Raw genomic sequence first — 55,921 nt, 5'->3', positions numbered from 1 at the left:
CACGGAACGATTCCAGTGCGCGATAGGCCTTGATAAACGACTCCTGCACCACATCGGGCACATCGCCCTGCGGCACATAGCGGGAAACTAGACTCGCCACCTTATGCTGATAGCGCACTACCAGTAGGTTAAACGATTTCTGGTCGCCCTTTTGGACCCGCTCAACCAGAACTTGATCCGTTAACTGCTCGCTCATCCGAGGTAAACTCTCCCCAAATCCGTCTCCACGCGTAAAATTGTACTGCCAGCCATACATTATTTTCCTGAGCAAGCACTCGCTTGGAGTTCATATAGAACACGAAGTTCCATATCGCCATTGTTTTTTCTGTTGATGTCACCCTATCCGTGGCTTTTGCCCGGACAGTTAGGCTAACATGAAATTCACTCTTCTTCTGCACACATCATACGTTATGCAACCATCATCTGAACATGTTAGCGATGTACTGATCGTCGGCAGCGGCGCTGCGGGCCTGTCACTGGCGCTGCGCCTGGCGCAGCATTGCAAGGTTACCGTTCTCAGCAAGGGGCCACTCAGCGAGGGGGCCACCTTTTACGCCCAGGGCGGGATCGCCGCGGTGTTCGATGAGACGGACAGCATTGCCTCACACGTTGATGACACTTTGATTGCCGGCGCCGGCCTGTGCGACAAAGAGGCCGTCGAGTTCATCGCCGGCAACGCGCGCCACTGCGTGCAGTGGCTGATCGATCAGGGCGTGCTGTTCGACACCGAGGTCAACGCGCAGGGCGAGGAGCATTATCACCTCACGCGCGAAGGCGGCCATAGCCATCGCCGCATCCTGCACGCCGCGGACGCTACCGGTAAGGAAGTAGAGACCACGCTGGTAGGGAAAGCAAGCGCTCACCCCAATATTTGCGTGATGGAACGCCGCAACGCGGTCGACCTTATCACGTCGAACAAGATCGGCCTGCCGGGTACCCGCCGCGTAGTGGGCGCTTACGTCTGGAACCGCGAGCTGGAGCGGGTGGAAACCTACCGCGCCAAAACGGTGGTGCTGGCGACCGGCGGCGCGGCCAAGGTGTACCAATACACCACCAACCCGGACATCTCCTCCGGCGACGGCATCGCCATGGCCTGGCGCGCCGGCTGCCGGGTCGCCAACCTGGAGTTCAACCAGTTCCACCCGACCTGCCTGTTCCATCCGCAGGCGCGCAACTTCCTGCTGACCGAAGCGCTGCGTGGCGAAGGGGCTTACCTGAAGCGCCCGGACGGCAGCCGCTTTATGCCGGATTTCGACCCGCGCGGCGAACTGGCCCCGCGCGATATCGTCGCCCGCGCCATCGACCATGAAATGAAGCGCCTGGGCGCCGACTGCATGTACCTGGACATCAGCCACAAGCCGGCGGAGTTCATCACCCAGCACTTCCCGATGATCCACGAAAAGCTGCTGACGCTGGGCTTCGATCTGACCCGGCAACCGATCCCGATCGTCCCGGCGGCGCACTACACCTGTGGCGGCGTGATGGTCGATCAGCACGGCCGCACCGATCTCGACGGGCTGTACGCCATCGGCGAGGTCAGCTACACCGGCCTGCACGGCGCCAACCGCATGGCGTCGAATTCGCTGCTGGAATGCCTGGTTTACGGTTGGTCGGCGGCGGAAGACATTCTGCAGCGCCTGCCGTTCATCCAGCAGGCCAAACAGGTGCCGCACTGGGATGAAAGCCGGGTGGACGATGCGGACGAACGGGTGGTGATTCAGCACAACTGGCACGAGCTGCGGCTGTTCATGTGGGATTACGTCGGCATCGTGCGCACCACCAAGCGGCTGGAGCGCGCCCTGCGCCGCATCAACACGCTGCAGGCGGAAATCGACGAATACTACGCCCACTTCCGCATCTCCAATAACCTGCTGGAGCTGCGCAATCTGGTGCAGGTGGCCGAGCTTATCGTGCGCAGCGCCATGGCGCGCAAAGAGAGCCGCGGCCTGCACTACACGCTGGACTACCCGGATTTGCTGCCGGAAGCGCTGCCGACCATCTTGCAGCCTTAAACCATGCGACAGGGCGCCTTATCGGCGCCCTTTTCTTTTCAGTAGAACAGGTAAAAGTCGGCTATCAACCGGCGGAAATCGTCGGTATAGCTGCCGTCGGCCTGTTTGATCGCCAGCGCCTGCTCCCGCAGCGGCGTTTCCTTACGCGTCAGCGCCAGCAGCACCCGGTGCAGCGGCGTATCGGCCCGATCGCTGATGTTCACTTTCGCCGCCGTGTGCCAGCCGCTTTGCTGCGCCAGGCGTTCAAATTCGGCGCCGATGTCGTGCGGCAGCACCACGCAGAACGTTCCTTGCTCCACCAGCAGCTGCGCCGCGCAGGCCAACAGCGCGTCGTGCGTCAGGGTTTCGGTGTAACGCGCGTTGTGGCGCGCCTGGTCGCGGCAGGCCACCGCCGGCTCGAAATACGGCGGGTTGCTGACGATCAGATCATACTCAGCGGCATGCTGCTGCGCATAATGGTGAATATCCTGCGCATGCACGCGGATGCGCTGCGGCCACGGCGATTCTGCCGCGTTTTCGCGCGCCTGGCCGGCGGCGGCCTCATCCAGCTCCACCGCGTCGATGGTCACCTCGTCGCCGCTGCGCTGCGCCAGCATCAGCGCGATCAGGCCGCTGCCGCTGCCGATATCCAGCACCCGGCGGGCCTGCCCCAGCGGCACCCAGGCACCGAGCAACACCCCGTCGGTGCCCACTTTCATGGCGCAACGATCGTGGGCAACAAAGAATTGTTTAAAGGTAAAACCCCCGCGGCGCGGGGTAAAATCGGCTTTCGAACGCTTGCTCACACTCACCACCTGGCTATAAAACTGGCGTAGCATAAGGCAATCTGATGGGCGGGAAAAGAGCGGCTTTCCGCTTAAATAGGTGAAGATCGCGGCCAACCCGTCTATAATCGGCGCCCCAAGTAGAGGTAGACCATGACAGCAACCACTTTTTCCGAACTCGAACTCGATGATCGCCTGATCGACGCGCTGCGCGACAAAGGCTACGATCGCCCCACTGCCATTCAGGCCGCTGCGATCCCGCCGGCGATGGACGGGCGCGACGTCTTAGGTTCGGCTCCGACCGGCACCGGCAAAACCGCCGCCTTCCTGCTGCCCGTGTTGCAGCACCTGCTGGACTTTCCACGCAAGAAATCCGGCCCGCCGCGCGTGCTGATCCTGACGCCAACGCGCGAACTGGCGATGCAGGTCGCCGACCAGGCGCGTGAATTGGCTGCTCATACCTCGCTGGATATCGCCACCATCACCGGCGGCGTCGCTTACATGAACCACGCGGAAGTGTTCAGCGAAAACCAGGACGTGGTGGTCGCCACCACCGGCCGTTTGCTGCAATACATTAAAGAAGAGAACTTCGACTGCCGCGCGGTGGAAACCCTGATCCTCGACGAAGCCGACCGCATGCTCGACATGGGCTTCGCGCAGGACATCGAAACCATCTCCGCCGAAACCCGCTGGCGCAACCAAACGCTGCTGTTCTCCGCCACGCTCGAAGGCGAGGCGATCCGCGAATTCGCCGAGCGCATCCTGAAAGAGCCGGTGGAAGTGGAAGCCGACCCGTCGCGCCGCGAACGCAAAAAGATCCTGCAGTGGTACTACCGCGCCGATGACGTGCAGCACAAAACCGCGCTGCTGATCCATCTGCTGAAGCAGCCGGACGTGCAGAAATCGGTGATCTTCGTGCGCAAGCGCGAGCGCGTGCACGAGCTGGCCACCTGGCTGCGCGAAGCGGGCATCAATACCTGCTATCTCGAAGGCGAAATGGTGCAGGCCAAACGCAACGAAGCGGTTAAACGCATGATGGATGGCCGGGTTAACGTACTGGTCGCCACCGACGTCGCCGCGCGCGGTCTGGATATCCTCGATATCACCCACGTGTTCAACTTCGACATGCCGCGCACTGCGGATACCTACCTGCACCGTATCGGCCGTACCGGCCGCGCCGGGCGCAAAGGCACCGCCATTTCGCTGGTGGAAGCGCACGACCATCTGCTGCTGGGCAAAGTGGGCCGTTACCTGAACGAGCCGCTGAAAGCGCGCGTGATCGACGAGCTGCGGCCGAAAACCAAGGTGCCGAACGAGAAGAGCAACGGCAAGCCATCGAAGAAAGTGCTGGCCAAACGCGCGGAAGATAAAGCGAAGAACAAAGAAAAGGCCAAGGTGAAAGTGCGCCATCGCGACGCCAAAAACGTCGGCAAACGCCGTCAGGCGAAGGCCAAGCCGGTCGGCGACGCGGAATAACCGCCGCTGCCTAAGAAAAAACCGCCTGTGCAGGCGGTTTTTTTATGGGCGTTTACTGCTGCGCGTAGTGCGTGGAAAGACGATGCCCCTGCAGCCATTTATCCAGCTCGCGGAACTGCGCCTTCAGCTCGTCATTCTGCAAATGTGCCGGCGTTTGCGAGAAGTAAAACTGGAACGCGACGCCCTGCTGGTTGCGCGCCCGGGCATCGGCCCCGGCCTGCAACAGCAGCAGCGCCAGGTGTGGCGCGTTGATCTTCGCCGCCAGATGCAGTGGCGTATCCCCCAGCCGATCGCTCAAGGTGGTATCCGCTCCGGCCGCCAGCAACAGCCGCAGCTGCTCCTCACGCCCGGCCAATACCGCCGCCGCCAGCGGCGTAGCGCCGGTCACGGCATTGCGCACGTTCACCTGCCCCCCTTGGGTCAACAGCAACCGCAGATACTGCGGGTCTTGCAGCATCGCCGCGGTGTGTAGCGCGCTGTTGCCGTCCAGCCCCGCAGCCGCTGCGTCGGCGCCGAGATCCAGCAACGTCTGCACGCTACCCGGCTGCTGCGAAAGCACCGCCCACTGCAACAGCGTGACCTGCCGATCGCCCCGCTCGCGCAAACGATCCTGCGTCGCCTGCGCATGGATGCCCTGCGTATCGCCGCGCGCCACCGCCTGAGCCAGCGCCAGATTGCTGCGGCCGTCAAACGGCGAAATCTCCTGCCCCATCTGTTGCTCCTTAGCCATCATCAGTAAACCGGTCACCGCGACCAGCGCCAGTAAGGCTATCGCCAGCGCCCGCCGCAAGCGACGCCCTTCAGGCATTGGCCTTGGCCTCCCACGGCTTTTGTTCCGCCATCGAGCTTAACACCTTGTCGATGCCGTGCGCCGTCAGGCTGCGATCCAGGTGCTTGCTCGGCCGCCAGTCATCGATGCCGGTCAGGGTATCGTTGTTGGCCAGGGTGATGTTGTGGCCGATAGCGTCCGGGATCAGCGAGGTCGATTCCTGAGTGCTGGTCAGCATGTCATATTGTTCGCTGTAACGGCGAATGCCACCGGCTTCGGCATCTTTCTTCGCCGCCGCCGGATCGATGCCCAGGCGATTCAGGGTGTAATCCGACACTCCGGCCGCGTTGAAGGTGACCGCCGTAGTGCCGGTCGCCAGTGCCGCCGTAGCCGCCAGACCGCCGCCGAGCGAATGGCCGGCGATCACCAGCGCATCGCCAAAGGCCGCCTTGGCGCTTTTGGCGGCGGCAACCGCCTGATTGTACTGCACATCGTCATAGCCCGTCGCCTGCCGCACGTTGCTCAGCCAGTCGCGCCAGTCGTTGGTGCCGGCAAACGCCAACACATACTGCTTGTCGTTGCTGTAAACCCCGGCCTGGAAACCGCTGCCCGCATCGTGCAGGCTGGCGGGATCGATGCCGAAACCGAGCAGCGCGCTGTCGCTCAGTCGGTTGAACCCGGCGGCGCCCTGGCCGTTCAGCGAGTAAACGTCCTTGGCCAACAGCGCCAACGCATAATCGCCCTCTTGCGATTGCTGCCCCCGGGTAACGCCCGGCGCTGCCGCTGCCGTCGGCGCCGCCGCAGAGAGATCGCCGACCAGCGTATTCAACAGATTCTGCGCATTGAGCGTGTTCTGAGAGGGGGTGGCCACCGGCGCGGGACTTGCCGGCGCGGCTGCGGGCTGCGCCGCCGGTGCCGTCTCGGCGATGGCGCGAGGTGTAGGGATCGCGGCCACCGGAGATACTGCAGAGGTAAAACTTAAAGGCATACTCATGCCGACTCCTTGTCGATAGACTTTTTATTGAGCACCTGAATAGGTACTGATTTAGCTATCGGCAGGTCGGATGAGTTCTGTATTAGGAATGCTTAACTTTGTGCAAATTGTGATCCACGTTCGGTTTTCGGCCGTCAAACGCAAAAAAGGGAGCCGAAGCTCCCTCATTGCTACGATTGCGCCGCCGATCAAAGGCTTTCGGTAAAGGTGCGGGCGATAACGTCGCGCTGCTGTTCCGGCGTCAGAGAGTTGAAGCGCACCGCATAGCCGGACACGCGGATGGTCAGCTGCGGGTATTTTTCCGGATGCTTGACCGCGTCTTCCAGGGTTTCACGGCGCAGCACGTTGACGTTCAGGTGCTGGCCACCTTCTACGCGCACGGTCGGCTGCATTTCCAGCGGCACTTCACGGTATTCGATCTGGCCCAGGTCGCTGACTGCGACAACCTGATCTTCCGCGTAGTTGGCCTTGGCGCACACGCAGCGAGCTTCCGCTTTTTCATCGTCCAGCAGCCAGAAAGAATTCACCAGCGCCTGGTCGTTCGCTTTGGTAATTTGAATACCGGTAATCATTATGTTGCCTCCGTACAAGGGCGTAAAAATTCACGTCGTGAGAAAACCCAATTCTGGTTTCGGCCATTTGGTAAAACCATTGTTGTCTTGTTGTTCTGTATACCAGCCTGACCGGGCCAGTTCTTTGATTAAAGTCAATTTTTACCGGGTAGGCACAACGCGTGAAGGGGCAAATTTATGTTTTATATCAATTTTCCCGTCGCGCCAAAAACCAATTATTTTTGTAAATTTTCAAAAATAATTGCATTGCGCGCGACGGCGAGAAACGAAAAGCGGGTTTCACTGCGCGTGCCGACACGGTAAGCTATAGCCTATGAATTGCTAAAGAAAACAAAGGAGAGCGTTTATGGCCACCTCCCTCACCTGGCATGACGTGATCGGCAAAGAGAAAGAGCAGCCCTATTTTGTTGAAACGCTCGCCTTTGTTGCCGCTGAGCGCCAGGCCGGTAAGACCATTTATCCACCGCAGAAGGACGTGTTCAACGCTTTCCGCTATACCGAGCTGGCGGACGTCAAGGTCGTCATCCTCGGCCAGGATCCCTACCACGGCCCCAACCAGGCGCACGGTCTCTCTTTCTCGGTACGCCCCGGTGTGCCGGCGCCGCCGTCGCTGGTGAACATGTATAAAGAGCTGGCGACCGACATTCCCGGCTTCGAACGCCCGGATCACGGCTACCTGCAAAGCTGGGCCGAGCAGGGAGTGCTGCTGCTCAACACCGTGCTGACGGTAGAAGGCGGCCGTGCGCACTCGCACGCCAACCTGGGCTGGGAAACCTTTACCGATAAAGTGATCGCCGCCCTGAACGAGAACCGTGAAGGCGTGGTATTCCTGCTGTGGGGCTCGCATGCGCAGAAGAAAGGCAACTTTATCGACCGCAACCGCCACCACGTGCTGAAAGCGCCGCATCCGTCGCCGCTCTCCGCCCACCGCGGTTTCCTCGGCTGCCGCCACTTCTCGCAGGCCAATCAGCTGCTGGAGCAGCAAGGCCTCACGCCGATCGACTGGATGCCGCGCCTGCCGCAGGCGTAGCCCAGAGACAAAAAAGGCACCCTCGGGTGCCTTTTTTATGCCGTTGCCGGGGCGATTACGCCTTGGCTTTGGAGACCGCGACCATCGCCGGGCGCAGCAGGCGGCCGTTCAGCGTGTAGCCTTTCTGCATCACCATCATCACATGGTTCGGCTGGTGATCGGCGGATTCCATCATGCTCATCGCCTGATGCACTTCCGGGTTGAACGGCACGTTGACGTCGCCGACGATTTCGATGCCGTACTTGCGCACCACGTCCAGCAGCGATTTCAGCGTCAGCTCGATGCCTTCGATCATTGCGGCCAGTTCCGGATTGTTTTTATCCGCCAGATCCAGCGCGCGCTCCAGGTTGTCGATCACCGGCAGCAGATCGCCGGAGAATTTCTCCAGGGCGAACTTGTGCGCTTTCTCGACGTCCAGTTCGGCGCGGCGGCGGATGTTTTCCGCTTCCGCTTTGGCGCGCAGCAGGCTGTCGCGCTCGTGCTGCTGCGCTTCCGCCAGTTGGGCTTCCAGTTCGGCGATACGCGCATCGCGCAGATCGACGCCTTCCGCCGCTTCCGGCAGCGTATCCTCGTGATGAGCGTGTTGTTCCATTTCTTCCGAGACTTGCTCGTTTGGCGTCTTCTGTTCTTTACTACTCATGAATATCTCCGCGTTTTAGCATTAATCTCGCAACTTGGCTTATTATGGGGATCAAAACCGGGGTTTCAAGTCAACCGGTCACAATGTGGGGCATAAACGGGTCCCGGTGAGGAAAATCACAACAAATGAATAAAAAATTCGCCTGTATTGGCATTGTTGGCCACCCGCGTCACCCTTCAGCGCTGGCAACCCACGAGATGCTGTTCCACTGGCTGGTCGCCCGCGGCTATTCGGTGATGGTCGAACGCCAAATCGCCCATGATTTGGGGCTGAAAGACGCCGTCACCGGCAGCCTGGCGGATATTGGCCAGCGGGCCGATCTGGCGGTGGTGGTTGGCGGCGACGGCAACATGCTCGGCGCCGCGCGCGTGCTGGCGCGCTACGACATCAAGGTGATCGGGGTCAACCGCGGCAACCTCGGCTTCCTCACCGATCTCGATCCCGACAACGCCCTGCAGCAGCTGGCGGACGTGCTGGAAGGCGAGTATATCGACGAACAGCGTTTCCTGCTGGAAACCATCGTGCATAAAGAGCACCAGCAGTGCCGCATCAGCACCGCCATCAACGAAGTGGTGCTGCACCCCGGCAAAGTGGCGCACATGATCGAATTCGAAGTGTACATCGACGATCGCTTCGCCTTCTCGCAGCGTTCCGACGGCCTGATCATCGCCACCCCGACCGGATCCACCGCCTACTCGCTCTCCGCCGGCGGGCCAATCCTCACCCCGTCGCTGGAAGCGATCGCGCTGGTGCCGATGTTCCCGCACACCCTCTCCGCTCGGCCGCTGGTGATCAACGGCGACAGCACCATCCGGTTGAAGTTTTCGCAGATCGGCAGCGATCTGGAGATCAGCTGCGACAGCCAGATCGCGCTGCCGATCCAGGAAGGCGAAGAAGTGCTGATCCGCCGCAGCGATTTCCACCTGAATCTGATTCATCCGAAGGACTACAGCTATTTCAACACGTTAAGCACCAAGTTGGGCTGGTCGAAAAAATTGTTCTAAAATCTGCGTCGGCCACTTTACTGTATATAAAACCAGTTTATACTGTATGAAACTACAGTTATGTGTTTATACACAGGAAGGTTCCCATGCTGGCGCAATTAACCATCAGCAACTTTGCTATCGTTCGTGAGTTGGAAATCGATTTTCAACCGGGTATGACGGCGATCACCGGTGAAACCGGCGCCGGCAAATCCATCGCCATCGATGCGCTGGGGCTGTGCCTCGGCAACCGCGCCGACGGCAACGTGGTGCGCCTGGGAGCCGCCCGCGCCGACATCTGCGCCCGCTTCTCGCTGGCGGACACCCCGTCCGCGCGCGAGTGGCTGGAGCAAAACCAGCTGGATGACAGCAACGAATGCCTGCTGCGCCGGGTGATCAACGCCGACGGCCGTTCGCGCGGCTTTATCAACGGCACTGCCGTGCCGCTGTCGCAGCTGCGCGAGCTGGGGCAACGCCTGATCCAAATCCACGGTCAACACGCCCATCAGCTGCTGCTCAAGCCGGAGCACCAAAAAGCGCTGCTCGACGCCTACGCCGACGAACCCGCCCTGCTGGCGGCGATGAGCCAGGCCTATCAACGCTGGCACCAGAGCTGCCGCGAGCTGGCGCACCACCAGCAGCAGTCCATCGAGCGCGAAGCGCGCAAGCAGCTGCTGCAATACCAATTGAAAGAGCTGAACGAATTCGCGCCGCAGGCCGGCGAGTTCGAGCAGACCGACGCCGAGTACAAGCGCCTGGCCAACAGCGGCCAGCTGCTGACCCTCAGCCAGCAGACGCTGCAGCTGCTCGCCGACAGCGACGAGAACAACATGCTCAGCCAGCTCTACAGCGCCAAACACCTGCTGATCGAGCTGGCCGGGCTGGACGACAAGCTCAGCGGCCTGTTGGACATGCTGGAAGAGGCCTCGATCCAGATCAGCGAAGCCAGCGACGAACTGCGCCACTACGCCGATCGCATGGATCTCGATCCCAACCGCCTGCACGAACTGGAACAACGCCTGTCGCGCCAAATCAGCCTGGCGCGCAAACATCAGGTCGCGCCGGAAGAGCTGCCGCAGCTGCATCAGCAGTTGCTGGATGAACAACAGCAGCTGTCGCAGCAGGAAAGCGACCATGAGCACCTGAACGAGGCGGTTACCCTGCATCATCAGCAGGCGCTGGCGCTGGCGGAAGAGCTGCACCAGAAACGCCTGCATTACGCGGCCGAACTGACTGCGCTCATCACCGACAGCATGCAGGCGCTCTCCATGCCACACGGCAAGTTCAACATCGACGTGCGCTTCGAACCGCAGCATCTGAGCGCCGAAGGGGCCAGCCGCACCGAGTTCTGCGTCTCCACCAACCCGGGGCAGCCGCTGCAGCCGCTGGCGAAGGTCGCCTCCGGCGGCGAGCTGTCGCGCATCGCGCTGGCCATTCAGGTGATCACCGCCCGCAAGATGGAAACCCCGGCGCTGATCTTCGACGAAGTGGACGTGGGCATCAGCGGCCCAACCGCCGCCATCGTCGGCCGTCTGCTGCGCCAGCTCGGCGAATCCACCCAGGTGATGTGCGTCACCCACCTGCCGCAGGTGGCCGGATGCGGGCATCAGCATCTGTTCGTCAGCAAGCAGACCGACGGCACGGTGACCGAAACCCAGATGGCGCCGCTGGATAAACGCGCCCGGCTGCAAGAGCTGGCGCGCCTGCTCGGCGGCAGCGAAGTCACCCGCAATACGCTGGCCAACGCCAAAGAACTGCTGGCGGCATAAAAAAGCTCAACTTTTTCACTTTCCTGCGGTCTGACAGTGACGCTGTTGGCCCGAGAAATATCTAAAGTGCGCCGCGGCGGCGATCCGAAGCCATCTCAACGGCCTGAAACAGGCCAAGCGCTTGAGGTGCTGAAGGAAAGCCAATGCGTCGCAACGTGAAAGATGAAGGGTATAAAGGTTTCCAACTGCCGCAAGGTCTATTATCATCGGCATCCTATGCCCTAAAGGAATGTGATTACTATGCGCTGTAAAACGCTGACTGCCGCCGCTGTAGTTCTTGTGATGCTGACTGCAGGCTGTTCTACTTTTGAAAAGGTGGTTTATCGTCCTGACATCAACCAGGGGAACTACCTGACGTCGACCGACGTGGCGAAAATCCAGAAAGGGATGACCCAGCAACAGGTCGCTTACACATTGGGCACCCCAATGCTGCAAGACCCGTTCGGGACTCAGACGTGGTTCTATGTGTTCCGCCAGCAGCCTGGCCATGAAGATATCACCCAGCAAACGCTGACGTTGACCTTCGACAGCGCAGGCGTGTTGACCGATATCCAGAACAAACCGGCACTGACCAAGTAATCGGCGCCGCCCGCTCTTCCGGCCCATGAGGAGGCATGATGTTCCTCATGACAGTCGCAGGCTGCAACGCGGAAGAGAGAATCAGTTTCAGATAAAAAAATAAGGCGCTCATAGCGCCTTATTTTTTTGCCTTTTCTGCCCGTTGCCGGCGCAGTTCTTTCGGATCGGCGATGAGCGGCCGGTAGATCTCAACCCGATCACCGTCGTTTAGCGTGTCGCCCAGCTTGGCCGGGCGGCTGTAGATACCGATTTTGTTGCTCTTGAGATCGATATCCTGACGCAGCTCCAGCAGGCCCGAAGCCGCAATCGCCTGCTCGACGCTGCTGCCCTCGGCCAGCTTCACCTTGCGCAGGTACTGGCGCTCCGGTAAGGCGTACACCACCTCGACCTGAATGTCAGACACTGTAGACCTCTTTCGCGCGCTGGGTGAATGCCTGCACCATGCTGCCCGCCAGCTCTTTAAATACCTTGCCGAACGCCAGTTCGATCAGTTTGTTGGTGAACTCGAAGTCCAGGTGCAGCTCCACCTTGCAGGCCTCTTCGCTCAGCGGTGTGAACTGCCAACCACCCATCAGCTTGCGGAACGGACCATCGACCAGCTGCATATTGATGCGTTGGTTATCCAACAGCGTATTGCGCGTGGTGAAGGTCTTGCTGATACCGGCCTTGGCGACGTCCACCGCGGCGGTCATTTCATTGGGGGTAGCGTTAAGCACCCGGCTGCCGGTGCAGCCTGGCAGAAAATCGGGATAAGAATGAACATCGTTAACCAACTGATACATCTGCTCGGCGCTGAACGGCACTAATGCAGACCGACTGATCTGGGGCATATCATTTCCTGTAAGACATAAAACGTACAGATAATACCATTTATCTGGCGGCAAACAAAAAATCTGCTAAGGGATGAGGGAACCAAAAATGCGAAAAATTGCGCAGGTGCTGAACGGGAAAGGATTTCTTTCGCTGAAGCATCCAGTATAATGAACGCACTATGACAAAGAAAAAAGCACACAAACCCGGTTCCGCCACCATTGCCCAAAACAAGCGCGCGCGTTTCGAATACTTCATTGAAGAAGAGTTCGAGGCTGGCCTGTCGCTGCAAGGGTGGGAAGTTAAATCGCTGCGTGCTGGCAAAGCCAACCTCAGCGACAGCTACGTGACGTTCCGTGACGGTGAAGCCTATTTGTTTGGCGCCACCATCACTCCGCTCAACGTGGCCTCGTCGCATGTGGTGTGCGATCCGACACGTACCCGTAAACTGCTGCTGAACAGACGCGAGCTGGACACCTTGCTCGGCCGCGTCAACCGCGAGGGTTACACCGTGGTGGCCTTGTCCCTGTATTGGAAAAATGCCTGGAGCAAGATCAAGATCGGCGTAGCCAAAGGCAAGAAAGAGCACGACAAACGCGATGACATCAAAGATCGCGAATGGCAGACGGCGAAAGCCCGTATCATGAAGCACGCCAATCGTTAAGCCGCTGGCTTATCGAGGTAAACTTCTGGTATACTGCACAAAGTTACTTGGGGCTGATTCTGGATTCGACGGGATTTGCGAAGCCCTAGGAGCATGCCGAGGGGCGGTTGGCCTCGTAAAAAGCCGCAAAAAAATAGTCGCAAACGACGAAAACTACGCTTTAGCAGCTTAATACCCTGCTTAGAGCCCTCTCTCCCTAGCCTCCGCTCTTAGGACGGGGATCAAGAGAGGTCAAACCCAAAAGAGATCGCGTGGACGTCCTGCCTGGGGCTGAAGCGTTAAACTCAATCAGGCTAGTCTGTCAGTAGCGTGTCCATCCGCAGCTGGCCGGCGAATGTAAAGATTGGACTAAGCATGTAGTGCCGACGGTGTAGTAATTTCGGACGCGGGTTCAACTCCCGCCAGCTCCACCAAATACGTCGCCAGTGAACCAGATAGACCCGGCGATAATAGCGAAAAAGCCCACAACTTCGGTTGCGGGCTTTTTTGTTTTTGTGGCACTCAGGGGCGAAGGCCCCAAAACCCGAACGCCCTCTGGCCGGCACAGGCGAGTGTTCCCGATAGAGACCATGCGTAGCCAGCCGGTTGTGTGCAGCAGCACGTTGCGCATCATAGGGGCGTGTTCGATCCGCCCAGTGCATACCACCGCCTGTACGCTCGCACGCACACCGGCTGATTTAACAAAAAACCCCGCCGCAGCGGGGAAAGCTCAGGAAGCTTTTTTCGCCATAATCTCGATGATCTGCCTGTCGGTGTGCTGCATCGAGCGGCTGGCCAGCGCGCAAAGGTTGGCGATCGACTGCTCAACATCATTCGCCACGATCCCCTCGTTGCCGGTTACCGCCGTGTCGTCCAGCGCCATCAGCACCGCCTTCCACGCCGACGAGGCGCTGGTGGAAACCTTCATCGCACAGCTGTTGGAAGCGCCATCGCAAATCATCCCGCTCACATCGCCAATCATGCTGCCGATGGCCTTGGCGATGGTGTCGTACCGGCCATCCGCCAGCCACGCCATCCCGGCGGCCGCCCCCATCGAGGCGGTAGTGGCGGCGCACAGCGCGGAGAGGCGCGGCAGGCGATAGTGGATATAAATGGCGCTCAGGTGCGACAGCATCAGCGCACGCGCCAGCTGTTCCTCATCGGCCGCGAAGTGCTCCGCCACCACCATCACCGGCAAGGTGGCAGCGATCCCCTGATTGCCCGAGCCAGAGTTGCTCATCGCGGGCAGCGTCGCCCCTCCCATCCGCGCATCGGACGCCGCACTGGTGCGGATCACGATGTCGCTGGCCAGATCGCTCGCCATCAATCCGCGTGCGCGATGTTTTTGCAACGTGGCACCCACGTGTAGCCCCCACTGGCTGCGCAGCCCTTCTTGCGACAGCGCACCGTTGAGGCGCGCGGCATCGAGAATAAAACGGATATCCGCGAACGGCGCCTGCTCGATGAAATCCACGATCTCACGCAGCGAAGTCTGCTCCAGCACTTGCAGCGGGCATGCCGGCTCGGCGCCCTGCGGCTGCGCCTTCAGCGTATAGAGCGTCTCGCCCTGCCGCTCGATACTGACGATGCGGGTATGCCCGCCGACGATGGTGGCGCTGGCCCATTGATCGCCGGCGTAAACCTTCGCCCGGGAATAGAGGATATCTTCGCAAGGCGACTGTAGCATGACGCGCACCGCCCCCTGCGCCAACAGCCGCTTCGCTTGCGTTATGGCCGCTGCAGAGGCCTTCTCGAGCACTTCCAAACCGCCGTCGGCATCGCCGCCGATAGCCCCCAACGCGGCGGCGATCGGCAATCCCACCATGCCGGTGCCAGGCACCGTCACGCCCATGCCATTTTTCATCAAATTCGGCGAAACCCAGGCTTCAATGCGATCCACCGGCCCCGGTAAATGAGCCGCCGCCGTGGCGCTGGCCAGCGCCAGGGAAACCGGTTCGGTACATCCCAATGCAGGCTTCACCTCCTCCTGCACGACGCGGATGTATTTTTTCCATAATGAAAGACTTTCAGGGTTCAACATAATGACAACCTTAATACCGTATTAGCTCTATCAGGAGAATGCCAGGAACGGGGAGACGCACAGAAGCAAGCCGGTCACGATGATAAGCACCAGCGATGCGCCTTTATATTTATGCAGCGCCGGCACCTTATGGACCAGCCACGCAGGAATAAGGCAGCCCACCAGGCCGAAGATCGGGCTGCAAATGGATGTGAAGCTCAGCACCGGCGCATTCAGCACAATGGCGCTCCAGGCCAGCAGAATAGCGAACACCATAATGCCGCGCTGCACATAGGTTTCATTGATGTTTTCCAGCGGCAGCTTGCGGCGCAGCAGGTTCATCACGATGCCCTGCGTCGCTTCGCGAAAGCCCAAATAAACACCGAAAAAGGCGGTCATCACGGCGAAAATATTAAGGATCACGCTGACGACTTTGACCCAGGCGGCGCCGTCACCGCTAATAAACTGAGCGGCGATCGCCAGGGCGGAAATGTTCTGCTCATAGGCTTTTACCGCCTCATCATGCCCCATCGCCAGCGTAAAAGAGACGGCATAGAAAAAGACGGTGGTAAACAGAATGCCAAAGGCGATATTCATGGCGCGCAGCGCTTTATGGCGGGCAATCTCAATCGATTTTTCACGCGAGCGGTAGGAAATGACCATCGGGCTAAGCGTCTGAATAAACAGAATCGAAGTCAGAGTAAACGGCAGCGTAATAATGGCGTTTTTAATCAACAGCGCCGCCGGTGGCAGCGCGCCGATGTTATGCACATGCCACAGGCCAATCATCGACACGCCGAGCGCCGCCACAACCAGCAGCTTGGTCAGCACCATCAGGCTTGAAAGTTTGAATAGCAGCTGTTCACCGCGCGATGAAATCGCCACTAAAATGCAGATCAGCGCCAGGCCATAAAAAGGGTTGTCGGACAACAGCCCTTCCGTCACGCCGAAGGTGTGCAAATAAGACGCGCTGTCGTTGGTGATGGCGGTGGAATAAACGAACATCCAGATCACCAGCATGACAAAATAGAGTGCGCCGAGTAGGATGCCCCAGTTTTTCCCCAGATAGCCGCTAATCACGCTGGGATAGTCTTTGCACTCGGGCGATTCCGCGAGGGTATTGATAAATAAGCGCTGGAATAAATACATAGCCGGATAACCGATAATAGAGGAGAGCAGAAATACCCACAGCCCCATCAATCCAACCTGCACCGGTAAAAAAACAATGCCGGCACCAATCGCCATGCCGATACTCATAATCACCCAGCCGGTATCGGTACTGTCGAATTTAATTGCCTCACGCCATTCACTTTCCGTCATCTTCGCCCGCAACGCCGGCGACGTGTCATCCAATAGCACGCTATTATTTGAAGCCGTTTCCATAAGGTTCTCGCTTGTGTAGGTAGAGGTTTTTTTTAATAGTTTCTGCACGATGGATAATTCTAAAATGCAGGCGAGTTATCGTTTTAATGTGCGAAATCTTACCCCTGAAACAAGAGAAAAAAGTCACAATATTTGTATGGATTAAGGCTATCAAAGAGAAAAAAATCCCATAAAAAAAGAATAAGAAGAAATAAATTCTATCAAAAACCAGTATGAGAGGCGCATCACATTATCCCAACGCGCCACAATATGAATCACAGACCAGGTGAACGCAGCGTTCCGCCCGTTTTGCATTCGCAGCGCCCGGCAGGCTAAACCGCATACCGGGCGCCCCCTTTACCGCCCCTCTTTCTCCCCCAGGAAGAAATACCATAGCGGAATGGAAAGCAGCAGGGTGAATACCAGCGTATACAGCAACACCATCAGACTCTGCATCACGATCATCTGTGCGCTCCAGGCGCCGATCGGCAGCTGAAACTGCTCGACGGTGCCGCCAAGGATCGCCTTGCCCATCACGCAGCCGACCGCCACCGCGACCGTCGCCACCGCAGCGCGGAACTTACGCACCTCTACGCGCCGAGCGGCCGCTTCTGGCGTTTCTTCGCCATGCCCCTGCCGTTGGCCACGCCAGCGCCACACGTCCGCCACCAATAGCGCCGCGAGACTCACGCCCATCAGCGGCAGACAATAGCCCAAGGCTACGGCGATCGACAGCGTGATTACCCGCGCCGGCAGGGAAAGCGCCAGCCAGGCGGCGACCAGCGTCTGCACCGGATGCTGCGCACCCGCAGCCGGGCGGCGCATCCACCACATGCGGTACCCCAACACGATCGTCAGGCACAGCCCAAGGCCAAACGCCGCCAGCAGCAGCTGATTCGGCAAGCCGAATAGAATACCCATGTGGGCGTCGATACCCCAGCGGGTCAGCTTGGCGATGAGCGGGAAGGTGCTGAACCGCACCTGGTCGACGACGGCGAAGCTCTGCGGCGCGATGGCGACCGCGTCCACCTGCGTTGGCCAGCTGCGATCCACTTCGGTCACCGTCCAGGCTTTACCCTCGCCCTTCGGCTGGCGCAGCTCTATCTTGGCGGTATCGATCCCGGCGGCGCGCGCGGCATGCAGCGCCCGATCCCAATCACCGTTCAGCGCATTGGCCTGTGCGGCAGGGTTCATCTTCATGCCCGGCATCATACCGCGGTGCTCGGCGTGCGGATCGGCCGGCGTCTGCGGCGCATCGGCCTGCAGGCTGGCGTTGACCTGCGGCGTTAGCCAGCCCAGGTTGGCCCGCAGCGCATCGATGTTGCCGCCGGCCCACTGCGACCAGGTCAGCCCGGTGGCCGAGAAGAACAGCAGCCCGGCCAACAACGCTACGCCCAGCGTGATATGCAACTGGCGGCTGGCGGCGAAACGCCCTTTTGCCCTTTTCAGCTTGCGCTTCGGCCGCGTCGCCAGCCACAGCGCCACGCCGCCCAGCGCGGCCACCCACAGCCAGGAGGCCGCCAGCTCGCTGTAATTGCGGCCCAGGTCGCCGAGCAGCAGGCTGCTGTGCAGCTTATCCAGCCAGGTGCGCAGCGGCAGCACGCCGGAGGTGCCATACACCGTCATATCCCCCTTGATCGCCAGGGTGTAAGGATCGACAAACAGCGCGCGCGACTCGGAAGCGCCCAGATCGCCTCCCACGAACTGTACGCGCGTGGTATCCGTCGCGCCGGGCGCCGGGCGCACGGCGTAAATGCGCGTCTCGGCACCCGCCACGCGGCGGGCGGCGGCGATTTGGTCGGCCAGCGATCTTGCCTGTCCGTGCGGTTCGGTGAAAAGCGCATCGCGATACAGCGCCTCTTCAAGCTGCGGCGTCAACACATACAACGTACCGGTCAGTGCGGCGACCAGAATAAAAGGAGCAACCAGCAGGCCGATATAAAAATGCAGCCGTCTGATCAGGTTCAGCATCGCGCCACGCGGCGATGCGGCAGGTGGAGTTTTGGTTATTGAAGACATGGCCTTTCTCGTTTTTCAAACTGTGCACGCAGGCAAACCGTCCGCAGCGATACGGACGGCGTTACCCATGATCAAGCAATAAGGAAAAACGGCTGGCCGGGCGGCCCGCGCGGGCTCGGCCGCAGGGCAAGGCGCCGAATGGGCGGGGGGACGATGCGCGGAGCGCAAGGCAGGCGCGCAATACGCGCCATCAGCCACAGCAGCGGGACGAATGCCCACAGCAGCAGCGGCACGTGGATCAGCAGCTCACAATAGCCGCAGAAAATCATCTCCGCCGGGTCCATGCCGTGGTGGCCGGCATGCTCGGCGGCGGGCATCGCCATTCCGTGCATGTCATGCGGCATGGCGGCTGCCGGCTGCGCCATGCCGCCCATCATCTGATGGTGCATCAGCGATTTCGACACCACCGGCGCAACAAACAGCAACAGCACCGCCATAATGGCGATGCTGGCGGCAAAGCGTTGCTGTAGCTGGCGTGGCACTCTCATCGCAGCGGTGAATTAACCCGGTCGGTTGCGAACAAGCGGCCAGTGTAACCTCAATGAACGGTGAGGTGAATGAAAAGCGAAACGTGTGGGATCAGGGAGATCTCCCGCTAACGATTTGGTATCCGCTATAGGCTCTCGACACGACGACGGATTGCCGGCCGACGCTTCTTTCTTGCTGCCCTCCCAATCATGCCCTGGGTGTTTATATTGAGCCTCTTTTTATTAACCGTTTTATAGTGCATATAGAATGAAAACAAACTCAGCAACAACAGCAATAACGCCAAAAACAATAAAATCATCAATGCACCTTGTATTCAAAAATCCATTTACAGCTCATTGCCACGCAAAATCAGCCAGTTATAGAGTTCAACTTTGCGGTTAAAACCGAATTTTTTCATCACGGCCCCACGGTGGGAACTGACGGTTTTAACGCTGATATTCAATTGCATTGAAATTTCTGCCGGCGTGACGCCTTTTGCCAACAGGCGCATGATTTGTTGCTGACGGTGGGTCAAATCTTCTTCAGGCGAGTTAACCCGGCGCTGATAACCAAAATTCTCTCGTTCACGCCACAAGGTATCCAGGTAGAAACGCAGCTGCTGTAAACTTTCTTTTTTTAACAATGCTTGCTGGAGGCGTGCCAAGCGCCATGTCGCAAGGCTGTTTTTTCCCTCACCCAGTGAAAAAAGAATGGTATTCTTGGTTGATGACCGTAAAATCTTGCCAATAAAATAGGCCATGTAGTTACTTGACTCATAAAATATAACATCAGCGTTCTCTAGCCTGTCCTCATTGACAAACACTGCGGATTTATTCTTTTCTTTGAAATACTCAATCAAGAATAATTTCAACCCCTCAGAATGAAACAGGTCGCTATCCAACAAGCCAATATAGACTGGCGCTTTCATATTTACCTCATCGTTATCTGCTTCGCCATCTTTAAAAAGAAAATATCTTTCGCATCAAAAAAAGAGTGCAAATCAGGTTGCCGCATAATAAAAACATTTTTCAGCTATTTGAAGGGCTGGATTCGGCCGATAACGGCGATAGTCTGCAAAGCAGTCCCACCTTCGTCAGGAATAAAGCAATCACGTATTTTCCCGGCGGCAAGACCACATAAGCAGACATGACAGAAAAACACGAAACATAAAAACCAGCATAAGCAACGTTACCGCCAATTTTTCTTTGGGTTAATATGCCGCGTTCTCTTTTCAATATTACACTGGTGCAATAATAATAGTGAAACTCCCAGAGAATTCCCCCTCAAGTTGGGAGGTAAATCCGTTTAATGTTGAGGTAATCCTCAACCGGGTCGGTGATGTCGACGCGGAAATCCTGACGCCATCCCCCAACTTCCTATCATTGATAGTGATATCACTGCGTAATCCACTGGCCTGAGATAAAACAACCGAGTTTATTTGTGTAGGTGAAATGACATAAACAGACATCGCGGAAGAACACGTAACATAAAAATCAGCATAGGCCGAGTTGCCGTTAACCTCCCGGGGGGGCAATGTGCCATGATTTATCTCCAAGACAGGCTGGTCGATCCGGCATACGGTTGGCGGATAATCGCCATAAGTGCAAGCAATATCAAAGGAGTATGCACTTCCAGTACCCCAATTGCTATTAAGATACCCCAGACGCCAGCAAGATTTTCCACCTACACCAGAATTTCTTTTGCCATCGAATCTCTTTCCGAGAAACCCGGCCTTAATAAATAACTTACCTAGCTCCCCCATGGTTTTTGCGTCTCTGGCCCCTGGAACAGTAAACGCTTTAATATCCAGAGCGCCTTCACCAGGGCCAACAGAGTGAAATATAAAGTAAATATCATCATCTTTAACCCCCGGATTTATCGTGCCGGACCAAACGTGCATAGGATTAAACCTCGTATCATTAATATCCCATGACTCTACACTCACCATATCAGCGTACCCAGGCGTCGTCACAACATTTAGTTCATAGGGAGCAGAAAACGCCACCGAAGAATAAAAAGCAGAAACAAAAAAAAGGGGGAAAACTTTCATTTTATGCCACCTGTAATATTATTCATACGCCAAACTAAACGTGGCCACCGCGCCAAACGCCCCGCGCCCAATCGTTTTTCTCTCGATCGCCTGCGGTTCACCGCGCACATAGGCCTGCAACGCGACGCTATTGCCGCCGGCCCGCAAACTGTATTTATCGCTGGTTTTATTCATCGGCAGCGCTTTTCCTTCCGGCGTCTCCAGCCCGATAGCAATCCCCTTCGCCTGGCTGTCGGCGTTAATCGCCAGCAGGCCGGGCAGCGCCAGACTTTCCGTTCCCAGCAAGGTTATCGCCACCGTTTTCCCCAGGCTGATATCGCATTCCGCCAGGTGAATTTCAAACGTCTGCCCCAGCGTGCGGGTATTGAGGTACAGGTATTTGTCGATGATGGTGCCGAAATCCAGTGCGATTTCCTCATCGCCCGGCGCGATCACGCACGGCTCCGCCACCAGCGCGCCATGCAGGCGCAGGTTATTCGCCGCCAAGGCCGCGCCAGCGTTCAACACTAAAACCGTGGCCAGCAGGTATGTGCCAATAATCTTTTTCATCGCTTACCCTTCCTACTGATAATCGGCCTGCAGTGTCGCCCAAGCCTCGAATGCCCCCTCGCTCAGCGTGACACCTTGTTTTTGTACCGGCACCGCCTCCAGCTGCGGTGGGTTATCCAAGGTGATGTTCAAGGTGCTGCCCGGCGTGAAAGGCTCATCGTCCCGGTATATGCGGATGCCCAAATCGCTTTTGTTGGTCGCCAACGCCTGTTTATCGAAGCCGCTGACGCCGCCCTTCAGACTTAGGGTTAGCGCCCAATTGCCGTTGGTCGCTCTGTCGCAGGTAATTTGGTAATTCAGCACCTGGCGGTAGTTAACCCCGTCCACCTTGTTAATGCCGACGCGCTGACCGAAGTCCACGTCAACCTGGTTGCCGTCATTAATGCGGCACGGCGGCGGCGCAAGCAGTGTGCCGCGGAAAGTCATGTTCTCCGCCGCTAGCGCGATATTCAGCGGCCCTATCAGGCCGCCTGTCAACAACAGGGCACGCATCGTTTTATTCATTTTCCGTTCCCTTACTGGTAAGCCACCTTCAGCGTGGCGCCCGCCGTAAATTCACCGCCGCTGAGCGCAGTACCGCTCTGTTTAATCGGCACCGCCCATAGTTCCGGTGCATTCGGGTAGGTGAAATTCAGCCAGCTATTGATCGCCAGCTTGCTGCTGCCTTGCTGCAATTGGATGCCCAGCGCTGTTTTATTGGTTTTCAATGCCGTCGAGTCAAAGGCCGTACCGGTGCCCTGCACCTGTAACTTCATGGCATTTTTACTTTGGCCGCTGCAGGACAGGGTGTAACCCACCGCCGTCCGATAATTTTTGCCGTCTACCCGAGTGGTCATGACTTCGCCAAAATTCACCTCGATCGGCCGATCGCCGTTAATCACACAGGGTGGCGGCGCCACCACCGTAACTCTTACGGTCACCGTGGTCGCCGCCTGTAACATCAGCGGCACGGTAATCAACAATGCGCTCAGGCAGCCGATTCGCTGTCGGTTCCTTACTCTCGTTATCGTTTCATCCATGTTCAGCCCCGCCTCAGTCATAGCTCAGATAAAAGTCCATCACCGCCCGGTAGCTGCCAGCCAGCAAACCGGCCGCCGTGCGTTCCGGCGTGATGGTGTAGCTCAGGCTGTTTCGCCCCGGCGTCAGCAGCAGCGGCGCACCTCTTTCGCCCAGCCGCACATCGCGCCCGTGTGCATCCTTTAGCCGCAGCCCCAGGCCGGATACGCCGCGCGCCTGCACCAACTGCGGGTTATTCGCATCACGCGGCGCCCGGAAACTCACCGTCACCGCCGGCTGGTCATTGGCCCAGACCAACCCGCCGGTTCGCAGGTCACGGCTGCCCGCCGGGCTGCGCAGGCAGTCCGCCAGCCGCAGCTCAAAGCGCACCGGCGTGCCGCGATCGCCTGTCTGCTTCAATCGCCCGGTGCCGACTTCACCCAACGCGATGTCCTGGCGCACGCTGTCCATCTCCAGCCGACAGGCGCTCTCGGTCAGCGCGCCCTGCACATACAGCACGCCGTTGGCACCCTCTACCTGCCAGTTATCCGCCGCCTGCGCCGCTGGCAACAGCCACAGCAGCGCGGTCAGGCTCAATGGCGCCATCAAGGCCAGTGCCGCCAGCACGGCGTAATATCGCAGCTCGCTTATCCAGTAAGCGCGTTCCGCCATCAGCTCCTTTGCCATTTATCCTCCTGTCTACTTTATCTGGATGCAGCGGTTAATCGCCTTTCTTCTCCGGCACCACCTTGCAGATAGTGCCGCTGCAGCTGAAGCTCAGCTGTGGGCGGCCGCCGTAGTCGTTGACGTAGGTCAGCACCGGGCTGTTGCCCACGCTCGCCGCACTCACCGTCAGCGGCAGGCTGCCCTTCGGCGGCACCATCATCGGTTCGAAAGCTTTCACCGGCGCGCTCTTGCTGCTGCCCGCATCTACCAGGGTGACGTAGTACGGCGTCGGGTTGTTCACCACGTACTTGTCGCCCTGCCGGCTCAGCGTCAGCTGCTCCTGCGGCGGCGGCGCATTGGTGTCGATGCCCAGCCCCGCCGGGCGGTAGAACAGCTTGATGCGCGTCTGCAGCGCGATCTGCAGGGTGTTCGGTTTGTTGCTCTTCGGCGGGATCTCGCGCAGGTTGAAGTAGTAGACCGTTTCGCGGTCCTGCGGCAGCTGTTTGGCCACCGGCAGCGCCTGGATCTTCACCTGGCTGGGCTTGCCCGGCTCGATGCGCTGCACCGGCGGCAGCACCGTCAGCGGGCTCTGGATCTTGTTACCCTGCTCGTCTTCAATCCAGCCCTGCGCCAGATACGGCAACTGCTTGTTCTGGTTGCTGACGCTCAGGCTCACCGAGTTCAGCGAACCGTCAAACACCACGCGGGTGCGATCCAGGGCAATTGCCGCCTGGGCAGGCAACGACGTAGATACGATCAGCACGGCCCCCGCTGCCGCCACAATGTGTTTTTCGGCAAACGCCGCAAATAAACGTTTCGTATTTTTCATAACAACCTCAACTCAATAAATATAAAAATTCATCCAATCAATAAAAGTTCATTTAGATAACATTAAAAATAATCACCGCACTGCCGGTAAAGTCGCCTGAGGTTTCTTTTTTCAGTTCCGACTCATCGAGAGAGGCAAACAGCTCGACGCTGCCCTTATAACCGACCTTAACGGTCACATCTCGTTTGTTGCTGGAGCCCGGTGCATCAACGGACAGTTTCACTTTGAGCTGCTGTTTATTTTGCGGATTGCTCAATATGATGGTATTTCCGCCGCTGCGATTGGCATCGGTAAATATTAAGCGCGCCGTCGCTTGTGAGGTGTAATCACCATCGCAGATCAACGATGCCGTAATGCTGGCGGTTTTAGATTCCTGGTTAACAATGCCAAAATCAATTTCACTGTTACTTAAACCATCGACCCGGCAAAATACGTTGACGGGGGGAAGAGGATCTATCGGTGGAAGACGGCCATCCTTGGTTGAAGCTAACCTTGTTCTATAGCCATTAAAAAAATCAATCCATACAATCGGATCCTTGCAAGGATATATCTTATTTATCGTTCCTTTGAACGGCATTTTATCTTTAATGGCTTTGTTAATTTCATCAAAGCTATGCCATTTACTATCGTTAAAAAGCACAATGCTGCTTAACGGGGAGAAAGGCGCACCACACACCCCCCCTGACGTAATGTTGGTATAGATACTGACCGAACATGTCCAGGTGTCAGGACAATAACTCCCTTTGCCGTCCATGTTCTCATTCCCCTCGCTATCCTCAGGGCCTAGTGTAATGCTGGTAACGTTGTAATCCACCGCAGTTCGATTATTAAGCCAATACCAGTCAGAAAAACTGGCGACTGTCGTTGCGGCGTTGCAAGCAACGGTAAAGAAAAACAAAAAAAAACCGATAAATAACACCATCATGCCACCCCGATTACTTATTTCTTTCACCGCCAAGCGAATGACAAGGCAGCAACAATGTATTCATCAACATCTCCGCCGGCAGCGGGCTCGGCATGCGCACCTCACACTGCGCCGCCCCGTTCCAGCGCACCGTCATCGCCTCGCCCGGCTGGATGCCGCTGAGATAGACGCTGCCGCCGTCGTTGACGATGCCGGTTTCCTGCTTGCGCCCGTTCAACACCGTGGCGCCGAACGGCGGTTCGCTGCCGTCCGCCAGCTTGATCACCGCCATCGCCTTGGCCCCCGCTATCACGTCAAACTGCCGGTAACCGATGGCCCCCTCGGTCAGCGTCGCCTGCACCACCGATGTGGTCGCCTCAGCGTTGTCGCCCAGCTGGTTCAGATCGATGCTCGCCTTGTTGCGGTAGTAGCTGTTCACGTCGCCGATCACCGCCTTGCCCCAGGCGTTGGTGCGGCTGGTGCGCCCGTAGCCGCGCACCGGCACCTCCGCCACCCCCTGGGTGTCGATCAACATCCGCGTGCCACCCGCCATGCCGCTGCGGTGCAGCGCGCCGCCCTCCGCCGTCAGCGTCATCCCGCCCTGGGCGCTCAGCCCCACCGCGCTGTAACGCCCTTCCTGGTAGCTGGCGTTGGCGCTCAGCCGCGCGATGTCCCCTTCGCGGCTGTAATAACCGCTGGCGTTGGCGCCGCTGCGCGACGTGCCGGCACTCAGCTGGTAGTTGCTGCGCTCGTCAAGCCGGTCGTAGTAGCTCACCCGGTTCGTGGTATCGTTGCGGTTCACCGTGGTGTTGTAGCTCACCGTCGAGCGCTCGCCCCACGGCATCGACAACGACAGGTAGGCTCCATCGTCCTTCATTCCGTTGTACTGGTTGCGGTACGCCGACAGCGACAGGCTCAGGTTGCGGAACCGCCCGATATCGAAGTAGCGCGACAGCGTCAGGTTGTAACGGTCGTTGGCCGGCCTGTCCCAGTAGGTCTCATGGCTGTAGTTGAGGTAGCTGCTCAGCCCCCAGTCACGGAACTGCTTGTTGAAGGTGATGGTGTACATCTCCTTGCCGCTGCCGTTGCGGTTACCGTAGTAGCGCGCGTCCAGGTACTCACTCATGCTCATGAAATCCTGCTCCGAGAAGCGGTAGCCGGCGAAGGTCACCTGGCTGTCGTACTCGTCGAAGCTCTTCGAATAGCTGAGCCGGTACGAACCGCCGCTCAGCGCACCGTCTTCCTGCGGCAACCGCGCCCGCGACTGGGTAGCGTCGAACGACAGCGCCCCGAACGCCATCAGGTCACGGCCCAGCCCCAGCGACAGCGCGTTATAATCACCGCCCGCCAGCGCACCGCCGTACAGCGACCAGCCGTTGCTCACCCCCCAGGAGAACTCGCCGGTGCCGAACAACGGCCCGCGCGCGTGGTGCTGCCAGTCCGACGGCTTGCCCGCCGCCAGCTTGAAGCGCACCGAGCCCGGCCGCGTCAGGTACGGGATGCTGGCGGTGTTCATCACGAACTCCTGCACCGTGCCATCCTGCTCCTCCACCCGCACGTTGAGCTCGCCGCTCACCGCGTCGTTGATGTCCTGAATGCGGAACGGCCCGGCCGCCACGCTGGTCTCATACAGCACCCGCCCCTGCTGGCTGATGATGACTTTGGCGTTGGTCTTCGCCACGCCCACCACCTCCGGCGCATAGCCGCGCAGGTTGGGCGGCAGCATGTTGTCGTCCGACACCAGGCTGGCGCCGGCAAAGCGGAAGCTGTCGAACATGCCGGAGTCCAGGTAGCCCTCGCCCAGCGTCAGCTTCGAGCGCAGCGCCGGCAGCGCGCGGTAGGCGTAGTAGCGGCTCCAGTCCAGCCGCGTGTCGGTCGGCTGCCCGCTGCCGGTCTGGTGGTTGAGGCTGCCCTGCCAGTCGGCCCGCAGGCGCCAGGCGCCGAGGTTGGCGCCGGCGGTGCCGTTGCCGCTCAGGTTGTAACTGCGGGTACCGCTGCGCTGCTGGTGCTGGCTCTGGGCATTGAGGTTATAGTCAAACAGCAGCCCCGGAATGCCCTCGTCCCAGCGCGACGGCGGGTCCCAGTTCTCGGCGGTGTACTCGAGAAACGCCTGCGGGATGTTCAGGTACAGCGACGAGGTGGCCAAATCGCCGCGCATCTCCATGCCCACCACGCTGCTCTCGTCCAGGCACTCGCCCTGGTGCCACCAGCGCAAATCCTTCATCACGCCCTCTTTAAGGCCCAGCTGTTCCACCAGCGCCTTGTTGATGCAGGCGCGGCTGCCGTTCGGGTCGTCCTGCGGCGGGTAGAACGGGATTTGCTGCTCCGGCAAATCGTTCTTGTTGATGTGCACCACCATGCCGTAGGTGCCGGGCATAATGTAACCGCCACGTGAAAACTGGCTCAGATCGATGTTCTTACGGTCATGCACGTCCAGCACGTCGGTGTTAAATTGGATCTCGTCGGCGGCATACACCTGTGCCGGAAGGGCGCCGAGCGCCAGGGCAATGCATAATCCCAGCGCATTGATACGTACCATTTTTCTTGCTGGTGATTTCCTCATGTCCCCGTTCCCTTATAATTATTTCTTGTCCCTGCGCTCTTGTAATCAGTCCTCACCGCCGGCCTCAGAAATAATCCAGCTTGAAACGGACGGCCGTGAAATAATCGCCGGCCTTCGGCGCATGATTATTGGCGACTAATTTCAGGGCGTAATTCAGCCGCATATCGCCGGGGATAATGTCGCCGCGCGGCATCGGATAACCCGGCGTGGCGATATTGCCGGCGGCATCGGTGATTTGCAGCGCAATGCCCGACGCCTCGCCGCGCACGCCAAATAAATCCCCTTCAGCATCGCCGTCAAAGGTCACCTGAAACTGTTTCCAGTCCGGCAATTTATTATTGGCACGTTCCAGCGTGCAATTAACCAGCTCGATGGCGAAGGGTTTTATTTGGCTTTGCCCGTCGCGAATAATATCCGCTATAGGAACGATATCCATATCCACAGTCTGATAGCGGCTCTCGACGGCAATGGCACAGGCGGTATCGATAATGGCGCCTTGCATATTTACCCTGCCCCAGCCCTGAATAGCGCTGCCTGCCTGTGCAAAGACAGTGAAGATAAATAGGCAAGCCGCCAGCGGAAATAGCCTAATTTTAATCCACATAACGTTATTTCCTGATAAAGCGTTTCTGAAAAATGCATGCGGGAACCCCGCATGCATTAGCATGCTTAATTCACTTCAATATTGAAGAAATTAACGTGGCTTAGTTATACGCCAGGGTAAAGTCGGCCACTGACTGGAACTCACCTTCAGTCAGTACTGCACCAGAAGCCACATCACCCTGCAGGTAGGCCGCGAAATTCAGGGAGTTAGAGCCATTTTGCAGCTCCTGCGCCTTGGTTGCCTTGCCCAGCTTGATCACCTGGCCGGAACCGTCGGTAATGGCTACGCTGGCGCCCTGCGCGGTACCGGTAATACCCAGCAGGCCGTTATTGGCTTTGGATTCCATGCCGGTAAAGGTCAGTGCAACCTTGTTTTTCAGAGGGTTACCAGTGACCGCATCATTTTCAAAGGTGCAATTTTCCAGATCGATAGCGAAGTTGCGCGGCGTAGATTTACCGCCGTTCAGCAGCGCCACTTTGGAGATTTGGCCCAGTTCAACGGTCTGATCGATAGACTCAGGGTTAATAGAGCACGGCGCATCGATAATAGCGCCGGTGAAAGTGACTTTACCGTGACCCTGGTCGGCCGCGAATGCGCTAGAAGACATGCCAAAAGCAACCACTGCCGCCATCATGATGTTGTTCAGTTTCATAGTTCTTACATTCCTTAGTAAGTAGAAAGAGTTAAATAAGACTCACTTTATCTGCAGAAGATAATGCTTCCCGGCTTACCGCCATTTCCGTATCAGCACAGGAACCCTTCTGTTTCTGGCCTTCAAACCAGTGAGGACAATCTACTACCACAGCTCACTTCTTGAAATATAAAACTACAAATTAAATAAAATTAAGAATATATACAAATAAAATACATTAAAAATAGATTTTAACTCCAAAAGGGGGCGTGAATTAACCTCCCTGTAAATAAAAAAACCGATCAATTCATGTTTAATTAACCCATTATCCATGCAATATAAGAAAATTCTAATTTCAATAGCCATGAGACAGTTGAAAAAAAACGCCAGCAGCCACAGTATTAAGCACGGACAGATTATTTACAGGGAACAACATGAAATACATTATAAATAACGCCATCATTTATGATGCGCATAAAGGGACATTATCTCTCAACAAGAACAACGATGATAAAGACGTGGTTTTATTAAAACCTTCACAGCGACTGTTGTCGTTGTTTATTGAGTGCAATAATGAAATTGTAGAGAGGGAGCGTTTGCTGGATGAGGTATGGAATAATCATGGCCTGACGGCATCGAACAATAACCTGAGCAATTATATTTCAGGGTTGCGCAAGACGCTGGCTCAGTTAGGCCAGGATGACATTCTGGTTACTTACCCAAGGCAAGGGTTCAAGTTCGTCGCCGAGTCGATAACCCTTTTAGGGGAGGAAAAGGATGAAAATAATGGCGAAACGCCGAAAGCGCATCCGTTAACGGAAAAGAAAACCAAGCGTATAAAACCGCTCATTCTGCTTCTCCTGCCTTTGGCCGCCGGCCTTGTCGCCATCGGCGTCGCGTTGCATTATTACACTGACAATAATGATCTGAGCTTTATTGGTAAATATCGCAGCTGCAACGTGTTCGCCATCGACAGTGCGCAGGATATTTCTTCGGCCAGGCGGCTGCTGAGCGAGTTTGATTATGATTGCAACAGCAGCGCCAGCGTATATTTATACAATCAGGTTGCCGATGACAACAGCACAGCGGCCGTGATGACCTACTGCCCCAGACAGGGCCTGTCTGCGTGCAAAACGGTAAAGCTGCAACAGTAGGCATAGACTCTTCTGGCATCAAAATAGTGCCTTGTTAGGGCATCAACGCTTGTTGCAAATAAAATTGGGAGAACGATTGTCGGCAAAGATGTACTGCTGATCATTGATCTTCTCGACCGTAAACAAGATGTCCTTCCCCACCACCGGGAACAGCTTGTCGACTTCTTTATTATTGTGGCTATCGTCATTAGAGCGTCGAACGATGTTTGTCGGGCGCAGCAAGAAGCGCCCTTCATTCGCGGTATAAGTCATGCTAATGGTGCGCGCTATGGTAAAACGCTCATTATTATAGGTCACGCTGCCGTTGATAATAAATGCGCTCTCTCTTGCATTTATATTGACAATGCTGACAAATAACACTCTGGATAACGAATGTTTTTCATCATGATAATCGGTGCGGATCACCGCATTGCATTCCGGCATAATCGGAGCAAAAAACTGCAGGTAGATACCGAAAAATATAAAGCCCCCACCAATAATTATCAGTGATGCAAGCACCCCTTTTATTGTTTTTTTATTTTTTGAAAACATAGACATTCTCACAGGCCGCGTTAATGTTTTTTTCATTTTCTGGGCAATAGGCGAAAAATGTCGCCATCGAGTGCAAGGCGCTGAGAACCAACGCACCGCCGTTATAATAATAAACCGTTGCCGGTTTATTGCAGTCAAAACCGCCTTCCGCGATGGTGTTCCTTACATCCTGCACCGAAATATTCGTGCGCACCAGCTTGTGGTGACTGTTAATTATTTCGATTTCACAATTCTCAATACGCTGAGCGGGTATAAACTTCGCCGTCGGAATATAAATCTGGCGCATCCCCACAGCCAACATCACCAGGCCGCCGATAAAAACAGCCATTGCCACGCAGAGCCATAAATACTTCATCCGCCGGGAATTCTCTTTCCCAATAAGTATTTTACTCAATTCAGGCTTTTCTTGGTTTCCTGTCTCATCCGTGCGGGCAACCCCCGCCTGAAGCAAAATCCCCTGCTTTGGCAAAGTGATCAACACTTCACCTTCCCCCAGTTCGGTAAACGCCTTGCGCAACTGAGAAAGCGCATTATTCAGATTATTGCCCGACTCTATTTGGCCATAGCTGCCCCAAACCTGGCTCAGCAAAAATTCACGGCTTAATACTTTGTTATCGTTCCGTACAAACAATAACAACAATCTATTAACCGTCGCCGTTAACGAGACTTTAGATTGTTCATCATCAATAACGCAGAGCTCAGAGATATCATCCCGGTAAATAATTCTGTTGTTTATCACATAAGCCATAGCGCACCTCTTATTGAACGCTAAAATGATATCACAACGCAATTTTTATAGGAATATTCTTAATAAAAATAATTAACCTTTTAATACATGAGGTTATATTTGAAGGTTATAAAAATCATATTATTTTCTCTGTCAGAGAATCTCCTTGGGTTATTCGTTATCACAATCCTCAACCTTCAGCGATGAAACCCTGTTTTTACCTTTTCTTTCCACCGTAACCTCAACATGTTGGCCCGGCGGCGTCTCTGCAAAGATATTCAAAGCTTCCTGGGCATTATCAATCACTTTCCCTGCAACTTTATTAATGATATCGCCTTCCTGTAAGCCGGCGTCGCTCGCAGCCCCCGAGTGTTTTACACCTGTCACCAGCACATTATATCGCCCCCCCAGTTTTCCATGGATAGCGGAGACATTAGCGGCTTCCACGCCGATGCAGCCGCGAATGACTCGCCCATCCGCCACGATTTTTTTCATTACCTTATTCACCAGGCGCACCGGCAAAGCAAAACTGATGCCTTTTACGCTATTCAGATCCTGATCTACCGAGAAAACCGACGTATTCATGCCGATCATTTCTCCAGATGCATTAACCAGTGGCCCGCCGGAGTTACCTTTATTGATCGGCGCATCGGTTTGAATAAACGTCTGTCTGCCAATGACGCCGAAGCCGCTGCGGCCAATAGCGCTAACGATACCGTGTGAAACGGAGCCAACCAGATTGTAAGGATTACCGATGGCCAAAACAAAATCACCGACTTTGATTTTCTTTTCTTCATCGATACGAATGGGCGTGGTCGCCACAGGATCCAGTTTCATCACGGCTAAATCGGTCAGTTTGTCGTAGCCCACGACGATCGCTTCTCTTACCGTCGCGTCGCTGAGCAACGCCACCATGTTCTTGACGCCATTGACCACATGATAATTCGTCACCACATGCCCACGATTGTCCATAATAACGCCGGTGCCCAACGGGCAACCATAAACAACATCATTACAATCTTTAGAATATATATATACAACGGATGGGAGCGCGCGTTCTATCGCCATACTCAGTGACAATTCATTCACATTTTGCCGGTTCTGGTTAGCGAATTGCTTAAAATAGAGGGTGCTGACGACTGCGCCAATAAACACGCCAATTAACATATGAATAACCTTTTTATTCATCGCACCCTCAAAATGGCAAATGGTTTTTATAAGAACATTCTTCATACCGAAGGTTAAATACACTGACAAGCGAAAATTGACGCAGTCAACGGCCCCTGGCTCAAATCTCTGCTCCCCCTGGTTTGAACACCTTTCCTCCTTCCCTGCGAACCTTTCAAACTCCCCGAAAAAAACAACATACTGATTTAATTAAATTTTAAACCCATCACACGCATTATTTTGTTCCGTTCCTGCATAAAAAAACGGCATTGTATGATCGCCCTCACAAACATGATAACATTATATTGTTATAACAAATGGCAGCAACAACCAAAAGGAACCTCTGGATGAACTACCCTCTTGTTGGCAGCGCCATTGTTGAGCACAGCGGCGGTTTAAATAACTTACGCCATGTCACTAACTGCATGACACGGGTTCGCATGACCCTGGTCGATCCTGCAAAAGTGAATATTCAGGCGCTTAAAGGCATCGAAGGCGTGCTGGGCGTGGTGGAAGACGATACTTTGCAAGTGATTGTCGGCCCGGGCAAGTCGTCTAAAGTGGCGACGGTAATCAATGAACTGTTGGCCTCGGGCCGGCAAACGGCGCCACTGAGCGACGTAGAACAAAAAGCGGCGCTGGCACGCGAGAAATCCCGCAAACCCACGCGCACCAAAGCCGTGTTGAAGCACATCGCCAACATTTTCGTTCCCATCCTGCCGCCGCTGATCGCCGCCGGGATTTTGATGGGGCTGAACAACGTCTTGGTCAACTCCGCCGCCTCCTATGCGCTGACGCACGCCATTGCGGCCAGCGGCGAGCTTTCTCCGGCCCAGATAGTGTTGGATCAGCGCCATCTGCTGGGCCTGAGCCAATTCCTTGATATCGTTTCCAAAGCGCTGTTCAACTTCCTGGCCATCTATACCGGCGTCACCACGGCGAAAGAGTTCAACGGCAACGCCATCATGGGCGGCCTGCTGGGCGCCATCACCATCGCGCCCCAACTGCCGCTTTTGGGGTTAATCCCCGGCCAGGGCGGGTTGATCGGCGTTATTTTCTGCGTCTGGCTAATGTGCGTGCTGGAAAAACAGGTGCGTCGCATCGTGCCCGACATTCTGGACGTGGTCTTGACACCGACGATCGTGCTGACGGTGATGGCCGGCGCCTTGCTGTTCGCCATCATGCCCGTCGCCGGCCTATTGTCCAACGGCATCCTGCACAGTTTGAACGGCCTGCTGGCCACGGGTGGCCTGGCCGCCGGCTTCGTGCTGGCCTCGCTGTTCCCATTCCTGATTTCGCTCGGTCTGCACCATGGCCTGTTCCCGATCCATCTGGAGATGATCAATGCGACCGGACATGCCCCGCTGTTCGCCATCCAGATCATGTCCAATGCAGGCATGGTCGGCGCCGCCACGGCGGTGCTGCTGCTGACCCGCGATCCGGTGATGAAAAAGATCGCCAAAGGCGCCATTCCCACCTCGATCCTCGCCGTAGGGGAACCCACCATCTTCGGTGTGAATATTCCGGCGGGATTCGCCTTTATCACCGGCTCTATCGGCGCCGGCTTCGGCGGCATGATGGTCGTGTTGCTCGGCGTCTCCACCAATGGCGTCGGCGCCGCAGGTTTGTCGGCCCTGCCGCTGATCGCCGACGGCAAATATCTGCAGTATATCTTCGCCTGGCTCACCGGCTGCCTGGCGGCCTTTGTGCTGACTTACATCACGGGCAAGCTGCGCAAATACGATCGGGAAAGCGTCTGACGGGACGACAAACAGTTAAGGGAGCAAAAATGAAAGCCATCATGTTGATGTTCGATTCACTGAACAAACATTTGCTGTCCGCCTATGGCAGCGACCGAGCCATCACGCCCAACTTCCAGCGGCTGAAAGAAAGAACGGTGCGTTTCGACAATTTCTACGTCGGCAGCATGCCCTGCATGCCGGCCAGGCGCGAGATCCATACCGGCCGCTATAATTTCCTGCACCGGTCCTGGTCGCCGCTGGAGCCCTTTGACGACTCCATGCCGGAAATTCTGAAAAAGCACGGTATCCACACCCATCTGGTTACCGATCACAAGCATTACTGGCGCGACGGCGGCGCCACCTACCACTCCCGTTACAACACCTATGAGTTCGTGCGCGGGCAAGAGGGCGACTCCTGGAAGGGCGTGGTCGACAAGCCGATTTATCATTATGAATCCGGCGAGCCGGAAGAGATCAAACAGCGCCGCATCGCCAGCCGCACGCAACATCAAATTAACGTGCAGTTTATGAAGGACGAGCAGGATCATCCGCTGGCCAGAACCATCCAGAAAGGCCTGGCGTTCATCGACGAGAACCACGCGGCCGATAACTGGTTCCTGCAACTGGAGTGCTTCGATCCCCACGAGCCGTTTTTCGTGCCGGAAAAATACCTGCGGATGTACGGCATTGACGACGCCAGCGTTTTTGACGGCTGGCCGCCCTATTACTTCGTCACCGAAAGCGAAGAACGCAAGGACGCCATTCAGAAGTACTACCTGGCCTTGCTGACCATGGTGGACGCCTATGTCGGCAAGGTCCTGGACTACATGGACAAATACGATTTATGGCGGGATACCCTGCTGATCGTCAACACCGACCATGGTTTCCTGTTGGGGGAGCATGAGTGGTGGGGCAAAAATATCATGCCGCTGTATAACGAAGTGGCGAATATCCCCTTCTTCATCTGGCATCCCGAGCACCCTTATCGCGGCGAAGCGCGGCAGGCGCTGGCGCAAACCATCGACATTCCCGCCACGCTGCTGGATTTCTTCAAGCTGGACAAGCCGGCGGATATGCAAGGCGCCTCTCTGGTGCCGGCGATTTGCGACGATACGCCGATACGCGACTATGCGCTGTTCGGCTACCACGGCTGCCATATCAACATTACCGACGGCCGCTATGTCTATATGCGTTCACCGCAGGTACACGGCGCCGAGGATCTGTTCGAATACACCCTGATGCCCACCAGCATCAACCGCCGGCTGTCCCCTGAAGAACTCCGGCACATGACGCTGCATCCGGGATTCCGTTTCACCAAGGGCTGCCAGGTGTTGCGCATCCCCGCTTCTTCGGTGATGACCCGGGGCGCCGATCGCTTCGGGCACCGGCTGTATGACCTGGCGGAAAATCCGAAGCAGGATCGTCAGTGCCGGGATGCCGCCGTCGCCGAACGCCTGCTGTCCGCCATCCGTTGCATGCTGGAACAAAGCGACGCGCCGCCGGAACTCTGGGCACGCTACCAATTGTCGGACCCCGCTTCTCCGCTGTTGGGCGCCGATCCGGACTGGGTGCCGGTTTTCAAAGATTATGCGCCGCAGGTGCGCTACGGTATGTTGGCCCTGATGCAACATCTGGAAGGCACTCATCAAACGGCAATAATTGATAAACTGAATGCTTCCGCCAAATCCTCATGGACCACCGCCGATCTGTGGGCCTTCGTGCAGCAAGAAGTCCCGCCAGAACAGCACGCCGGCGTGTTTTATAAACTGGCGCTGGAAATGCGGCTTGATTGAGAGGTCGCCCCGCCCTTTCGGCGGGGCGACTGCAGAACAGAAGGAAAATTAACGATGGGACAAGAACTGGACTACTCGCGCGGCGCCAAGCCGCTGTATGCCCAGCTGTATGACATCCTGCTGGAGAAGCTGAAAAACGGCGAATATCGGAAGAACGACGTACTGCCGACAGAAGCCGAGTTTGAAGAAATGTTCGGCGTCAGTCGCATCACCGCGCGGCGGGCGCTGGCCGAACTGGTCGCAAAAGGGTTGGTCAAACGTCAGGCCGGCATCGGCACCATGGTCATCAGCACATCGGAAAAGCAGAGCGTCAAGACCCGAATCAGCTTGATCGACGGCCAGCAAACGGAGGCGATAGCACGCAACAATCTGTCCCTGGCCCCTGTGCAGCCGCCGGAGCCTATCGCGCAGTTGTTCGACGCCGACAACGCGCTACTGCTGACGCGCACCATTTACCGCCAAAACGAGGAACCGGCGCAGGTCAACTATATCTATCTGACCCCGCGTTTAAACACGCTGACGTTGTCGGATCTGGAAAAAGGGTTGTACTGCGCATTGGAACAGCACAACGAAAACATCGATGCCTTCGAGGACATCATCACGGCCGAACTGCCGACGCCGGAAGACTGCGCAATCCTCGGCGTTTCCCCCTCGGTGCCGCTGCTGGTCAAAACCCGCAAAGGGTACAACGAGCAGGGCCTACTGGTGGAATACACCATCGCCAAGCATATCGCGCGTTACTATCAATACATCGTCGAGAACAGCAAATGAGCTGGTGGACGCAGGGAAAATCACCGGATTACCGGTTTACATTAGCTAATGAACGCACCTTTCTGGCCTGGATCCGCACCGCGCTGACCTTTATGGCCGCCGCCGTCGGCCTAGATCAGTTGACGGACTCAACATCGCTGAAGGTGTTGATCATCGTGCTGGCGCTTACGGCGGCGGCGCTGGCCTGCTACGCCTACCATCGCTGGGCGGGCAACGAGAAAGCAATGCGGCATGAACAAGCCTTAGGCTATCCACGCCTGCTGATTTGGCTCAGCACGGGTCTGGCGGCAGGGATATTGCTGACGCTGGCCACATTGGTTCGGCCATGAACGCCGCTTGTCCGCAGCGCGATCCTGGCCTGCAGCCGGAAAGAACGGCGCTGGCGTGGCAGAGAACCGCATTCTCTCTATTGCTGCTGGCGCTTATCACCGCGCGTACCGGCCTTTACCGCGAAGAATATGTGCTCGCCGCACTGGGCTGCGCTTCTTTTTTCGTGGCGATACTGTTGGTATTTGGCTCTTTTGTTCGGCAAAAATCGCTGATGGGCGCGATGGCGCTCCCGCTTGTCTGGTCGGCGTGGTTTAAAAGATTGCTCAGCCTCGCCCTCTTGTTCAATGCGCTGGGTCTCGCGCTGCACAGTGCGCTCATGCTGTTATAGGAAGGAAGTATTCAATGACGGCTACCCACGGTTGTCTGGTGATGGCGAAGCCCACCGGATCGGTTTGCAACATCGACTGCACCTACTGTTTTTATCTTGAAAAAGAGGCGCTTTATCCCGAACGCCAGCAGAACTGGCGCATGTCAGATGAAACGCTGGCGCTGTATATTCAACAGCATATCCATGCTCAGGATGGCGAGCAGGTGATGTTCTCCTGGCAGGGCGGCGAACCCACCATGATGGGGCTGCCTTTTTTCCGGCGCATCGTCGAACTGTGCCAAAAATATGCCGGCGGCAAGCGCATTCAACACGCGCTGCAAACCAATGGGCTATTGCTGAACGATGAGTGGGCGCGCTTTTTCGCCGAACACCGCTTCCTGATCGGCATTTCGATCGACGGCCCGCAAGCGCTGCACGATCGTTACCGTACCTCGCGCTCGGGCAAAGGCACCCACGCCCAGGTACTGGCCGCCCTCACTCTGCTGCAAGAACACGGCGTCGAATTCAACACGCTTACCGTCGTCGGTAAGCATAACGTCGGCCAGGCGCGCGAGGTTTACGAATTTCTTTTGGCCGCAGGCTCTCGCCATATTCAATTCATTCCATTGGTTGAACGCCTGAGTACGGCGGAGAGCGCCGCGCTGAAGCTGGTCATGCCGGGCGAAAGCGCCGCCACGCTGGCGCCCTGGACTGTGCCAGCCTGGCAATACGGCGAGTTTCTCAATCAGATTTTCGATATCTGGGTGCGGCGGGATGTGGGCCGCGTCTCTGTACAAATGTTTGACGTGGCGCTATCCGCCTGGTGCGAACAGCCGCCGGTGCTGTGCGTATTCGCCGAAACCTGTGGGCACGCCTTCGCTCTGGAAGCCAACGGCGATCTGTATAACTGCGATCACTTCGTCTATCCGGAGCATCGGCTGGGGAATATTCATCAGCAAGATATCCGCACCTTGAATAACAGCGAGCAGGCGCATGTGTTCGGCCGCGCGAAAAAGACGTCGCTAACGCCGGATTGCCGCCAATGCGAATTCAGGTTCGTCTGCCACGGCGGATGCCCCAAACACCGCTTCGCCGTGTCGCCGTCCGGCCATCCGGGGCATAACTATCTCTGCCCGGGGTACAAGCATTTCTTCCGGCATATCTCTCGCGAAATGAACCTGATGAAGGACTTGCTCGCCAACGGCTACCCGGAACAGGCCATCATGTACGCGTTGGCTCAGGAACAGCGGGCCGGCGCCGGCAGCGCCAAACCCAATGCTCCCTGCCCATGCGGCAGCGGTAAAAAGCATAAGAAGTGCTGCGGTGCGAAAAAATAAGCCCAAAAGCCCGGTAAACGTCACCGGGCTCCTTAACTTGCGTCACGCTACTTCACCGCCAGCGTGACCGCGTCCTGCTTGAAGCCGTAGCGGCTCAGCGGCGTGATCATCACCGACGTCGGTCGCCCTTCCACCGCCAGCGTCTGCGTCTCGCCCGCCATCAGGTAGTAGTTCTCCAGCGTCACCACCTTGCCCGACGGCTGCAGCGTCAGCTGCGGCGCCAGCCGCACCACGTGCAACCCGCCGTTGGTGAGCGTCAGCCGACCGTCCGCCGCGCTCAACCGCAGGTCGTCCCACGGCGTCTTGCTCACCGCCACCGATTTCGGCTGCAATATCAGCCCGATGCTCTGACGCACCGGCATCCGCGCGCTGTTGTCCACCGCCTGCCCTATCCCCTCGAACGACGCCTTCAGCATCACCTCGTGCGGCAGCGCCGTACCCGGCTTCAGCACGAAGTTCACCTGCTGGCTCTGCCCCGCCTCGATGCGCGCTATCGGCGGCGACAGCAGCACCGCCTTGCTGAACCCTTTGCCATCCAAATCCTCCACCTTCGTCGCCAGCAATATCGGCTCCGACGAGCTGTTCCTGATGCTGAAGCTCACCCGCCCCGGGTTCTCCTCCAGCACGATGCCCATGCTCTCCAGCTGAAACGACGCCCCGGCGGAATGCGCCAGCCCCAGCGTCAGCCACAGCCCGCCCAGCAGCTGCGCCAGGCTCCGTTTTATCGTCATGATTGCTCCTCTCTTCTCATCCATTATCGGACGAGCCGCCCGCCGCACGGCAGACGCCATCGCCCTCTTCGTACAACACCGACGGGTCGAACGCCGCCGGCACCGCGTAACTCACCACGCATTCGTTCATGTTCAGACGCCGCACCCGCAGCGCCTTGCCGATATCGTCATTCACCAGCATCAGGTTGCCCTCGCCTATCAGCGTACCCAGCAGCTGCCCCCGCTCGTCGTGCACCGACGCCCCGGTCGGCAGCAGCGCGCCGCTCTCATCCCGCAGGGTCAGCAGCAGCTGGCGCACTTCGGTCACCCGAAAACGCCGCTCCGCCACCGTGCCGCGCGCCAGCTCGAACGCCGCTTCGGTGCTGTCCAGCCGCAGGTTCAGCGGCAGCGACAGCGTATCGACCTGCGCGCGCAGCGGCATATAAGGCATCAGCATCGGCAGCAGCGCGTCGCCGGCAAAATCCGTCATGCCGCTGCCGCCGCCCGACACCCTGACCCCCGACTGTCCCGCCACCCTCATCACCGCGAAGGTGTCGCCGATGCGCTGCGGTGACGTCACCCAGGTGCCGTTGGCCACCCCCAGCCCGCCAGACGATGCAAGCGACAGCGAGGAACTGCCCTGCCCGCTGTGCGAGGCCCCCAGCGACAGCCGGGTATACGCCGTCTCGCCGCTCAGGTTGCCGGTGCCCTGGTACTCGCCGTCCGCGTCCCGCGTCACGTCCAGGTAGCCGTTCAGCCGCTCGCTCACCGGCCCCTGCCAGCTGCCGCCCAGCGTCAGCTGATTGTTGCGCCGCGCCTGCAGCCGGCTGCTGACGCTGCCCGCCCCCCAGGGCAGGCTCAGCCCGGCGTAGACCGCCGCACGGTCGTAAGCGGAAGACTGCAGGTTGACGCTCAGCGTCGCCCTTCCCAGGCTGACGCCGTACGCCAGCGCATGGGTCCAGCTGCGCCGGCTGTCGCGGTAATAGCGCTCGTGCGACAGCGAGTAGGTCAGCGCCCCGGCGCTCAGGGTGCGCCAGGAGAGCGCCGCCCCGCCGTTGTAGCGCTGCCGGGTCGTCTCTTGCGCCTCTGCCGGCGGGTTCAGCCCTTCGTCCGCGTCCCGAAAGCCTTCGGTGCGGTACTGCGACGACAGCGACAGCGCCAGATGGGGCCCCAGCGCCACCTGCCCCTGAGCCTCCAGCTGCACGCCGGACTGCCGGCCACGGGTGAAGGTCGCGCCGCCCGACAGCCAGTTGCCGGCGTCGTCACTCACACTGCCCTGCCAGCCCAGCCGCTGGTAGGTGCGCGCCAGCAGCCCGCCCGCCGTTATCTGCCCCCGGCCGAGACGGAATGCCTGCTCACCCAGCAGCAGCGCCGGCGGCGAGGCGCCCTCACGCCCGGCGCCGTACGGGCGGTAGCGCCCCGCCGCCAGCCGATACCCCCCCGTCCGGCCCGCCGGGTCGCCGGCGTCGGGGGTGACCGTAAAGCGTTGCCGCCGCCCGTCGGTTTCCGTCAACGTGACCTCGGCCTCCACCCCGGCCATCACCGGCCCCAGCTCGCTCAGCGAAAACGGCCCGGCCGGCAGCAGGGTGCGGTACATCACCTGCCCGCGCTGTTTGACCTCCAGCGTCGCCGGGCTCGCCACGCTGCCCTGCAGCGGCACCGTCAGCGCCGCATCAGGCGCGCCGGCCGCCAGGGAGACCAGTTGCCCGCCGCTGAACGGCACGTTGCCGCTCAGCGCGCCGCCGGAGCTGAACTCGCCGAGCTGAACCACCGCCCCCCAGGCGGGAAAGTCTTTGCTCGCCGAGGTCTCGTATACCTCGAGCCGGCTGCCGCTCTCGTCGTTGCTGTAGCTTGAGCGATTGCGCAGCACCCAGTTGCGCAGGTTGACGCCCGGCTCCAGCATCGCCTGCAGCGTCTGCTGATTGCCGTAGCGCCCCTGACGCCGGTTGGCGTACAGGTCGTAGTTCAGCAGCACCGCATGGCCGCCCGACTGCTCGCTGCGCAGTTTGTCCGCATCGAACGCCGCCTCCGGCAGGGTGATTTCCACCCGAAAGGCGCCGGGAAACACCTGCACCACCGCCTGCGGCCAGTGCGAATCGAAACGTTCGCAGGCCCCCGGCGGCGGCGTGACCCGCAAACGCAGCGTCTGCGCCAGGCTTTCATCCAGACACAGCGCCCCCTGCGCATCGAAACGCACCTCTTCCTGGTAACGCTGCGCCGCATTGACCTCCAGCGTCACCCGGTGCACGCCCGGCAAAAACCGGGCGGTATTGAAAAATTCGGCGATATCCGCGTTGTACCCCAGCTGCGCCAGGGTTTTGACATCAAATCCGGCGGCAGCGGTTTTCGTCATCGGCCAGACCAACAAAAACAGCAATGCCGATGCCCTTTGCCTGATAGACACGTCATCTTCTCTGGGTTAATGCCGGGAGCGACAGATTCAGAAAAAGGGGGAGAACCCTCCCCCTTGCGTTACCCATCAGACATTACAGTCCGAACGCGAAATCCAGCGTGGTGGAGCCGTCCAGACTCGTGCCTTCGCCGATACCGCCGTGCATATCGCCGCTTTTGGCCAGGAAGGCCTCCACACTGAGTATTGCGGTGAAGGTCTTGCCGATGGCCAGCGTATTGGCATTTGAAGCCCAGCCCACGCGCTTGCCGTGTTCGAGTTGTACGCTACCCATTGGGGAGGTGATCGTGCTGTCCTGGGTCACGAACAGTCGACCGAGTTTGCCATCAATCTGCGGGTGGTAAGCTGTTACCGCATAGAACCCCAGCTTGCCGGTATTATTGATGCTACCGAGACCGAAGGTTTTTCCCGTCTCGCTGGCGGTGCCCAGACGGTTGTCGATAACGTTGAAGGTCATCGGCGTTTCGGCATCGCATTTCACCTTCATGGTGCCGTTACCATTTATCCCCAGGCTGACCGCTTTGTCCCTGTTGATTTTCGTATGGTTGATGCTGCCGTAATCAAAAACCCCGTCGTTAGGGAGTGACACCTCACAGGTCGGCGCCACCAGCTCCCCCACCACTTTGATTTCCGCGCTCGGGCCGGCGGCCAGACTGCCCCCGGCAACAAGCAGCGTGGACGCTACCATCACACGCAATGCAATTTTATTCATCAGTCGACATCCTTATATCGCTTCAATCCAAAGAACTTTCTCAGGCACTCAAATGCCGTACGCGAAACTGAGCGTGGAAGAGCCATCCAGTTTGACGTTATCGGTAATTGGGCCCTTCATGTCTTTGGCCGAGGCCAGATAAGGCTCAACCTCCAGCATGGCGGTAAACAGCTTGCCGCTGTTTTGTACGTTGCCCGACTTTGCCCAGCCGGTGATGTTGTTTTTATCGATATAGGCGGAACTGACGGTGGTGAACGCCGTGGTGCCTTTCTTCACGCTGAACAGCGCCGAAGGTATGCCATTAACCCCAGCGCTGAGGACGTTGACTTTATAATAGCCGAGCTTGCCGTCGCCATTGACGCCCCCCAGGCCAAAGTGAGCGCTGCCGGTTGCACTGGCGGTCCCCTCACGGTTATCGACCACGGTGAAATTCAGGAAGGTTTCGGCCTCGCAATTAACGACCAGCTGCTTTTGCGACTTGGCTAACGCCGTGGCCGCCGCTGAGTTGATTAACCCATTGGACAACTTACCCAGTTCGAAAACACCGTCGTTGGTGATGGACACCTCACAGGATGGCACCGCCATTTGCCCTTTCACTTTCAATTCCGGCGACATAGAGGCCGCAGAGACCTGATTCGCCATCATCAGGATTGCGGCGATGCTTGCAGAGATTACTGTTTTTTTCATCATGAATATCCATACTCATAGTTAATATTATCCCGTTCAAAACAGATGACAGGATGTTAAGCGGAGATAAACCCCGTTTTGCCACTCAAATTCACTGTCGTTACCCATGCCGGCGTAAAAACAATGCATGAATTGACGCTGCGCACTTATTGCTTGTTATTCAGAGCCCGAAAACGAAATTCAACGTGACAGAGCCGTCCAGCCCCACTTTATCGACGGCGAGAATATTGGCGTCCAGAACCGGCGTCACTGAAATATCCATGGTGTAGGTCTGGCCGGCGGCGCGCGTCGCATCCGCCAGCAACCAATCGGTACGCTCACCGGAAATCAGCGCGGCTTCAGTGTTCGGCGGCACTGACGCATTGCGTGAACGCAACGTAGCCGGGAAGCCGTTTACGGCAGAGTGAGACAGCCCCAACAGAAAATAGCCAACGGGTTGCCCATCCGGCGCATTGCCCAGCCCGAAACGGCGCAGATCCGGCTCATTGCGGCTGGCCGCGCGGTTATCCGTCGGAATGATGGCCAGATAAGTATCGCCTTCACAGCGTACCTGCCAGGTTTGTTTCAAGGTCGGTAATCTCTGCGCCTCACCCCGAGCGCCTCCCCGCACGGCGCCATAATCATAAACGCCGTCATTACCGGCGATAACGGTGCATCCTGAATGTTTTATTTTCCCGGATACTTTCAACTCAGCCGAAGGCGCAGCGATAAGTTGACCGGAAAAAAGAACCCATAAAGCGATCAGGCTTGTTTGCAACAGTCTCTTTTTCATCCCAGCGTGGTTTCCATTCCCATTAATCCGCACGCTTGCAATTACGCAAGCCATCGATGAGACAAATAGTTCTCACTTCCCCTGACGCAGAAGCGATAAACGTTCTCTCATTAGATAACCATCAATTTTTATTTCTCAGCACGGCTTCACCTGCATCAATGCCAGCGACGATGCAGGAAATGCCAATTTAGCGTCCCGGAACAACAATTGAAATATAAAACCAAATACGGAGGAAAATTCAGAGCATATAGCAGAATAAGTAGAAAAAAATAGGCTGAGACGACTAAAAAACAATAAAATCATACCAACAGACAGACAAACGCCCCATGATAATTACATTTAATTAACCGCCACAGCCACACATTAAAAATATACACAGTACATTAAAACCGAAAAACAGCCCAAATGATAACTCACATAAATAATTAATATAGATCCAACAAAAAATGAATGATGATATGCCGTCACTCCCCCCTCAGATGTAACGACAAAGGCTCTCGTTTCTCTCTGCGCCGTTTTCTCATTGCGGGAATGAGCTGAAAATATTCGGCACGGCAGATGAAACACAACCGCAATCCCATCAGGATAACCATCGGACCGAATTGGCAAACAACGAGCGGTTTACAGCGCCCGCGAATAGACCCGCGAGGCTTCTCCCCAGGGGTGATAGCCGAGCCCGTTATAAACGAAGCCATTACGCTCGTAGTAACCCTCCAGATCGGTGCACAGGTGCAGCTGCGGGAAGCCCAACCGGCGAGTTTCCGCCGCCACATGCTCAATCAGCTTGGCACCGCAGCCCCGGCCGCGCTGCGTTTCCTCTACGTAGAGCGCACACAGCCAGGGATACAGCTCACCGCGGCTGATAAAGTCGTTGGTAATCAGCCCCGCACAGCCGAGGATCTGGTCATTTTCCATCAGCAGGTACCACTGCGGCAGCGGGTTGGCGGCGCCGAGGCTGCGGTTGATAGCGTCTTCATACATCATCAGCGTCTCTGCCGTGGCCCAGTGCCGCTGAAAATATGCAATGGCGCGCGGCGCCAGCTCGGGCGCTTGCCGCACCGAAATCATGTCCATCGTCATTCCCGTTATTCATGTTGTCAGCGTAGAATTATGCAGCAATATGCAGAGTATGGCAGTGGCATTCCGCCGCCGTCATTCACCCCAAGGAGTCATCATGACGCAAAACATCTATGACAATCAGGCCTTTTTCGAAGGCTACGCGCAGCTCAGCCGTTCGCAGCACGGCCTGGACGGCGCGCCGGAATGGCCCGCCATCCGCCGTATCCTGCCGGATTTGCAAGGCAAAAGCGTGGTCGATCTCGGCTGCGGCTACGGCTGGTTCTGCCGCAGCGCGCGCGAACAGGGCGCCGCCAACGTACTGGGGCTGGACGTCTCGGAAAAGATGCTGGCCAAAGCGCAGGAGATGACTGCCGACGCGGGCATCGAGTATTGTCGGCAAGATTTGGCGCAGCTGCAGCTGCCACCGGAAAGTTACGATCTGGTCTACAGCTCGCTGACGCTGCACTACCTGGAAGATCTGGCCGCGCTGTTCGCCATGGTTTACGCCGCGCTGAAACCCGGTGGGCAGTTTATCTTCACCGCCGAGCACCCGATCTACACCGCCCCGGCGCAGCAGGGCTGGCTGACCGACGGCAACGGGCAGAAATCCTGGCCGGTCAACGGCTACCAACGGGAAGGCCAGCGCGTCTCCAACTGGCTGGCGGAAGGCGTCATCAAGCAGCACCGCACGCTCGGCAGCTATATCAATCTGCTGGTGCAGCAGGGGTTCATCATTGCGCATTTGAACGAATGGGGCCCCAGCGCGCAGCAAATCGCCGCTAATCCGGCGCTGGACGAAGAGCAGGAACGCCCGATGATCTTCATTCTCGCCGCCCGCAAACCCGCCTGATGCTTGCCTGATTTACCCGCAGTACACCATTAACACCGCCAAATTTGGGGAGGCCGCCTCCCCCCAACGGCTATTGCGCCGGCAGCGCCGCCCCGTGCGCCGCGAAGTGCGTCAGCGCCTCGCCCTCCATGCGATAGCGCACCCACTCGCCCTGCGGCTGAGCGCCGATGCTGAGGTAGAAATCGATGGCCGGTTGATTCCAGTCCAGCACGCTCCACTCCAGGCGGCCGCACTGCCGCTCGCACGCCAGCCGGGCGATGTGCCGCAGCAGGGTTTTACCGGCGCCCGCGCCGCGATGCTTCGGCGCCACGTACAGATCTTCCAGATAGATGCCGTTTTTACCCAGCCAGGTGGAGTAACTCATAAAGAACACCGCATAGCCCGCCGGCTCGCCGTTCACCGTACAAATCAGCGCTTCTGAACAGGCCCCCGGCCCAAACAGGCTGCGTTCGATATCTTCCACGCTGGCCAGCACCTGCTCGCGCGCCTTTTCGTACACCGCCAGCTCGATAATCATATCCAGAATCAGTTTGGCATCGCTTTTTTGCGCCGAGTAAATCTCAATGGTCATGGTGAATCCTGAGTGTATTGATGACTGTGCTTGCCAGCATATAGCGCCTCCAATACTGTATGAACTGCATTTTCATCAACAGGTAATGAATATCATGCATCTGGATTTGAAACGTCTCGATCTCAACCTGCTGCTGGTGTTCGAGGCGGTGTATCGGCTGCGGTCGGTGACACGCGCCGCCGCAGAATTGGCCCTCAGCGCATCGGCGCTGAGCCACGCGCTGATCCGGCTGCGCAAGGCGCTGGCGGACGAGCTGTTCTACCGGGTCGGCAACGACATGCACCCGACGGTGTATGCCGACAGCCTGGCTCCTACCGTCAGCGAAAGCCTGGCGCTGCTGTCTAAAGGGCTGCATCCGCGCCCGCGCTTCATCCCCGCCGAAAGCCGGGAAAGCTTCACTTTCGCCGTTACCGATTACACCGCCTTCGCGGTGTTTCCGGCGCTGATGGCGCAGATGCAGCGTCTGGCGCCTGGGCTGTCATTTCAGCTGCGCTATTCCGAGCGCAAAGTGGCGCTGAACGATCTGCTGGCGGGGCGCATCGATTTCGCGCTGGGCTTTACCGAAACCGACGGCGAAAGCTACCCGGAGATCGACGAGGTGAGCTGGCTGGAGGATGAGTATGTGGCGGTCTGTTCGCCCGCGTTCAGCGCAAGATACGGCGAACTGACGTTGGAAAATTACCTGCGGGCGCGCCATCTGGTGGTGACGCCGTGGAACGAGCAGCGCGGCGTCATTGACTATCAGCTCGACAAACTGGGGCTGCAACGCGATATCGCCATTCGCACGCCTTCATTGCTGGGTGCACCGTTCATCGTCGCCGACAGCGAACTGGTGATGAGCATGCCGCGCTACGCCGCGCAAAAATTACGCCAGGCGGCGGTACTGGATGTCCACCCCCTGCCGTTTCCGGTGCCGCCGTATCAGATCAAAATCTACCTGCACCGTAAGAACGGCAGACCGGAGGCCTGCCGCTGGTTGCGGCAACAGCTGCAGGCGCTGGCGGCGTTATAACGCCGGTTCGCCGATCGGCAGATACCCCTGCCACAGCGGCCGGGCCGGCTTGCCGTGCGGGTTGGCCCGCAGATGAACGTGATAACCCTGCAGCGCCTGCAGCAGCAGGCAGTCGTCCACTTCAGCCAGATCATCCTTGTGTTGCTGCGCGCTGTCCCTCAGCAACACCCGCTTGGCTTTGTCTTTAGCCTCATCGGCGGAACGCGCCACGAACAGGCCGAACTGGTGCAGTTCCGCCAGCTCATCGCTGCGGTAACCGCCCACATTGACGAAAAACAGCTTCTCTTCACCGGCGAACGGCGCAGGTTCCAGGCTTACGTCGTAACCGTCCGCCCAGTCGATGCGCGCATAGCCGTCGACATGCACCTTGCGCTTGTCGCCAAACCACTTTTCACGCAGCAGCGGGTAAGCCTCTTCCGGCCGATCCGCCGCCGCAAACTGCACGTCGTGCAACTCAATATTGGCGCCCGGCGCCGTACCGCCCACATAAAACATCAATAATCCCGGCATGTTATTCTGCTCTCCTTGGTGATAATCGCTGTATAAATTAATACATAACGAAACATCTGCCAACGGCGGCGCCATTCTGTGTTATCAATAGATGAGGTTTAATCTGTTGTGGAGGAACGCATGGCATTCAATATCGGTGATTTTGTGCAACGCACTACCGGCGGCCCAAAGATGACCGTGGTGGCGATCGACGGCGAAACCCTGGTTTGCAGCTGGAATGAACTGGGTCAAGAGCAGCGCACGGAGGTGCAGGCCAGCGACGTGGCGCTGTACCACGAAGACGGCGATTTCGGCGTCTGCTGAATGACCGGGGCGCGCCGCGCCCCGTTATCGCCTCAGGCGCGAATGTCCTGATAGGCCGGTGTGGTATCGAACTCATGCTTGGCGAACGGGCACAGCGGAATGATTTTGCGCTGTTCCGCGCGCATTTTCTCCACCACCAGCGCCACCAGCTTTTTGCCGACGCCCTGTCCCTTCAATGACTCATCTACCCAAGTGTGATCGATAATAGTCAGCTTGTCGCCGCTCGGCACGAAAGAGATCTCGGCGATCGTCTTGCCCTGCTCGTCATTGATATAAAAACGCTTCTCGTCTGCCAGTATTTTAAGATCCATATTATTTCTCCCTATATTTCAGTGCGCCGCTGGGGCAAGTGTCGATAACGCGTTTCACCTCCGCCGCGTCGGCATTGTCCGGCATAATCCACGGGCGGCGGTTCAGGGTAAAAATAGCCGCGTTGCCGCGCACGCAGTTGGCGGAATGGCGGCATATCGCGCTGTTAAAATAAACGTCAATCTTATCGCCGGAATAACGGCGGTAACCGGTTGCGGTCAATTCCTCGTCCATCATGGCCTCACATTGCCTGTTTTATTGTTTTTGCTCCAGGCTCAAGTATAGGCAATGTCGCCGGCTTCACCACGCGTCTCGCTCACCGAAAAAAGAGGCGCAACCGCCCGCCGCCGCTAGAAAAAAACGTAAATTGATCTAATCTTTAATCAGCAAGACAACATAATTTCGACAGTGGCTAAGGAGTTCGAAATGGGTGATAGCTCAAAAGACGGCGTAATTCTGCTGTCCCGCATTCTACTGATGGTTCTGTTTATCATTTTCGGCTGGATGAAACTGGTCAACTTCGGTGCGACCGTCACGGCGATGGAAGGTTATGGCACGCCGATGCCTTATTTGGCGGCGATTATCGCCGTGGTGGTGGAGTTTATTTTCGGCATCGCGCTTATTCTCGGCCTGTTTACTCGCCCTATCGCGGTCATTTTCGCCCTGTATGTTCTGGGCACTGCGTTTATCGGCCATCCGTTCTGGAAGATGACCGGCATGGAAATGATGGGTAACGAAATCAACTTCTTTAAAAACATCAGCATCATTGGCGGTTTGCTGTTGCTGGCGGTGACCGGCGCCGGCCGTTATTCGCTGGACTATAAAATATTTAATAAATAATTCATCGATACGTCAATGGCAGCTCCTGCTGCCATTGACGTTCCTCCCTTTTCCGCTGCCTATCAGACGTTGTCTCGCTTACACCTCTGCCGCTATGGGGAATTCGGGCATTTGTACGCGCAGATCGATATGACGTCCCTCAGGAATGTCGATAGGCTGACCATCCACATACCCTTCTTTAATATTCCGCGCGAAAACAGGAACACCGTCGTGGGTACGGTGATAACTGCGAATAATGATATCGCCATTGGTTTCAACCTGATAATCAACCCAAATCAATGCTTGCTTGTTACTGTCTAATGGGATTTCAATCCCACCGTTTATCCCCCCCCAAATTGGGTCGGCATTGAATCCGAGCGTCCCTGCCATGCGGTAAACCCCTTCGCTGAGCCTCTCCGTTTTTACCCCCAGAACGTCTTCATTGAATACGCTGCGGCCATCACCAAAGAGCTTGACTACCGGGGAGGCGGGTTTGAGATACCCATTGGTGTCCGTGATCGTGGAGGCCTCTGTCCAAACCTTGAACCACTTGCTCCACTCGGTGCCATTCCAGGTACGCAAAAACATCTTCCCACTCTGGTTTCCCGACACCCCATAACCGTAACAAGTTTGCGCCGCTCGATAATTTTCTTTGGTGTCTTCTTGACCGACTTTCCAGCCATACACATCCAGAAAATACGTCCCGACATCTTTGAACGGATTCCCCAAAGGATCCGTTCCTACCATCCCTCTGCGCGAGAAGTATCGATCATTAAAATCCAGTTTTCTCGCTGCCGTTACACCATAGGTCAATCCCCAATCTTTCAGGTTGGAAATATCCGATACCGTAGGCAAACAGGTATCACCGAAGGTTCGCCCCCAGCTGATTTTCCCCGCCGATACCGAGTTGGATACACCGGTAAAGAGTGCTCCCGATGAGCCCACAGCCATATACCCTGTTGTTGGGCCACCATCGATCGGCAGTGAGACACAGCCAAAAATGTTGTTGGGAAGTGGAGCATTGTCAGAGGCCGGCGTCACTCGATACATGTTGTAAATTCGTTGAAAAGCATCATCTTTATGCTGGGCACCTGCTCCCAGACCAAACTCCCCTTTTGAAATCAACCGGCTGTCGAGATAATCACGATCGACGACAGTTGCATCGGTCAAGTTCGCAATCACTTTTTTACCCAGAGGGCTCTCAGGTATAACGCTATCTTTGGTGGCGACATGATTCCAGTTATCGACCATAGCCATATCTACGCTAGAAATCTCATAGAAACACTGATTGATAAAGCTACCAAGATTGACATGTACCTCATACATATTCGCCGTTCGCTCAATCAAACAAACGTCAATGACCGCCGCACGCTCTTGCAGTGCGTTCCAACATGTCACCCCCGCTCGTCCAGCTGCGTTGACAGTCGAAACTTGCCCATCACCGGTACGTATAACAATACTCGCCATCGCATTATGGATCCAAGCTCCGTTATAACCTGGTCCGCCGGTAACATCGATCTTTAGCGTACTTCCACCTTGCGTAAATTTGCTGATTTCACCAAGCAAATACCATCCTGGGTTCTTTGCCGTACCAGGCATCTTCCAACGAGTGTTATTAATGACTTTTTTAACCGTGACATCCATGCTATCGAGCACTTTCCTATATCCCGGCAAGATAATGCGTTGCCCATCGTCTTTTTCTATGGTGACATCACCTGATGAAGTCAATAAATTCATCAAATCATTGCGGCTTCCTTGAAAGTAAGTTAGCAAAGCTGACAATCTTGCGGAAAACTGGCTGATATCACCTTCATAAGTAGTGATAATCGCGTAATCTTGCCCAGTGGCCGTCGAACCTGCATAAGGCGAACTTAATACAAAGAGATTGTTGTTACTTACAGATTTAATCTCATAAAGTTGATTGTCTGGAGCCAGCAAAATCGTCCCAGGCATCACGCCATTTTTTGCGTCAGCCCATTGCGTCCCCACCCCTGCGACGGATGTCCCATTGCTGACAACATTAATTTTTCCCGTTCTGTACCACATGCTTAAATTCCTTGATATGCAATTGCATCATGATTAAAAGGCAGGCGTGCCAATGCCTGCCGTTAATGACATATTTATAATTAGCAACTCACGAAAGAGAGAAATAAATAGTCGATTCTAATTACTGCAAAGGTCCAACGTTGGCATCATCTGCATCGACAAGATCAATATCGCGAAAATCTGCCGCATGTTTTTCCTTCTCATCAACTTCCTGATTCTGAAGGACATCCAGTCGTAGATCGATCCAGCGCCCCGCCGGAATATCCATAGGCTCACCGGCAATAACCATCGCCGTATCTGCATCGAATCGCCGTTTACTGACTCTGACCGTGACGACGCCATCGTCGTCAGTCTCCGTCTCTACGAAGCACAAACGGTTGCCGTTGCCATCTTGAGGTATTTCAAACGTCCACCCCTCCTTTGCGAAGCCACGAGCACCAGTGAGGCGATAAACGCCAGTCGTGAGCTTTTCTGCAGTGACTCCCGCCGCCTCGGGATTGATCGCCGCTACGCCGGCAAGCATAAAGCCGGCTAAAAAATCACTGTTCATGCGCTGCGGATCGCTGGACAAGCGAGCAATCGGCGAAGCTTTCTTGATAAAGCCGTTGCCATCTACCGTCGTCGTCGCTTCTGTCCAGTCCTTAATCCATCCAGTCCATTTCGTACCGTTCCACACCCGGGTAAAAACCTTGCCGCTTTCAGAACCAAGGCTGCCATAACCGGAAACCACCTGCCGCGTGCGAAGCGAACCGGGCTCCGCTCCGCCATCCACTTTCCAGCTTTCAACTTTAATAAACGCGGCGCCCACCCCCAATTCCGCCGGTCGATTAATAGCGTCATTAATCACCATCAACGGACTGGACTGGTATAGCGAATCTAAATTAAGCCGAGCTGCAGCGGTGACTGCCCCCGTCAATCCGTAATCTTTGCCATTTCTCAACTCCGAAACGGCAGGAGCATAGAGATCGGTAAACACGCGCTGCCAGAATATTTTTCCTTTATTTTCCCCATAGTTGCTTCCTTGCCCTACCCAGGCATGCCGCTGCCCGCTCACCGCCAAATAAGCCGCCGATGGGCTGCCATCCAGCGGCAGGGAAACCACCGCTACGTTACCCGCACCACCTGGATAGTTAGCCGAGTCTTGATTTATCCGATAAAAACGGTTGAGCATTTCAAACGCATCATCTTTGTGCACAGAAGTGCCGCCAATCCCGGTACCATCGCCAGCCCAAATGCACTTCTGCAGATCTATTTTCTTGTTTGCCAAACTCTCGACATACTGCGCATAGATTCCCACGTTCATATTGCTGGCAGGAAGGTCGCCCTCGAAACGAGTCCCTTTGTTGACCCAACGGCTCAGCATGGTCGAAAGTGACCCTCCTTGCACCGTATAGTAGTTGGAGGCCATGAAACTGCCCAGAGTCACATAAACATCGTAATTATTTGCCGATGTTTCTACTAAAGAAAGAGCTTTAATAATAACTTCATTACCTGAGTGAACCACTCTAGCTGAAATGCGCCCACGTGAATTAACAACGTTATTCTGCGTCCCCGTTCTGATAATAACCTGTGCTCCAGTGTTATTGTAAACCTGGCCATTAAATCCCGCCCCGCCAACGATATCTATACTCACCGTTGCGCCATTTTGCGGGAAGTTCACCAGCGTCCCCCACAAATAAGTGACATCTGCCGTTGTTGTCACCGGCATCGCAAAGCGTAAACGATCGATGGAAACAAGCGCCTTGTCTTGCATATCCGCCATCAATTTGCTGTACGAAGGTACAGTGATCAACGAACCATCTTCTTTGGTTAATTTAACGTCGCCGGTACCAGTCAAGACATCGATCAACTCACTACGACTTCCCTGAAAATAGGTTAGCAAGGCGCTGAATCGAGCAGAGAACTGACTGATATCTCCTTCGTAAGTCGTAATGATGGCATAGGGTTGCCCATTGGCCGTCTCACCCGAATAACTACTGTTCAAGGTCAATGAAGCATTGCTGTTAACGCTCTTGATTTCATAGAGCTTATTATCTGGTGCCAGCAACATCATCCCCGGCATCACGCCGTACTTTGCATCTCCCCATTGTGTGCCGGTCGCAGAAACAGAGGCGCTATTAGCGACAACATTAATTTTACCCGCTTTATACCACATACTTATTTCTCCATGTTTCTAAAAATTAAATTAAGGTAATTAAACGCCAAAGAACATTCATCCTCTCCAGGACCAGAACCTATTATTCTTAAGAGGGAAAACCATCATGACAAAAGAGGAAACTATTGTGCTATCTCGATCATCCATAGCGTCAGTCTCAATTCTAATTTGCTGCTCGCCGGCATACGCTGGAATATCGATTGAAATAGCATCTTCATAAACATCCCCTCCGCTCACTCTACTGAATCGATGTTGACGAAGGATATTCCCATTCAGTTTGATTCGCATATTGCATACCGAACCTCGCGGGCTGCTGTAATACACGACCTTGATATTGGGAATGACGAGTCTCACGGCATAGTTCATTCCACCCGCATAGACGTAGGTATATACGCCATCATGCTTGCGTAGCGTCTGGGCACTGAATGCCTGCATGCTGGCAATATCACCATCTATCCTATTCGCATAAACCTTGCCTCTGACATCGCAGTTCTCATTGATGGTCACGTTGTTGAATACGCCTGAAGTGGCGAAAATACGTCCGCGCACATCCATATTACTGAACGTGGCATAACCATTCTTATTGATCGCCCATCCCTGCCGATAAGCGGGGTCGTCATGCCAAACGTAGTTTGACGACGTGATTTCCTGTGCTATTTTTGCACTGTCTATCGAAGCATTGGCGATAAACGCGGCGTTAATAAACGTCTGGCCATTTTGCACGGCAAACGGGGAGGAGACACTTCCGTTTGGATTATTCAGCAACGCAAAACGATCCGCCTGGACCAAGAACTGACTGTTGCCCGCGCCATCTACGCCCAACGCCATCCCTGCAACAAACTGCCGCCCTGCGTTGTCAACCTGTACCTTCAAACTCCATGATGCCGATATCTTTCCGTTCAATGAAGCCTGTGCCTGTTTGACCTCCTGTACCGCCGCAGTGTTATTACCGGCGGTCGCCGTCACGTGATCAATACGTTGTCCTAATGCACTATCGGCGCTTGAACGTACGCTGCTTTCATTCAGCAGATTGGTTTTGACCTTACCCACTTCAGTATTAAGTTGAACAATCTGTTGTGAAGAGGCCGATTGGTTATCGGTAACTGTTTTCGCCAGTTGGGTCAGTGCAGCGCGGTTTCCCTCTGTTTTACTGGATATATCGGTAAGCTGTTTTGCCTGAGCGCTACCCGTATCCACCAAAACCTGCAGCTGTTGTTCAACGTTCGCTTGATTCTCATCAACCGTGCCGCTTAACGTCGTCAACTGTTGTGCCAAAGCGCTATCGGCCTGCGCCCTTACCGTCAACTCTGTGGCCAATTTAGCCGCAACGCTACCAAAATTGGCCTGCAAGCCAATCAACTGCCTAGCCTGCGCTTGTTGCTTATCGGCCAAAACCGTCTGTTGAGTCTGGAGCCCCGCAGTAATGGTGTTTTGTTGCTGAACATCCCCACTTTGCTTCAATGCCAGCTCAATATTGGCTTTCGCCGTCGCTGCCAACGATTGTGACAGACTGGCATTGGCGCTATCGGCATCAGATTGCGTTTGCTGCAGCTGCGTAATTGCAGCCTGGCTCTCCCCTACCTGGCTATTAAGTGAATCCAGCCGTTGTGATAATGCGCTGTCCTCGGTCGCGCGTACGGTGAGCTCCTGCCGCAGCCCGGCAGAAACATCGCCAAAGTTAGCCTGCAGCATAAGCAACTGCCGTGCCTGCGACTCCAGCTTGTCGGCATGAACCTCCTGTTTCGAAATAAGCCCGGCGTTTACCCCAACCTGTTCTTTCTTGCTGTTATCAAGGTTTAGCGCATTCTCAATATCCGCTTTGCTCAAGGCTTCCAGCGACTGCGTCATTCCCGCCCGTGCGCTTTCGGCATCGCTGACAACCTGCTGCAGTTGGGCCAAGGTTGCACGACTATCGCCCACTTGACTATTGAGCGAGTCCAAACGTCGTGACAGCGCGCCGTCTTCCGTTGCACGCACGGTTAACTCTTGCTGGAGTTCTGCAGAAACATCACCAAAGTTGGCCTGCAAACGTGCCAACTGCCGTGCCTGAGACGCCAACTGATCGGCCTGAACTTGCTGTTGGACGGTAATCGTGGCGTTAACTTCGTGCTGATCTTTTTTGCTGTTATCAAGATTTAATGCGTTCTCGATATCCGCTTTGCTGAGTGCTTCCAGCGATTGCGTAATGCCCGCCATTGAACTCTCGGCATTGCTGGCTGCCTGCTGAAGTACATTGATGGCCGAAGCCTGGCCATCAACGGCCGTTCCCAACGTGTTAAGCGCTTTCGCCTGAGCGCTGTCAGCTTCTGCGCGAGTCTGCGATTCCGCTGCTATCGCTGCCGTATTGGAGCCCGCTTGTGATTCCAGGGCACTGAGTTGCCGTGCCAGAGCCGACTCGCTATCCGTCAAAGTCTTCAGTTGCTGCGTAACCTGGG

57 protein-coding genes and 1 other RNA gene (2 of these 58 only partly in view) are annotated in these 55,921 nt (G+C 56.5%); 19 read left to right on the top strand and 39 right to left on the bottom strand.

Translation table 11 applies throughout. The features are described 5' to 3' along the window. Positions 1–196, bottom strand: partial view of an RNA polymerase sigma factor RpoE gene (gene rpoE, locus ACRAWE_RS00560; protein WP_004929136.1) — the 5' end (the start) only. It extends 380 nt beyond the left edge of the window; 196 of the gene's 576 nt are visible here — the first part of the coding sequence; the start codon lies at positions 194–196; its stop codon lies beyond the left edge, outside the window. A 214-nt stretch (positions 197–410) separates the two neighbouring features. Here rpoE and nadB point away from each other — a divergent pair, with 214 nt between their 5' ends. Further along, positions 411–2,012, top strand: coding sequence for an L-aspartate oxidase (gene nadB, locus ACRAWE_RS00555; protein WP_019452310.1), 1,602 nt, complete (start codon positions 411–413; stop codon positions 2,010–2,012). Positions 2,013–2,050: 38 nt separating this feature from the next. On the opposite strand, the gene trmN is transcribed toward nadB, so the two are convergent. Continuing rightward, positions 2,051–2,797 (bottom strand): tRNA(1)(Val) (adenine(37)-N(6))-methyltransferase TrmN, encoded by a 747-nt coding sequence (gene trmN / locus ACRAWE_RS00550; protein WP_211129592.1) that lies wholly within the window; start codon positions 2,795–2,797, stop codon positions 2,051–2,053. Between the two features lie 132 nt (positions 2,798–2,929). Here trmN and srmB point away from each other — a divergent pair, with 132 nt between their 5' ends. Beyond that, entirely contained in the window at positions 2,930–4,252 is a 1,323-nt protein-coding gene (gene srmB, locus ACRAWE_RS00545) for an ATP-dependent RNA helicase SrmB (protein WP_197773812.1), read from the top strand. A 52-nt stretch (positions 4,253–4,304) separates the two neighbouring features. Here srmB and ACRAWE_RS00540 read toward each other — a convergent pair whose 3' ends face one another. The 3 genes from ACRAWE_RS00540 to grcA form a co-directional block, all read right to left on the bottom strand. Then, positions 4,305–5,060 carry an ankyrin repeat domain-containing protein gene (locus ACRAWE_RS00540; RefSeq protein ID WP_197668199.1) on the bottom strand — a complete coding sequence of 252 codons (756 nt, stop codon included), beginning with the start codon at positions 5,058–5,060 and terminating at the stop codon, positions 4,305–4,307. Beyond that, positions 5,053–6,015, bottom strand: coding sequence for a phospholipase (locus ACRAWE_RS00535; protein ID WP_432524367.1), 963 nt, complete (start codon positions 6,013–6,015; stop codon positions 5,053–5,055). Before ACRAWE_RS00535 ends, ACRAWE_RS00540 begins: the two co-directional genes overlap by 8 nt. 188 nt (positions 6,016–6,203) lie before the next feature. Continuing rightward, the gene (gene grcA, locus ACRAWE_RS00530; protein ID WP_004929114.1) at positions 6,204–6,587 is read right to left on the bottom strand and encodes an autonomous glycyl radical cofactor GrcA; all 384 of its coding nucleotides are present in this window, start codon (positions 6,585–6,587) and stop codon (positions 6,204–6,206) included. 346 nt (positions 6,588–6,933) lie between these two features. Between grcA and ung the strand changes: the two genes are divergently transcribed. After that, entirely contained in the window at positions 6,934–7,617 is a 684-nt protein-coding gene (gene ung / locus ACRAWE_RS00525) for a uracil-DNA glycosylase (protein WP_033635636.1), read from the top strand. 55 nt (positions 7,618–7,672) lie between these two features. Here the strand turns inward: ung and grpE are convergent, their stop codons facing one another. Beyond that, a complete protein-coding gene (gene grpE, locus ACRAWE_RS00520; RefSeq protein ID WP_025159545.1) occupies positions 7,673–8,257 on the bottom strand; it encodes a nucleotide exchange factor GrpE in 585 nt (194 codons plus the stop codon). Positions 8,258–8,382: 125 nt separating this feature from the next. On the opposite strand from grpE, the gene nadK reads away from it, so the two are divergent. From nadK to bamE, 3 genes are all read left to right on the top strand, one after another. After that, positions 8,383–9,261, top strand: a complete 879-nt coding sequence (gene nadK, locus ACRAWE_RS00515) for an NAD(+) kinase (RefSeq protein ID WP_019452304.1) — start codon at positions 8,383–8,385, stop codon at positions 9,259–9,261. Positions 9,262–9,347: 86 nt separating this feature from the next. After that, on the top strand, positions 9,348–11,009 hold the full coding sequence (gene recN / locus ACRAWE_RS00510; protein ID WP_074055568.1) for a DNA repair protein RecN: 1,662 nt from the start codon (positions 9,348–9,350) through the stop codon (positions 11,007–11,009). Positions 11,010–11,249: 240 nt separating this feature from the next. Then, entirely contained in the window at positions 11,250–11,588 is a 339-nt protein-coding gene (gene bamE, locus ACRAWE_RS00505) for an outer membrane protein assembly factor BamE (RefSeq protein WP_004929101.1), read from the top strand. A 118-nt stretch (positions 11,589–11,706) separates the two neighbouring features. Here bamE and ACRAWE_RS00500 read toward each other — a convergent pair whose 3' ends face one another. Then, on the bottom strand, positions 11,707–11,991 hold the full coding sequence (locus ACRAWE_RS00500; protein WP_019452302.1) for an RnfH family protein: 285 nt from the start codon (positions 11,989–11,991) through the stop codon (positions 11,707–11,709). After that, the gene (locus ACRAWE_RS00495) at positions 11,984–12,418 is read right to left on the bottom strand and encodes a type II toxin-antitoxin system RatA family toxin (RefSeq protein WP_025159544.1); all 435 of its coding nucleotides are present in this window, start codon (positions 12,416–12,418) and stop codon (positions 11,984–11,986) included. The genes ACRAWE_RS00500 and ACRAWE_RS00495 overlap by 8 nt, the downstream gene beginning before the upstream one ends. A 161-nt stretch (positions 12,419–12,579) precedes the next feature. Here ACRAWE_RS00495 and smpB point away from each other — a divergent pair, with 161 nt between their 5' ends. After that, entirely contained in the window at positions 12,580–13,062 is a 483-nt protein-coding gene (smpB, locus tag ACRAWE_RS00490) for an SsrA-binding protein SmpB (protein WP_004929094.1), read from the top strand. Between the two features lie 49 nt (positions 13,063–13,111). Then, positions 13,112–13,475: a transfer-messenger RNA gene (gene ssrA, locus ACRAWE_RS00485) on the top strand. A 296-nt stretch (positions 13,476–13,771) separates the two neighbouring features. On the opposite strand, the gene ACRAWE_RS00480 is transcribed toward ssrA, so the two are convergent. The 15 genes from ACRAWE_RS00480 to ACRAWE_RS00410 all read right to left on the bottom strand — a co-directional run bounded on the left by ACRAWE_RS00480 (position 13,772) and on the right by ACRAWE_RS00410 (position 28,723). Next, a complete protein-coding gene (locus ACRAWE_RS00480; RefSeq protein WP_432524364.1) occupies positions 13,772–15,082 on the bottom strand; it encodes a serine dehydratase subunit alpha family protein in 1,311 nt (436 codons plus the stop codon). A 30-nt stretch (positions 15,083–15,112) separates the two neighbouring features. After that, positions 15,113–16,444 (bottom strand): hypothetical protein, encoded by a 1,332-nt coding sequence (locus ACRAWE_RS00475; protein WP_432524362.1) that lies wholly within the window; start codon positions 16,442–16,444, stop codon positions 15,113–15,115. A gap of 336 nt (positions 16,445–16,780) precedes the next feature. After that, positions 16,781–18,442: a DUF2534 family protein gene (locus ACRAWE_RS00470; protein WP_432524360.1), complete on the bottom strand. Its 1,662-nt coding sequence runs from the start codon at positions 18,440–18,442 to the stop codon at positions 16,781–16,783. A gap of 71 nt (positions 18,443–18,513) precedes the next feature. Further along, a complete protein-coding gene (locus ACRAWE_RS00465; RefSeq protein ID WP_432524358.1) occupies positions 18,514–18,930 on the bottom strand; it encodes a DUF2946 domain-containing protein in 417 nt (138 codons plus the stop codon). 326 nt (positions 18,931–19,256) lie between these two features. Then, positions 19,257–19,838 carry a response regulator transcription factor gene (locus tag ACRAWE_RS00460; RefSeq protein WP_063919920.1) on the bottom strand — a complete coding sequence of 194 codons (582 nt, stop codon included), beginning with the start codon at positions 19,836–19,838 and terminating at the stop codon, positions 19,257–19,259. 309 nt (positions 19,839–20,147) lie between these two features. Next, entirely contained in the window at positions 20,148–20,960 is an 813-nt protein-coding gene (locus ACRAWE_RS00455; RefSeq protein ID WP_156785434.1) for a hypothetical protein, read from the bottom strand. Positions 20,961–20,978: 18 nt separating this feature from the next. After that, positions 20,979–21,509 carry a fimbrial protein gene (locus ACRAWE_RS00450; RefSeq protein WP_432524355.1) on the bottom strand — a complete coding sequence of 177 codons (531 nt, stop codon included), beginning with the start codon at positions 21,507–21,509 and terminating at the stop codon, positions 20,979–20,981. Between the two features lie 12 nt (positions 21,510–21,521). Then, positions 21,522–22,013, bottom strand: coding sequence for a fimbrial protein (locus ACRAWE_RS00445; RefSeq protein ID WP_063919922.1), 492 nt, complete (start codon positions 22,011–22,013; stop codon positions 21,522–21,524). An 11-nt stretch (positions 22,014–22,024) separates the two neighbouring features. After that, entirely contained in the window at positions 22,025–22,528 is a 504-nt protein-coding gene (locus ACRAWE_RS00440) for a fimbrial protein (protein WP_063919977.1), read from the bottom strand. Between the two features lie 13 nt (positions 22,529–22,541). Next, positions 22,542–23,192, bottom strand: coding sequence for a fimbrial protein (locus tag ACRAWE_RS00435; protein ID WP_063919923.1), 651 nt, complete (start codon positions 23,190–23,192; stop codon positions 22,542–22,544). Between the two features lie 34 nt (positions 23,193–23,226). Beyond that, on the bottom strand, positions 23,227–24,000 hold the full coding sequence (locus ACRAWE_RS00430; RefSeq protein ID WP_248004936.1) for a fimbria/pilus periplasmic chaperone: 774 nt from the start codon (positions 23,998–24,000) through the stop codon (positions 23,227–23,229). A gap of 52 nt (positions 24,001–24,052) precedes the next feature. Then, positions 24,053–24,925 (bottom strand): hypothetical protein, encoded by an 873-nt coding sequence (locus ACRAWE_RS00425; RefSeq protein ID WP_211130678.1) that lies wholly within the window; start codon positions 24,923–24,925, stop codon positions 24,053–24,055. Positions 24,926–24,935: 10 nt separating this feature from the next. Beyond that, positions 24,936–27,443, bottom strand: a complete 2,508-nt coding sequence (locus tag ACRAWE_RS00420) for an outer membrane usher protein (protein ID WP_432524351.1) — start codon at positions 27,441–27,443, stop codon at positions 24,936–24,938. An 88-nt stretch (positions 27,444–27,531) separates the two neighbouring features. Continuing rightward, complete coding sequence (locus tag ACRAWE_RS00415) at positions 27,532–28,071, bottom strand: fimbrial protein (RefSeq protein ID WP_211130680.1); 540 nt, start codon at positions 28,069–28,071, stop codon at positions 27,532–27,534. A 100-nt stretch (positions 28,072–28,171) separates the two neighbouring features. Next, complete coding sequence (locus tag ACRAWE_RS00410; RefSeq protein WP_432524348.1) at positions 28,172–28,723, bottom strand: fimbrial protein; 552 nt, start codon at positions 28,721–28,723, stop codon at positions 28,172–28,174. Between the two features lie 413 nt (positions 28,724–29,136). Here ACRAWE_RS00410 and ACRAWE_RS00405 point away from each other — a divergent pair, with 413 nt between their 5' ends. After that, positions 29,137–29,856, top strand: coding sequence for a winged helix-turn-helix domain-containing protein (locus ACRAWE_RS00405; protein ID WP_432524346.1), 720 nt, complete (start codon positions 29,137–29,139; stop codon positions 29,854–29,856). Between the two features lie 42 nt (positions 29,857–29,898). Here the strand turns inward: ACRAWE_RS00405 and ACRAWE_RS00400 are convergent, their stop codons facing one another. The 3 genes from ACRAWE_RS00400 to ACRAWE_RS00390 all read right to left on the bottom strand — a co-directional run bounded on the left by ACRAWE_RS00400 (position 29,899) and on the right by ACRAWE_RS00390 (position 32,302). Then, positions 29,899–30,387: a hypothetical protein gene (locus ACRAWE_RS00400; protein ID WP_211130832.1), complete on the bottom strand. Its 489-nt coding sequence runs from the start codon at positions 30,385–30,387 to the stop codon at positions 29,899–29,901. Then, positions 30,371–31,135 carry a winged helix-turn-helix domain-containing protein gene (locus ACRAWE_RS00395; RefSeq protein ID WP_432524344.1) on the bottom strand — a complete coding sequence of 255 codons (765 nt, stop codon included), beginning with the start codon at positions 31,133–31,135 and terminating at the stop codon, positions 30,371–30,373. The genes ACRAWE_RS00400 and ACRAWE_RS00395 overlap by 17 nt, the downstream gene beginning before the upstream one ends. A gap of 150 nt (positions 31,136–31,285) precedes the next feature. Continuing rightward, positions 31,286–32,302 carry a S1C family serine protease gene (locus ACRAWE_RS00390; RefSeq protein WP_211130607.1) on the bottom strand — a complete coding sequence of 339 codons (1,017 nt, stop codon included), beginning with the start codon at positions 32,300–32,302 and terminating at the stop codon, positions 31,286–31,288. A 326-nt stretch (positions 32,303–32,628) separates the two neighbouring features. On the opposite strand from ACRAWE_RS00390, the gene ACRAWE_RS00385 reads away from it, so the two are divergent. The 6 genes from ACRAWE_RS00385 to ACRAWE_RS00360 are packed head-to-tail and all read left to right on the top strand — an operon-like array spanning position 32,629 to position 38,561. Further along, entirely contained in the window at positions 32,629–34,041 is a 1,413-nt protein-coding gene (locus tag ACRAWE_RS00385; RefSeq protein ID WP_197843075.1) for a PTS transporter subunit EIIC, read from the top strand. Positions 34,042–34,070: 29 nt separating this feature from the next. Continuing rightward, positions 34,071–35,816 (top strand): sulfatase, encoded by a 1,746-nt coding sequence (locus ACRAWE_RS00380; protein WP_063919932.1) that lies wholly within the window; start codon positions 34,071–34,073, stop codon positions 35,814–35,816. A 54-nt stretch (positions 35,817–35,870) separates the two neighbouring features. Next, positions 35,871–36,587 carry a GntR family transcriptional regulator gene (locus ACRAWE_RS00375; RefSeq protein ID WP_015378844.1) on the top strand — a complete coding sequence of 239 codons (717 nt, stop codon included), beginning with the start codon at positions 35,871–35,873 and terminating at the stop codon, positions 36,585–36,587. Next, positions 36,584–36,916: a YidH family protein gene (locus tag ACRAWE_RS00370; protein ID WP_015378845.1), complete on the top strand. Its 333-nt coding sequence runs from the start codon at positions 36,584–36,586 to the stop codon at positions 36,914–36,916. Before ACRAWE_RS00375 ends, ACRAWE_RS00370 begins: the two co-directional genes overlap by 4 nt. Beyond that, positions 36,913–37,245: a DUF202 domain-containing protein gene (locus ACRAWE_RS00365; protein ID WP_432524340.1), complete on the top strand. Its 333-nt coding sequence runs from the start codon at positions 36,913–36,915 to the stop codon at positions 37,243–37,245. The genes ACRAWE_RS00370 and ACRAWE_RS00365 overlap by 4 nt, the downstream gene beginning before the upstream one ends. Before the next feature lie 14 nt (positions 37,246–37,259). Continuing rightward, on the top strand, positions 37,260–38,561 hold the full coding sequence (locus tag ACRAWE_RS00360) for an anaerobic sulfatase maturase (RefSeq protein ID WP_197763935.1): 1,302 nt from the start codon (positions 37,260–37,262) through the stop codon (positions 38,559–38,561). A gap of 47 nt (positions 38,562–38,608) precedes the next feature. Here ACRAWE_RS00360 and ACRAWE_RS00355 read toward each other — a convergent pair whose 3' ends face one another. The 6 genes from ACRAWE_RS00355 to ACRAWE_RS00330 form a co-directional block, all read right to left on the bottom strand. Then, positions 38,609–39,292: a fimbria/pilus chaperone family protein gene (locus ACRAWE_RS00355; protein WP_063919934.1), complete on the bottom strand. Its 684-nt coding sequence runs from the start codon at positions 39,290–39,292 to the stop codon at positions 38,609–38,611. Positions 39,293–39,308: 16 nt separating this feature from the next. Next, positions 39,309–41,624 (bottom strand): fimbria/pilus outer membrane usher protein, encoded by a 2,316-nt coding sequence (locus ACRAWE_RS00350; RefSeq protein WP_432524337.1) that lies wholly within the window; start codon positions 41,622–41,624, stop codon positions 39,309–39,311. 133 nt (positions 41,625–41,757) lie between these two features. After that, positions 41,758–42,393, bottom strand: a complete 636-nt coding sequence (locus ACRAWE_RS00345) for a DUF1120 domain-containing protein (RefSeq protein ID WP_432524335.1) — start codon at positions 42,391–42,393, stop codon at positions 41,758–41,760. A 48-nt stretch (positions 42,394–42,441) separates the two neighbouring features. Then, entirely contained in the window at positions 42,442–43,080 is a 639-nt protein-coding gene (locus tag ACRAWE_RS00340; protein ID WP_063919936.1) for a DUF1120 domain-containing protein, read from the bottom strand. Positions 43,081–43,240: 160 nt separating this feature from the next. After that, positions 43,241–43,852 (bottom strand): DUF1120 domain-containing protein, encoded by a 612-nt coding sequence (locus ACRAWE_RS00335; protein ID WP_015378852.1) that lies wholly within the window; start codon positions 43,850–43,852, stop codon positions 43,241–43,243. Positions 43,853–44,473: 621 nt separating this feature from the next. Further along, entirely contained in the window at positions 44,474–44,926 is a 453-nt protein-coding gene (locus ACRAWE_RS00330) for a GNAT family N-acetyltransferase (protein ID WP_084799208.1), read from the bottom strand. A 100-nt stretch (positions 44,927–45,026) separates the two neighbouring features. Between ACRAWE_RS00330 and ACRAWE_RS00325 the strand changes: the two genes are divergently transcribed. After that, positions 45,027–45,761, top strand: a complete 735-nt coding sequence (locus ACRAWE_RS00325; protein ID WP_063919938.1) for a class I SAM-dependent methyltransferase — start codon at positions 45,027–45,029, stop codon at positions 45,759–45,761. Between the two features lie 70 nt (positions 45,762–45,831). Here the strand turns inward: ACRAWE_RS00325 and ACRAWE_RS00320 are convergent, their stop codons facing one another. Beyond that, entirely contained in the window at positions 45,832–46,332 is a 501-nt protein-coding gene (locus ACRAWE_RS00320) for a GNAT family N-acetyltransferase (RefSeq protein WP_063919939.1), read from the bottom strand. Positions 46,333–46,417: 85 nt separating this feature from the next. Between ACRAWE_RS00320 and ACRAWE_RS00315 the strand changes: the two genes are divergently transcribed. Beyond that, the gene (locus ACRAWE_RS00315) at positions 46,418–47,344 is read left to right on the top strand and encodes a LysR substrate-binding domain-containing protein (RefSeq protein WP_063919940.1); all 927 of its coding nucleotides are present in this window, start codon (positions 46,418–46,420) and stop codon (positions 47,342–47,344) included. Here ACRAWE_RS00315 and ACRAWE_RS00310 read toward each other — a convergent pair. Further along, entirely contained in the window at positions 47,339–47,854 is a 516-nt protein-coding gene (locus ACRAWE_RS00310) for a DUF1543 domain-containing protein (RefSeq protein WP_063919941.1), read from the bottom strand. The genes ACRAWE_RS00315 and ACRAWE_RS00310 overlap by 6 nt on opposite strands. 120 nt (positions 47,855–47,974) lie before the next feature. On the opposite strand from ACRAWE_RS00310, the gene ACRAWE_RS00305 reads away from it, so the two are divergent. Next, a complete protein-coding gene (locus tag ACRAWE_RS00305) occupies positions 47,975–48,157 on the top strand; it encodes a YodC family protein (protein WP_019452265.1) in 183 nt (60 codons plus the stop codon). A gap of 32 nt (positions 48,158–48,189) precedes the next feature. Here the strand turns inward: ACRAWE_RS00305 and ACRAWE_RS00300 are convergent, their stop codons facing one another. Together ACRAWE_RS00300 and ACRAWE_RS00295 are read right to left on the bottom strand one after the other, a co-directional pair. Continuing rightward, a complete protein-coding gene (locus ACRAWE_RS00300; protein ID WP_019452264.1) occupies positions 48,190–48,468 on the bottom strand; it encodes a GNAT family N-acetyltransferase in 279 nt (92 codons plus the stop codon). Between the two features lies 1 nt (position 48,469). Next, positions 48,470–48,700, bottom strand: a complete 231-nt coding sequence (locus tag ACRAWE_RS00295; RefSeq protein WP_025159532.1) for a (4Fe-4S)-binding protein — start codon at positions 48,698–48,700, stop codon at positions 48,470–48,472. 192 nt (positions 48,701–48,892) lie between these two features. Between ACRAWE_RS00295 and ACRAWE_RS00290 the strand changes: the two genes are divergently transcribed. Next, positions 48,893–49,306 carry a DoxX family protein gene (locus tag ACRAWE_RS00290; RefSeq protein ID WP_019452262.1) on the top strand — a complete coding sequence of 138 codons (414 nt, stop codon included), beginning with the start codon at positions 48,893–48,895 and terminating at the stop codon, positions 49,304–49,306. Positions 49,307–49,384: 78 nt separating this feature from the next. On the opposite strand, the gene ACRAWE_RS00285 is transcribed toward ACRAWE_RS00290, so the two are convergent. From ACRAWE_RS00285 to gpJ, 3 genes are all read right to left on the bottom strand, one after another. Continuing rightward, positions 49,385–51,331 (bottom strand): hypothetical protein, encoded by a 1,947-nt coding sequence (locus ACRAWE_RS00285; protein WP_154747710.1) that lies wholly within the window; start codon positions 51,329–51,331, stop codon positions 49,385–49,387. Between the two features lie 121 nt (positions 51,332–51,452). Continuing rightward, positions 51,453–53,486 carry a prophage tail fiber N-terminal domain-containing protein gene (locus ACRAWE_RS00280; protein WP_432524330.1) on the bottom strand — a complete coding sequence of 678 codons (2,034 nt, stop codon included), beginning with the start codon at positions 53,484–53,486 and terminating at the stop codon, positions 51,453–51,455. Positions 53,487–53,543: 57 nt separating this feature from the next. After that, a protein-coding gene (gene gpJ, locus ACRAWE_RS00275) for a TipJ family phage tail tip protein (protein WP_154747711.1) crosses the window boundary here: on the bottom strand, positions 53,544–55,921 show its 3' portion. 3,340 nt of this gene lie beyond the right edge of the window; the window shows 2,378 of its 5,718 coding nt (coding positions 3,341–5,718); its start codon lies off the right edge, out of view; the stop codon is at positions 53,544–53,546.

This window comes from Serratia sp. BFP-2025 (genome assembly GCF_050880365.1).
Classification (GTDB): domain Bacteria; phylum Pseudomonadota; class Gammaproteobacteria; order Enterobacterales; family Enterobacteriaceae; genus Serratia; species Serratia surfactantfaciens.
Note: the sequence above shows the minus strand (reverse complement) of the source record. Positions and strands in the feature narration are given on the sequence as shown.

What these genes read in the sequence shown, in the direction of transcription:
- ACRAWE_RS00440 (WP_063919977.1), bottom strand. Translation starts at nt 22,528, where the DNA reads ATGGATGAAACGATAACGAGAGTAAGGAACCGACAGCGAATCGGCTGC.
- ACRAWE_RS00540 (WP_197668199.1), bottom strand. Translation starts at nt 5,060, where the DNA reads ATGCCTGAAGGGCGTCGCTTGCGGCGGGCGCTGGCGATAGCCTTACTG.
- ACRAWE_RS00455 (WP_156785434.1), bottom strand. Translation starts at nt 20,960, where the DNA reads ATGAAAGTTTTCCCCCTTTTTTTTGTTTCTGCTTTTTATTCTTCGGTG.
- ACRAWE_RS00375 (WP_015378844.1), top strand. Translation starts at nt 35,871, where the DNA reads ATGGGACAAGAACTGGACTACTCGCGCGGCGCCAAGCCGCTGTATGCC.
- ACRAWE_RS00415 (WP_211130680.1), bottom strand. Translation starts at nt 28,071, where the DNA reads ATGTGGATTAAAATTAGGCTATTTCCGCTGGCGGCTTGCCTATTTATC.
- ACRAWE_RS00410 (WP_432524348.1), bottom strand. Translation starts at nt 28,723, where the DNA reads ATGAAACTGAACAACATCATGATGGCGGCAGTGGTTGCTTTTGGCATG.
- ACRAWE_RS00495 (WP_025159544.1), bottom strand. Translation starts at nt 12,418, where the DNA reads ATGCCCCAGATCAGTCGGTCTGCATTAGTGCCGTTCAGCGCCGAGCAG.
- ACRAWE_RS00380 (WP_063919932.1), top strand. Translation starts at nt 34,071, where the DNA reads ATGAAAGCCATCATGTTGATGTTCGATTCACTGAACAAACATTTGCTG.
- grcA (WP_004929114.1), bottom strand. Translation starts at nt 6,587, where the DNA reads ATGATTACCGGTATTCAAATTACCAAAGCGAACGACCAGGCGCTGGTG.
- ACRAWE_RS00390 (WP_211130607.1), bottom strand. Translation starts at nt 32,302, where the DNA reads ATGAATAAAAAGGTTATTCATATGTTAATTGGCGTGTTTATTGGCGCA.
- smpB (WP_004929094.1), top strand. Translation starts at nt 12,580, where the DNA reads ATGACAAAGAAAAAAGCACACAAACCCGGTTCCGCCACCATTGCCCAA.
- ACRAWE_RS00325 (WP_063919938.1), top strand. Translation starts at nt 45,027, where the DNA reads ATGACGCAAAACATCTATGACAATCAGGCCTTTTTCGAAGGCTACGCG.
- ACRAWE_RS00535 (WP_432524367.1), bottom strand. Translation starts at nt 6,015, where the DNA reads ATGAGTATGCCTTTAAGTTTTACCTCTGCAGTATCTCCGGTGGCCGCG.
- ACRAWE_RS00395 (WP_432524344.1), bottom strand. Translation starts at nt 31,135, where the DNA reads ATGGCTTATGTGATAAACAACAGAATTATTTACCGGGATGATATCTCT.
- bamE (WP_004929101.1), top strand. Translation starts at nt 11,250, where the DNA reads ATGCGCTGTAAAACGCTGACTGCCGCCGCTGTAGTTCTTGTGATGCTG.
- ung (WP_033635636.1), top strand. Translation starts at nt 6,934, where the DNA reads ATGGCCACCTCCCTCACCTGGCATGACGTGATCGGCAAAGAGAAAGAG.
- ACRAWE_RS00435 (WP_063919923.1), bottom strand. Translation starts at nt 23,192, where the DNA reads ATGGCAAAGGAGCTGATGGCGGAACGCGCTTACTGGATAAGCGAGCTG.
- ACRAWE_RS00420 (WP_432524351.1), bottom strand. Translation starts at nt 27,443, where the DNA reads ATGGTACGTATCAATGCGCTGGGATTATGCATTGCCCTGGCGCTCGGC.
- ACRAWE_RS00465 (WP_432524358.1), bottom strand. Translation starts at nt 18,930, where the DNA reads ATGAGAGTGCCACGCCAGCTACAGCAACGCTTTGCCGCCAGCATCGCC.
- ACRAWE_RS00385 (WP_197843075.1), top strand. Translation starts at nt 32,629, where the DNA reads ATGAACTACCCTCTTGTTGGCAGCGCCATTGTTGAGCACAGCGGCGGT.
- ACRAWE_RS00445 (WP_063919922.1), bottom strand. Translation starts at nt 22,013, where the DNA reads ATGAATAAAACGATGCGTGCCCTGTTGTTGACAGGCGGCCTGATAGGG.
- ACRAWE_RS00320 (WP_063919939.1), bottom strand. Translation starts at nt 46,332, where the DNA reads ATGACCATTGAGATTTACTCGGCGCAAAAAAGCGATGCCAAACTGATT.
- grpE (WP_025159545.1), bottom strand. Translation starts at nt 8,257, where the DNA reads ATGAGTAGTAAAGAACAGAAGACGCCAAACGAGCAAGTCTCGGAAGAA.
- recN (WP_074055568.1), top strand. Translation starts at nt 9,348, where the DNA reads ATGCTGGCGCAATTAACCATCAGCAACTTTGCTATCGTTCGTGAGTTG.
- ACRAWE_RS00285 (WP_154747710.1), bottom strand. Translation starts at nt 51,331, where the DNA reads ATGTGGTACAGAACGGGAAAAATTAATGTTGTCAGCAATGGGACATCC.
- ACRAWE_RS00290 (WP_019452262.1), top strand. Translation starts at nt 48,893, where the DNA reads ATGGGTGATAGCTCAAAAGACGGCGTAATTCTGCTGTCCCGCATTCTA.
- ACRAWE_RS00280 (WP_432524330.1), bottom strand. Translation starts at nt 53,486, where the DNA reads ATGTGGTATAAAGCGGGTAAAATTAATGTTGTCGCTAATAGCGCCTCT.
- ACRAWE_RS00360 (WP_197763935.1), top strand. Translation starts at nt 37,260, where the DNA reads ATGACGGCTACCCACGGTTGTCTGGTGATGGCGAAGCCCACCGGATCG.
- ACRAWE_RS00295 (WP_025159532.1), bottom strand. Translation starts at nt 48,700, where the DNA reads ATGGACGAGGAATTGACCGCAACCGGTTACCGCCGTTATTCCGGCGAT.
- ACRAWE_RS00300 (WP_019452264.1), bottom strand. Translation starts at nt 48,468, where the DNA reads ATGGATCTTAAAATACTGGCAGACGAGAAGCGTTTTTATATCAATGAC.
- ACRAWE_RS00370 (WP_015378845.1), top strand. Translation starts at nt 36,584, where the DNA reads ATGAGCTGGTGGACGCAGGGAAAATCACCGGATTACCGGTTTACATTA.
- nadK (WP_019452304.1), top strand. Translation starts at nt 8,383, where the DNA reads ATGAATAAAAAATTCGCCTGTATTGGCATTGTTGGCCACCCGCGTCAC.
- ACRAWE_RS00335 (WP_015378852.1), bottom strand. Translation starts at nt 43,852, where the DNA reads ATGAAAAAGAGACTGTTGCAAACAAGCCTGATCGCTTTATGGGTTCTT.
- ACRAWE_RS00315 (WP_063919940.1), top strand. Translation starts at nt 46,418, where the DNA reads ATGAATATCATGCATCTGGATTTGAAACGTCTCGATCTCAACCTGCTG.
- ACRAWE_RS00450 (WP_432524355.1), bottom strand. Translation starts at nt 21,509, where the DNA reads ATGAAAAAGATTATTGGCACATACCTGCTGGCCACGGTTTTAGTGTTG.
- ACRAWE_RS00400 (WP_211130832.1), bottom strand. Translation starts at nt 30,387, where the DNA reads ATGTTTTCAAAAAATAAAAAAACAATAAAAGGGGTGCTTGCATCACTG.
- ACRAWE_RS00350 (WP_432524337.1), bottom strand. Translation starts at nt 41,624, where the DNA reads ATGACGAAAACCGCTGCCGCCGGATTTGATGTCAAAACCCTGGCGCAG.
- ACRAWE_RS00475 (WP_432524362.1), bottom strand. Translation starts at nt 16,444, where the DNA reads ATGGAAACGGCTTCAAATAATAGCGTGCTATTGGATGACACGTCGCCG.
- ACRAWE_RS00425 (WP_211130678.1), bottom strand. Translation starts at nt 24,925, where the DNA reads ATGATGGTGTTATTTATCGGTTTTTTTTTGTTTTTCTTTACCGTTGCT.
- ACRAWE_RS00310 (WP_063919941.1), bottom strand. Translation starts at nt 47,854, where the DNA reads ATGCCGGGATTATTGATGTTTTATGTGGGCGGTACGGCGCCGGGCGCC.
- ACRAWE_RS00355 (WP_063919934.1), bottom strand. Translation starts at nt 39,292, where the DNA reads ATGACGATAAAACGGAGCCTGGCGCAGCTGCTGGGCGGGCTGTGGCTG.
- ACRAWE_RS00330 (WP_084799208.1), bottom strand. Translation starts at nt 44,926, where the DNA reads ATGGACATGATTTCGGTGCGGCAAGCGCCCGAGCTGGCGCCGCGCGCC.
- ACRAWE_RS00480 (WP_432524364.1), bottom strand. Translation starts at nt 15,082, where the DNA reads ATGTTGAACCCTGAAAGTCTTTCATTATGGAAAAAATACATCCGCGTC.
- ACRAWE_RS00470 (WP_432524360.1), bottom strand. Translation starts at nt 18,442, where the DNA reads ATGTCTTCAATAACCAAAACTCCACCTGCCGCATCGCCGCGTGGCGCG.
- ACRAWE_RS00365 (WP_432524340.1), top strand. Translation starts at nt 36,913, where the DNA reads ATGAACGCCGCTTGTCCGCAGCGCGATCCTGGCCTGCAGCCGGAAAGA.
- ACRAWE_RS00405 (WP_432524346.1), top strand. Translation starts at nt 29,137, where the DNA reads ATGAAATACATTATAAATAACGCCATCATTTATGATGCGCATAAAGGG.
- srmB (WP_197773812.1), top strand. Translation starts at nt 2,930, where the DNA reads ATGACAGCAACCACTTTTTCCGAACTCGAACTCGATGATCGCCTGATC.
- nadB (WP_019452310.1), top strand. Translation starts at nt 411, where the DNA reads ATGCAACCATCATCTGAACATGTTAGCGATGTACTGATCGTCGGCAGC.
- ACRAWE_RS00430 (WP_248004936.1), bottom strand. Translation starts at nt 24,000, where the DNA reads ATGAAAAATACGAAACGTTTATTTGCGGCGTTTGCCGAAAAACACATT.
- ACRAWE_RS00340 (WP_063919936.1), bottom strand. Translation starts at nt 43,080, where the DNA reads ATGAAAAAAACAGTAATCTCTGCAAGCATCGCCGCAATCCTGATGATG.
- ACRAWE_RS00460 (WP_063919920.1), bottom strand. Translation starts at nt 19,838, where the DNA reads ATGAAAGCGCCAGTCTATATTGGCTTGTTGGATAGCGACCTGTTTCAT.
- ACRAWE_RS00305 (WP_019452265.1), top strand. Translation starts at nt 47,975, where the DNA reads ATGGCATTCAATATCGGTGATTTTGTGCAACGCACTACCGGCGGCCCA.
- ACRAWE_RS00345 (WP_432524335.1), bottom strand. Translation starts at nt 42,393, where the DNA reads ATGAATAAAATTGCATTGCGTGTGATGGTAGCGTCCACGCTGCTTGTT.